Origin of the sequence: Klebsiella sp. GW_Kp181, from assembly GCF_040062315.1 — a bacterium.
Taxonomy (GTDB): domain Bacteria; phylum Pseudomonadota; class Gammaproteobacteria; order Enterobacterales; family Enterobacteriaceae; genus Klebsiella; species Klebsiella oxytoca.
The window spans coordinates 1-57,671 of sequence record NZ_JBEAFR010000004.1 but is presented as its reverse complement, the minus strand read 5'-3'; the positions used below and the strand labels follow the sequence as shown (position 1 = coordinate 57,671).

Genomic DNA, 57,671 nt, shown 5'->3' with positions numbered 1-57,671 from the left:
ACGCGATCCGGCGGTATTCCTGTTTGATGAGCCGCTATCCAACCTTGATGCCAAACTTCGCGTGCAGATGCGCCTTGAGCTGCAGCTGCTGCACCGTCGGCTGAAAACCACCTCGCTGTACGTGACTCACGATCAGGTGGAGGCGATGACCCTCGCCCAGCGGGTGATGGTAATGAATAAAGGCATCGCCGAGCAGATTGGTACGCCGGTCGAAGTCTATGAAAAACCGGCCAGCCGCTTTGTGGCGAGCTTTATCGGCAGCCCGGCAATGAACCTGCTGGAAGGGCGGGTCAGCGATGACGGCAGCCGCTTTGAGCTGGAGGGTGGAATGCTTTTACCTGTCAACAGCGAGCATCGCCGCTATGCCGGGCGTAAGATGACGCTGGGTATCCGCCCGGAACATTTTGCATTAAGCTCCGAAGCGGAAGGTGGCGTACCGTTGGTGATGGATACGCTGGAAATTTTAGGTGCCGATAACCTTGCCCACGGGCGCTGGGGCGCGCAAAAGCTGGTGGTCCGGCTGCCGCACCAGCAGCGTCCGCAGGCGGGCAGCACTCTGTGGCTGCATCTGCCGCAGGAAAGTCTGCACCTTTTTGATAGTGAAACAGGACAACGCGCATGAGTCACTGGCCTTATCCCCATATCGTCGCCCACCGCGGCGGCGGTAAACTGGCCCCGGAAAACACCCTGGCGGCCATCGATACCGGCGCTCGTTATGGCCATACGATGATTGAATTTGACGCTAAGTTATCGAAAGACGGGCACATTTTTTTACTGCACGATGACAATCTTGAACGCACCAGCAACGGCTGGGGCGTGGCGGGCGAGCTGGCGTGGAACGATCTGCTAAAAGTGGATGCCGGCAGCTGGTACAGCGGCAAATTCAAAGGCGAGCCGCTGCCGCTGCTGAGCGAAGTGGCCGATCGCTGCCGTCAGCACGGCATGATGGCCAATATCGAAATTAAACCGACCACCGGCACCGGCCTGGTGACCGGTAAAGCGGTGGCGCTGGCGGCGCGTGAGCTGTGGCAGGGAATGACGCCGCCGCTGCTCTCATCGTTTGAAATCGATGCGCTGGAAGCGGCGCAGGAAGCAGCGCCTGAACTACCGCGTGGGCTACTGCTGGATGAGTGGCGCAACGACTGGCGCGAACTCACCGCGCGTCTTGGCTGCGTCTCTATTCATCTCAACCACAAGCTGCTGGATGAAGCGCGAGTGGCAAACCTGAAGGCTGCGGGCCTGCATATTCTCGTCTATACCGTTAATAAACCGCAGCGTGCCGCCGAACTGCTGCGTTGGGGCGTTGACTGTATCTGCACCGATGCGATTGATATCATCGGCCCACGCTTTTCGGCATAACAGGCGGCAGGCGGCCTTACGGGGTCGTCTGGCGCTGCAGCATCCCACCGTTGTTGTTGGGTAGAGGCTGCTGCCGGTTCAGGTTGTTATTCTGCTGTACCCGCTGCCGATCGTTATTCAACTGCGTCTGAAGATGCTGCTGCTGCGTGCGCGACTGGCTCTGAATACCCTGCTTCAGATTGTTTTGCTGCTGCATTTGCTGGGTCTGCATCTGATTTTGCATCCGCTGCTGGCTGGGCACCACGTACCCCGGCTGATTGGGGTTATTGTCTATATTGATCGGCTGCGCCATGACGCTCAGCGGGACCAGTGCCGCCAGATATAACATTGCTTTCATTGTTCTCTCCTCACTTCGTGGGATCGCTTAAGTCTACTCCGTTTCCGGCGTAACAATGATCTTTTAGGACTTATCAGCCAGGCTTATACCCTAAATAATTCGAGTCGGAAGAAGGTGGCTCCCGATGAGCTTACTCAGGTAAGCGATGCGGGTGACGAGCGCGGACAGCGTAAGTGCGGCCTGAAGTATAACGGGTATCGACGGGGATAAAACACAATTCAGGAGTATGACAATGAGAAGAACAACGCTCTGGCGTCAGGTGGTCATCGCTGCGCTGCTGGCGGGCGGCAGTTTTACCGTCGCGGCAGATCCCGCCCCGCCTCCGGTCTCGTATGGTGTAGAGGAAGATGTTTTTCATCCGGTTCGCGCTCAGCAGGGGATGGTTGCCTCGGTGGATGCGCTGGCAACGAAGGTTGGCGTGGATATTTTACGTCAGGGCGGCAATGCGGTGGATGCTGCCGTGGCGGTGGGCTACGCGCTGGCGGTCACCCATCCTCAGGCCGGTAATATCGGCGGCGGCGGGTTTATGATGCTGCGAACCAAAGACGGTAATACCACGGCAATCGACTTCCGCGAGATGGCCCCTGAACAGGCCACCCGCGATATGTTTCTCGACGATCAGGGCAATCCGGACAGTAAGAAATCGCTGACCTCCCATCTGGCTTCCGGCATCCCGGGAACCGTGGCCGGCTTCTCCCTCGCGCTGGAGAAATACGGCACGATGCCGCTCAACAAAGTGATCCGTCCGGCAATTAAGCTGGCGGAAGAGGGCTTCACGGTCAACGATGCGCTGGCCGACGATCTGAAAACCTACGGCAGCGAAGTGATCCCCGACCATGCCAACAGCCGGGCTATTTTCTGGAAAAACGGCGAGCCGCTGAAAAAGGGCGATAAGCTGGTGCAAAAACAGCTGGGGAAAAGCCTGGAGCTGATTGCCGAGCTGGGGCCGGATGCCTTCTATAAAGGGGCGATCGCCGACCAGATTGCCGCGGAGATGAAGAATAACGGCGGACTAATCACCAAAGCGGATCTGGCGAATTACAACGCGGTTGAACGTACGCCGGTGAGCGGCGAGTATCGCGGCTATCAGGTGTTCTCCATGCCGCCCCCGTCGTCCGGGGGCATTCATATCGTGCAGATCCTGAATATCCTCGAAAACTTCGATATGCATAAGTACGGCTTCGGCAGCGCCGACGCCATGCAGGTGATGGCCGAAGCTGAAAAGCACGCCTATGCCGACCGTTCGGAATACCTTGGCGATCCGGACTTCGTCAAGGTGCCGTGGCAGGCGCTGACCAGCAAAGCCTACGCTAAATCGATTGCCGGGCAGATTGATGTCAATAAGGCGAAGCCGTCGAGCCAGATTCGCCCCGGTAAGCTGGCCCCCTATGAAAGCAACCAGACTACCCATTTCTCGGTGGTGGATAAGGACGGTAACGCCGTTGCGGTGACCTATACGCTGAACACCACCTTTGGCACCGGCATCGTGGCGGGGAACTCAGGCATTCTGCTGAACAATCAGATGGATGATTTCTCAGCTAAACCCGGCGTGCCGAACGTCTACGGGCTGGTGGGCGGCGACGCTAACGCCGTCGAGGCGAAAAAACGTCCGCTGTCATCGATGTCGCCAACGATTGTGGTGAAAGATGGCAAAACCTGGCTGGTGACCGGTAGCCCGGGCGGCAGCCGCATCATCACCACGGTACTGCAGATGGTGGTGAACACCATCGACTTTGGGATGAACGTCGCGGAAGCCACCAACGCCCCGCGCTTCCACCATCAATGGCTGCCGGACGAACTGCGGGTAGAGAAGGGGTTTAGCCCGGATACGCTGAAGCTGCTGGAGAGCAAAGGGCAGAAAGTGGCGGTGAAAGAGGCGATGGGCAGTACCCAGAGTATTATGGTTGGCCCGGATGGCACGCTGTACGGCGCATCCGATCCGCGTTCGCCGGATGATTTAACCGCAGGGTATTAGGTTTACCCTCACCCCGACCCTCTCCCTGCCGGGAGAGGGTTAGTTGAGCGTCACCCCTTCAGCCGCGCCATAAAGTAGGCATCGACATATTCGCCGTTGCGCAGGGCATACTTTCTCCCCGTCCCTTCAATTTCAAAGCCTAATTTCTGATATACCGCAACCGCGGGAGCGTTATCCACAAACACCGTCAACTCAATACGGTCAACGCGGAGCCAGTTGTCGCACATGTCGATCATGGTGCGAATCAGCTCACTGGCAACGCCGCGATTGTGCCATCGTGAATCCACGCAAATGCCGAAATCGGCGACGTGGCTCCGGCGCGGGCGCTGGATAACCTCAATGGCGAGGTGTCCCACGACCTGGTCATCTATGCTGGCGACCAACTGTTTGACGCCCGGTCGGTCGGTTAGTCGCTCGTGCCACATATGGCTGGAAGGATGAGGAACCTGTAGCGTATTGCGATATACCTCCGGCTGAGCATGGATCTGACGGATTGTGTCGTAATCTTTGGCTTCGGCATGGCGTATCACTATGTCGCTCATTCTTCATTTTCCTTGATGGGTTAATCGTCCTTCTAAACATCACTGACTTTAAAAGAGGGATCAACGACTATTTTTTGCAAAAAGAGGTGGACAAGTGCGAATGAGAATGATTATTATTGCTCTGCGTTCAGGGAGACCCTTGCGGAAAGCCTGAAAGCACGACATTGCTCACATTGCTTCCAGTATTACTTTAGCCAGCCGGGTGCTGGCTTTTTTTTTGCTTTTTTTCAGCCTGCGCCCGGATGTGGGTTACTGCGCCGCTTCGGCAGTATGCGCTTCCGCTCTCTCTTTCGTTTCTACCGCGGTATCTGTGATGAATCCCACCACGTTGTTCTTTTCCGCGACCGGCGGCAGCACTTCTGCCTGGCCGGAAAACACGCCGCCCTTTTTAATGGCCAGCGTACGGTAGGCCAGCGTTCCGGTGACGTTACCGTTTTTATCGATTTCAATGGTATCGCTACTGCACTGGCCGATGACGCAGCCGTCAATAACCAGTTCGCGGCAGGTAATGTTTCCCTCCAGCAGGCCGCCGGTCATGATCTTAATTTGGTTCTCTTTCGCGTCGATATCGCCGCTCACCGTGCCGTAGATATCGACATTACCCGCCGCAATAATGTTTCCTTCAAAGCGCATGCCGCTGGCGATGACCGTGGTATCCGGCTTCCTGGCCGCAGAGGTGACTTTGTCGTTGACCGGCGCGGGTACGCTGGCTGGCTGTGGCGTAACGTCGATAGTTTTATTCTTTTTAAACATATGGTTAACCCGATGGTATTGAAAATGAAAAACGAAGGATGACAGGGAGAAAGAACCAGATAACAAGGCCATGTACGTGGATTCGAAGCACCATGCCAGCAGGCCAAGCAGCCAGAAGAGAAGAGCGCTATTTATGGCTAAGTACTTGCTTTCCATGCGAATGAGATGGCTACTCCTTAGTCATCGTGGGTTGGAAAAGAGAAGGACGATGTGGCTTACTAACCGCCAGCGCGCTGGATAAAAAATGTTCTCTTCCTGAGGGTTTCTCTTATCCAGAAATTAGTCTGCGGGGTCAATCATTTTGAACGGTAAATTTAACATTTCAGAATATACCCCTCTGAATGTAGGGTTTAAGTTCGCTGCTGGCTTGCGCTATGGTTAATAGCAGCGATATTAACTAAGGACAGCGTTATGACTTTACACTGCGCATTTATTGGATTCGGCAAAAGTACCACCCGCTACCATCTTCCCTATGTTTTGCACCGAAAAGACCGCTGGCATGTGGCGCATATCTTCCGCCGCAGCGCCAGGCCGGAGGAGCAGGCGCCGCAGTATTCGCACATCCACTTCACCAGCGATCTCGATGAAGTGCTTAACGACCCGCAGGTCAAGCTGGTGATCGTGTGTACCCACGCGGACAGCCATTTTGACTATGCCAAACGGGCGCTGGAGGCGGGTAAAAATGTGCTGGTCGAAAAGCCTTTTACGCCGACTCTGGACGAGGCGAAGACGCTATTCGCGCTGGCGAAAAGCAAAGGGCTGACGGTCACTCCGTACCAGAACCGCCGCTTTGACTCCTGCTTTCTGACCACGAAGAAAGTCATTGAGAGCGGCAAACTGGGGGAGCTCGTCGAGATTGAAAACCATTTCGATAACTATCGCCCGATAGATGGTGGAAAGCCTGGCCTACCGCAGGATGGGACGTTCTATGGTCTGGGGGTCCATACCATGGACCAAATTATTGCTCTGTTTGGCCGCCCGGATCATGTGTCTTACGACATTCGTAGCCTGCGCAACCAGGCCAACCCGGACGATACTTTTGAGGCCCAGCTGTTCTACGGCAATCTGAAAGCGATTGTTAAATCCAGCCATCTGGTGAAGCTGCCCTACCCAAAATTCATCGTCCATGGTCATAAAGGGTCATTTATTAAATACGGTATCGACCAGCAGGAGACCAGCCTGAAGGCGAATATCATGCCCGGTGAGCCAGGATTCGGCGCGGACGATACGTTGGGCCTGCTGGAGTACGTCAATGAGGCAGGGGAAACCGTACGGGAAGAGGTTCCGCTTGAAACCGGCGACTATGGCCGCGTCTATGATTCGCTGTATGAAACCCTCGTTAACGGCCAGCCTAATTTCGTCAAGGAATCTGAGGTTCTCACGAATATCGAGATCCTTGAACGCGGCTTTGAGCAGCCGTCTCCCGCCACTATAACCCTTGCAGGATAAGCAACTCCGGCTCCTCTGTGCTTGTTCATATTTTTTGAACAGAGGAGTCAATTTTCACCCTCTATGATCGCCAGGGGATTGGGTCCACACTTATCCCATCGAAAACATACGGGGGTGCAACATGATCTACTTACGCAAAGCTAACGAACGCGGCCACGCTAACCACGGCTGGCTGGATTCCTGGCATACTTTCTCTTTTGCGAACTATTACGATCCTGACTTTATGGGCTTTTCGGCGCTGCGGGTTATCAACGATGACGTGATCGACGCAGGCCAGGGCTTCGGTACCCATCCGCATAAAGATATGGAAATTCTGACCTACGTGCTGGAAGGGGCCGTGGAGCATCAGGACAGCATGGGTAACAAAGAGCAGGTTCCGGCGGGTGAGTTTCAGATCATGAGCGCGGGTACCGGTATTCGTCACTCTGAGTACAACCCAAGCGCCACGGAAAAACTGCATCTGTACCAGATCTGGATTATGCCGGAAAAAAATGGCATCACTCCGCGCTACGAACAGCGCCGCTTTGATGCCGTTCAGGGCAAACAGCTGGTGCTGTCGCCGGATGCTCGCGAAGGCTCGCTGAAGGTGTACCAGGATATGGAACTGTACCGCTGGGCACTGCTGAAAGATGAGCAGTCGGTGCATCAGATTGCCGCCGAACGCCGGGTGTGGATCCAGGTGGTAAAAGGTGATGTGACGATTAACGGGACAAAAGCCACCACCAGCGATGGCCTGGCCATTTGGGACGAGCAGGCGATTTCCGTGCATGCTGACGGCGATAGCGAGATACTGCTGTTCGATCTGCCGCCAGTCTGATACGCATCATCCTTCAAGCCGCATTTTTGTTGGCTCTCCTCACTCACCCCGGTCGCGTACCCCTTGTACGCTTCCGGGGGTTCGTTGCGTTGCCGCCTCAATGCAACTTGAATGATTTTGCGTATCAACTCTAAATTAATCTGTTAGCCCTCTTTTCTCCGGGAAGGTTGGGCTTTGTCCGTGATAAACTGAGAAAATGTCTCCCGTTTATCACAGTCAGGACGATGAAAAAGAAAAGACCCGTACTTCAGGATGTAGCCGATCTTGTCGGCGTGACCAAAATGACGGTCAGTCGCTATTTACGTAACCCGGAACAGGTTTCCGAAGCGCTGCGTGGCAAGATTGCCGTTGCTCTCGATGAACTGGGTTATATTCCTAATCGCGCCCCTGATATCCTCTCTAATGCTACCAGCCGCGCCATTGGCGTGCTGCTGCCCTCGTTAACTAACCAGGTCTTCTCGGAAGTGCTGCGCGGTATTGAAAGCGTAACCGACTCTTTCGGCTATCAGACTATGCTGGCGCACTACGGCTATAAGCCGGAAATGGAAGAAAAACGCCTGGAATCGATGCTCTCCTGGAATATTGACGGCCTGATCCTTACCGAACGGACCCATACGCCGCGAACCCTGAAGATGATTGAAGTCGCGGGTATCCCGGTTGTGGAGCTGATGGACAGTCAGTCGCCGTGCCTCGATATCGCCGTCGGCTTTGATAACTTTGAAGCGGCCCGACAGATGACCGCGGCGATTATCAATCATGGTCACCGTCACGTTGCCTATCTTGGCGCACGTCTTGATGAACGTACTATCATCAAACAGAAGGGGTATGAGCAAGCGATGCTTGATGCCGGTATGACGCCCTACAGCGTGATGGTTGAGCAGTCTTCTTCTTATTCATCGGGAATTGAGCTAATGCGCCAGGCGCGTCGCGAATATCCGCAGCTTGACGGCATTTTCTGTACCAACGATGACCTTGCGGTCGGCGCAGCGTTTGAGTGCCAGCGGCTGGGGCTTAAAATCCCTGACGATATGGCGATTGCCGGTTTCCACGGCCACGATATTGGTCAGGTGATGGAGCCGCGTCTGGCCAGCGTGCTGACGCCGCGTGAGCGTATGGGACGGATTGGCGCTGAACGTCTGCTGGCGCGGATACGCGGTGAAGCGGTGACGCCTAAGATGTTAGATTTAGGTTTCACATTGTCACCGGGAGGATCTATTTAAACTGACAAATTTGAAGTAGATCACACATATTCACATCTGGCACGAATGGTTATTGCTTCTCCACTACTCCGGCATGACAATGTTACCGATAACAGTTACCCGTAACAATTAATCTGTACGCCAGTATTCCACGCCGTTAAACGCTGCCAGGCTGCGCGTATGTGTCCAGTGGGAGGAAGCTTTGAGCACGACTAACCATGATCACCACATCTATGTCCTGATGGGCGTTTCCGGCAGCGGGAAATCCGCTGTCGCCAGCGAAGTGGCGCATCAACTGCACGCCGCGTTTCTCGACGGCGACTTTCTTCATCCGCGCAGCAATATCAACAAGATGGCTTCCGGCGAACCGTTAAATGATGACGACCGCACCCCGTGGCTGCAGGCGCTGAACGATGCCGCCTTTGCTATGCAGCGCACCAATAAAGTATCGCTGATTGTCTGCTCCGCGTTGAAAAAGAGCTATCGCGACATCCTGCGTAAAGGTAACCCGAACCTCTCCTTTATCTATCTGAAAGGCGATTTTGCGGTTATCGAACAACGTCTGAAGGCGCGTAAAGGCCACTTCTTTAAGACTCAGATGCTGGTTACGCAGTTTGAGACGCTGCAGGAACCGGGCGCGGATGAAAGCGATGTGTTAATCGTCGATATCGACCAGTCATTGGAAGGCGTGGTCGCCAGCACCATTGAGGTGATCAACAAAGGCAGTAACTAGTGAGTACATTAACGCTTGTTTTGACAGCAGTCGGCTCCGTTTTGCTGCTGCTGTTTTTAGTCATGAAGGCGCGTATGCATGCCTTCGTGGCTTTGATGGTGGTTTCTATTGGAGCAGGGCTTTTTTCCGGAATGCCGTTAGATAAGATCGCGGCGACGATGGAAAAAGGCATGGGCGGCACGCTGGGTTTTCTGGCTATCGTCGTCGCGTTAGGGGCTATGTTTGGTAAGATCCTGCATGAAACCGGCGCGGTCGACCAGATTGCCGTTAAGATGCTGAGATCTTTCGGCCACAATCGCGCCCACTATGCCATAGGTCTGGCCGGGCTTATCTGCGCGCTGCCGCTGTTTTTTGAAGTGGCGATCGTGCTGCTGATCAGCGTGGCTTTCTCAATGGCGCGCCATACCGGCACCAACCTTGTGAAGCTGGTGATCCCGCTCTTTGCTGGCGTAGCCGCCGCGGCCGCGTTCCTGCTACCGGGGCCTGCGCCGATGCTGCTCGCCTCGCAGATGCATGCCGACTTTGGCTGGATGATCCTGATTGGCCTGTGCGCCGCTATCCCGGGGATGATTATTGCCGGGCCGCTGTGGGGTAACTTCATCAGCCGCTATGTTGAACTGCACATTCCGGACGATATTAGCGAGCCACACCTTGGCGAAGGCAAAATGCCGTCGTTCGGCTTCAGCCTGTCGCTGATTCTGCTGCCGCTGGTGCTGGTTGGCCTGAAAACCATCGCCGCGCGCTTTGTGCCGGAAGGTTCTACCGCTTACGAATGGTTTGAGTTTATCGGCCATCCGTTTACCGCGATTCTGGTGGCGTGCCTGGTGGCTATCTATGGTCTGGCGGTACGTCAGGGAATGGCTAAAGATCGGGTGATGGAGATTTGCGGTCATGCGCTCCAGCCTGCGGGCATCATCCTGCTGGTCATCGGTGCGGGCGGGGTGTTTAAACAGGTGCTGGTCGACTCCGGCGTAGGCCCTGCCCTCGGTGAAGCGTTAACCGGTATGGGCCTGCCGATTGCCATCACCTGCTTCGTGCTGGCGGCGGCGGTGCGTATTATTCAGGGTTCCGCGACCGTTGCCTGCCTGACGGCAGTCGGGCTGGTGATGCCGGTTATTGAACAGCTGCACTACAGCGGCGCGCAGATGGCGGCGCTCTCTATCTGTATCGCCGGCGGTTCTATCGTGGTCAGCCACGTTAACGACGCGGGCTTCTGGTTGTTCGGCAAGTTTACCGGCGCGACCGAAGCGCAAACGCTGAAAACCTGGACGATGATGGAAACCATCCTCGGCACCGTCGGGGCGATTGTTGGTATGATTGCGTTTACGCTGTTGAGCTAAATGCCAAAGTGATAACCCGGCGGAGCGAAGCGATGCCGGGTTAATTTCATGCTCGACTTATATCGAAAACCTTTAGCTTTAACCCTCTCCCGATCTGCCACTATCAGAAATACGATAAACGTCATATGGCTCACAAACCCACGCCACGCCTGGTTTTATCGGTCTTCTCTGCAAGAATAAAACAACCCAATTTCTGCTGTAATCCATAATCTTGATCAATAAAATAGCGGCGGAAAATATTCCCTTCTCAATCTAAATTCCCTGATAATTATTCGGGTATTCCGGGGTGCCAGTGACGGCGGCCGCCAGGCAAAATTAGCTGCGTTACTGATTGCCTGGCAATCATTGATTAATTTCACTTGCGACTTTAGCTGCATTTTGTAATGTGAAGGACTAACCAGTAGGAAACTGGCCTGGAACAAACAGCACACACCTCGCAGGAATACGTTATGAAAAATGTTGGTTTTATCGGCTGGCGCGGAATGGTCGGCTCTGTCCTCATGCAACGCATGGTAGAAGAGCGCGATTTTGACGCCATTCGCCCTGTTTTTTTCTCCACCTCCCAGTTGGGGCAGCCTGCTCCATCCTTTGGTGGCAGTACCGGTGGCACGCTTCAGGATGCATTCGATCTGGAAGCACTGAAGGCGCTGGACATTATTGTCACGTGTCAGGGCGGCGATTACACCAACGATATTTACCCGAAGCTGCGTGAAAGCGGCTGGCAGGGCTACTGGATTGACGCCGCCTCTTCGCTGCGCATGAAAGACGACGCCATCATTATTCTTGACCCGGTGAACCAGGATGTCATTACCGCAGGTCTGAACAACGGCGTTAAAACCTTTGTCGGCGGCAACTGTACCGTTAGCCTGATGCTGATGTCCCTCGGCGGCCTGTTTGCTCAGGATCTGGTTGAGTGGGTGAGCGTGGCGACTTACCAGGCGGCTTCCGGCGGCGGTGCGCGTCATATGCGCGAACTGCTGACCCAGATGGGCCAGCTGCACAGCCATGTTGCGGCTGAGCTGGCGGATCCGGCTTCCGCAATCCTGGAGATTGAACGCAAAGTCACCTCTTTGACCCGCAGCGGCGAACTGGCGGTGGATAACTTTGGCGTTCCTCTGGCGGGCAGCCTGATCCCATGGATCGACAAACAGCTGGATAACGGCCAGAGCCGTGAAGAGTGGAAAGGCCAGGCGGAGACTAACAAAATCCTCGCGACCGCCTCACCGATTCCGGTAGACGGCCTGTGCGTTCGCGTTGGCGCGCTGCGCTGCCATAGCCAGGCGTTTACCATCAAGCTGAAAAAAGATGTTTCTATTCCGACCGTTGAAGAACTGCTGGCCGCGCACAACCCGTGGGCCAAAGTGGTGCCGAACGATCGTGATATTACTATGCGTGAGCTGACCCCGGCTGCCGTCACCGGCACCCTGACCACCCCGGTGGGGCGCCTGCGTAAACTGAATATGGGGCCGGAGTATCTGTCGGCGTTCACCGTTGGTGACCAGCTACTGTGGGGGGCCGCCGAGCCGCTCCGCCGTATGCTAAGACAGCTGGCGTAGTCGTCACAAGATGAGAAAAGGGGTGTTGAAACACCCCTTTTTTTTGCGTAATACAAGGAGTAAACGCGAATGTTAGATTTTTCCCAACGGAGGTAACTCAGCCTTGGCTATGCTTTAAGTAAGGAGTCATGACGTCTCCTTACCTGAAGGTGGGACGGAGCAGGGGGACGCGTAACGTGCTGCGCCGTTCAGGTCAAAAAAAAGTCGCCAGATACAGGAAAGGGCGACACCTACAACAGGATGAAACCATGTCTAATCGTATCGATAAGGACGTGATTAATGCGCTTATCGCCGGCCATTTTGCGGATCCTTTTTCCGTGCTTGGCATGCATTACACCGACGCCGGGCTGGAAGTTCGTGCATTATTACCCGATGCCACCGAAGTGTGGGTCATTGAACCAAAAACCGGACGCAAAGTCGGCAAGCTGGAATGCCTCGACTCGCGCGGTTTCTTTAGCGGCGTTCTGCCGCGTCGTAAAAATCCTTTTCGTTATCAGTTGGCTGTCACCTGGCACGGGCAGCAGAATCTGATCGATGACCCGTACCGTTTTGGCCCGCTGCTGCAGGATCTGGATGTCTGGCTGCTGTCGGAAGGCACGCACCTGCGTCCGTATGAAACGTTGGGCGCGCATGCCGATACTATGGACGGCGTGGTCGGCACGCGTTTCTCGGTCTGGGCGCCTAACGCCCGTCGGGTGTCGGTCGTCGGCCAGTTTAACTACTGGGATGGTCGCCGCCACCCGATGCGCCTGCGTAAAGAGTCCGGCATCTGGGAGCTGTTCGTTCCCGGCGCGCTGAACGGCCAGCTGTATAAATTCGAGCTGATTGATGCCCACGGCAACCTGCGGGTGAAGTCCGACCCTTACGCCTTTGAAGCGCAGATGCGCCCGGATAGCGCCTCGCTCATCTGCGGGCTGCCGGAAAAGGTCCAGCAGCCGCCGGAGCGCAAGCTGGCTAACCAGTTTGATGCGCCAATCTCGATTTATGAGGTGCACCTCGGCTCCTGGCGTCGCCATACCGATAATAACTTCTGGCTGAGCTACCGCGAGCTTGCCGACCAACTGGTGCCTTATGCCAAATGGATGGGCTTCACCCATCTTGAACTACTACCGGTTAATGAGCATCCGTTTGACGGCAGCTGGGGCTATCAGCCAACCGGGCTATATGCGCCAACTCGTCGCTTCGGCACCCGGGAGGATTTCCTCTACTTTATCAACGCCGCGCACGCTGCGGGCCTGAACGTGATTCTGGACTGGGTACCCGGCCATTTTCCGGCGGATGATTTCGCGCTCGCCTCGTTTGACGGCACCTCGTTGTATGAACATAGCGACCCGCGCGAAGGCTACCACCAGGACTGGAACACCCTGATTTACAACTACGGTCGTCGCGAGGTCAGTAATTATCTGGTCGGCAATGCGCTGTACTGGATCGAACGCTTCGGCATTGACGCGCTGCGGGTTGATGCGGTGGCATCAATGATTTATCGCGACTATAGCCGCAAACAGGGCGAGTGGGTGCCGAACGAATTCGGCGGTCGGGAAAACCTTGAAGCCATTGAGTTTCTGCGCAATACCAACCGCGTGCTGGGCGAGCAGACGCCGGGCGCGGTGACGATGGCGGAAGAGTCGACCGATTTCCCCGGCGTGTCTCGTCCTTCCTCCACCGGCGGGCTCGGCTTCTGGTTCAAGTGGAACCTTGGCTGGATGCACGACACCCTCGACTATATGAAGCTGGACCCGGTGCATCGCCGACATCATCACGACAAGATGACCTTCGGTATGCTCTACAACTACACCGAAAACTTTGTCCTGCCGCTCTCTCATGATGAGGTCGTGCACGGCAAAAAATCGATACTCGACCGTATGCCGGGCGATGCCTGGCAGAAGTTCGCTAACCTGCGCGCGTACTACGGCTGGCTGTTTGCCTTCCCGGGTAAAAAGCTCCTGTTTATGGGCAATGAGTTTGCTCAAGGGCGAGAGTGGAACCACGATACAAGCCTCGACTGGCATCTGCTGGAAGGCGGCGATAACTGGCACCACGGCGTTCAGCGGCTGGTGCGCGACCTCAACCATACTTATCGCCACCATAAAGCGCTGCATGAACTGGATTTTGACCCCTACGGATTTGAATGGCTGGTGGTGGACGACCACGAGCGCTCGGTCTTTATCTTTGTTCGTCGCGACAGGGCGGGTAACGAAATTATCGTCGCCAGCAACTTCACGCCAGTGCCGCGCCATGAGTATCGCTTTGGCATCAACCAGCCTGGCCGCTGGCGTGAAGAGCTGAACACCGACTCTATGCACTACCACGGTAGCAATACCGGCAACGGCGGCGTCGTCGAGAGCGACCCGATCGCCAGCCACGGTCGTGAACACTCGCTCTCCATTACGCTGCCGCCGCTGGCGACGGTATGGCTGGTGCGGGAGGCGCAATGATCGCACTCACGGCAGGAAAGCCCGCGCCTTTAGGGGCCAGCTACGACGGTAAGGGCGTGAATTTCGCGCTCTTTTCCGCCCATGCGGAGCGGGTGGAACTCTGCGTGTTTGACGAGCAGGGCAATGAGCGGCGAGTCGACCTGCCCGCACGCAGCGGCGATATCTGGCACGGCTGGCTCGCCGATGTCGGGCCAGGTCTGCGCTACGGCTACCGCGTCCACGGCCCCTGGGACCCGGCGCAGGGGCACCGTTTCAATCCGGCAAAGCTGCTGCTCGATCCCTGCTGCCACCAGGTGGATGGCGGACTGCCTGACGACGAGCGACTTCACGGCGGCGATAGCGTTCCCGATAACCGCGATAGCGCGGCAATAGCGCCGAAGTCGCGGGTAATCGACCTCCATTATGACTGGCGCGGCGATAAGCCGCCGCGCACGCCGTGGGGCCAGACGGTGATTTATGAAGCCCACGTCAAGGGGCTGACCTGGCTGCATCCTGAGCTGCCGGAAGAGATCCGCGGCACCTACAAAGCGCTGGGTCATCCGGTGATGATCGAATACTTCCGCACGCTCGGCATTACTGCACTAGAGTTAATGCCGGTGGCGCAGTTCGCCAGCGAACCGCGTCTGCAGAGGATGGGGTTAAGCAACTATTGGGGCTACAACCCGCTGGCGATTTTTGCCCTCGATACGCGCTACGCCAGCGCGCCGGAGCAGGCGTTAAACGAATTTCGCGATGCGGTAAAAGCGCTGCACGCGGCAGGTATTGAAGTAATCCTTGACGTGGTGTTGAACCATAGCGCGGAGATAGACCTGGAAGGGCCGACCTTCTCCCTGCGCGGAATCGACAACCGTAGCTATTATTGGATCAGGGAAGACGGTGATTACCACAACTGGACCGGCTGCGGGAACACCCTCAACCTCAGCCATCCCGGGGTGGTGGAGTATGCGCGCCAGTGTCTGCGCTTTTGGGTCGATGAGTGCCACGTCGACGGTTTTCGTTTCGACCTCGCCTCGGTAATGGGGCGGACGCCGGAGTTTCGTCAGGATGCGCCGCTGTTTGAGGCCATTCGTAACGATCCGCGGCTGGCGGAAGTGAAGCTGATTGCCGAGCCCTGGGATATCGGTCCCGGGGGCTACCAGGTCGGTAACTTTCCGCCGTTGTTTGCTGAATGGAACGACCATTTCCGCGATACCGCACGTCGATTCTGGCTACAGCAGAACGTCTCGCTGGGCGACTTCGCGCTGCGTTTTGCCGCATCGAGCGACGTTTTCCAGCGTAACGGCAGAGCGCCGTCGGCGGCGATTAATCTGGTCACCGCGCACGATGGTTTCACCCTGCGCGACTGCGTTTGTTTCAATCAGAAACACAATGAGGCAAACGGGGAGGAGAATCGCGATGGGACTAACAATAACTACAGCAACAATCATGGTATAGAAGGATTAGAAGGGAGTCTTGCCGTCATTGAGCGGCGCCGTGCCAGCGTTCACGCTCTTCTGGCGACGCTACTGCTGGCGCAGGGAACGCCGATGCTGCTGGCGGGTGACGAACACGGTCACAGCCAGCATGGCAACAACAATGCTTACTGTCAGGACAATGCGTTGACCTGGCTGGACTGGAACCATACTAACCGCGGGCTGACCGCGTTCACCGCCGCGTTGATTCATCTGCGCCAGCGTATTTCGGCTTTAACCGATAATCGCTGGTGGCAGGAGGGAGACGGCAGCGTTCGCTGGTTAAACCAACATGCTCAGCCGCTGTCCGCTGATGAATGGCAGCACGGTGCGCCGCGCATGCAGATCCTATTGTCCGATCGCTGGCTGATGGCGCTGAACGCCACCGCCGAGGTGGCAGAGATGGTTTTACCCGCGGGGGAATGGCGCGCCATTCCACCTTTCGCCGGAGAGGATAATCCGGTCACTATGGCTGTCTGGCATGGGCCCGCGCACGGAGTGTGCGTATTTCAAAGGTCGTAACCTCGGGGCTTCCGGTTGGTCTCGAAGCGGCGGCGCGACGAGAAGGGCAGGCAAGCTGGGGAGTAAAAAAGGAGTTAATTATGGTTGGGGTAGAAAAGAACGATCCATTGATGCTGGCGCGTCAGTTGCCGATCAAATCCGTTGCGCTGATCCTTGCCGGGGGACGTGGTACCCGTCTGAAGGATCTGACCAATAAACGCGCGAAACCTGCTGTCCATTTCGGCGGCAAGTTCCGTATTATCGATTTTGCGTTATCTAACTGTATTAACTCAGGTATTCGTCGTATCGGCGTCATCACCCAGTATCAATCGCATACTCTGGTGCAGCATATTCAGCGCGGCTGGTCTTTTTTCAATGAAGAGATGAACGAATTTGTTGACCTGCTGCCCGCCCAGCAAAGGATGCAGGGAGAAAACTGGTATCGCGGCACCGCGGACGCGGTGACGCAGAACCTCGACATCATTCGTCGCTACAAGGCGGAGTATGTCGTCATCCTCGCCGGCGACCATATCTACAAACAAGACTACTCGCGGATGCTTATCGACCATGTCGAAAAAGGCGCGCGTTGCACCGTTGCCTGTATGCCGGTGCCTATTGAAGAAGCACGGGCGTTTGGCGTAATGGCGGTGGACGAGAGCGATAAGATTATCGATTTCGTCGAAAAACCGGCTAACCCTCCGGCGATGCCGGGCGATGCGAGCAAATCGCTGGCGAGTATGGGTATCTATGTCTTTGACGCGGATTACCTTTATGAGCTTCTGGAAGAAGACGACAGCGATGAAAGCTCCAGCCACGATTTTGGTAAAGACATCATTCCGAAAATCACCAAAGCTGGCATGGCTTATGCACATCCTTTCCCGCTTTCCTGCGTGCAGTCCGATCCGCAGTCTGAGCCCTACTGGCGGGATGTCGGGACCCTGGAAGCGTACTGGAAAGCCAACCTCGATCTGGCTTCGGTGACCCCGGAACTGGATATGTACGATCAGAACTGGCCGATTCGCACCCATATGGAGCCTCTGCCTCCGGCGAAATTCGTTCAGGACCGCTCGGGTAGCCACGGGATGACCCTCAACTCGCTGGTCTCCGGCGGCTGTATCATCTCCGGTTCGGTGGTTGTGCAGTCGGTGCTGTTCCCGCGCGTGCGGGTGAATTCATTCTGTAATATTGATTCGGCAGTCTTGCTGCCAGAGGTTTGGGTTGGCCGTTCGTGCCGCCTGCGTCGCTGCATTATTGACCGTGCCTGCGTGATACCGGAAGGTATGGTTGTTGGTGAGAACGCGGAAGAGGATGCACGCCGTTTCTACCGCTCGGAGGAAGGTATCGTGCTGGTCACCCGCGACATGCTGCGGAAATTGGGGTACCCACAGGAGCGCTAATGCAGGTATTACATGTATGTTCAGAGATGTTCCCGCTGTTAAAAACCGGTGGACTGGCGGATGTGATCGGCGCGCTGCCTGCAGCGCAAATTGCCGGGGGCGTTGATACGCGCGTACTGTTGCCCGCGTTTCCTGATATCCGCCGCGGCGTGACGGATGCGCAGGTGGTAACGCGCCGGGAGACGTTTGCCGGGCGTATCACTTTACTGTTCGGCCACTTTAACGGCGTGGGCATCTATCTGATTGATGCCCCGCATCTCTACGATCGTCCGGGGAGCCCTTACCACGATACCAATCAGCATGCCTATACCGACAACGTGCTGCGCTTCGCGCTGCTGGGCTGGGTAGGCAGCGAGATGGCCTGCGGCCTGGATCCTTTCTGGCGTCCCGATGTTGTTCACGCCCACGACTGGCACGCGGGGCTGACCCCTGCCTACCTGGCGGCGCGCGGCCACCCGGCGAAGTCAGTCTTTACGGTGCATAACCTGGCCTATCAGGGGATGTTCTACTCGTGGCATATGAACGACATTGAGCTGCCCTGGTCGTTCTATAACGTTCATGGCCTCGAATTTAACGGTCAGATCTCCTTCCTGAAGGCGGGTCTTTACTACGCCGACCATATTACGGCGGTTAGTCCAACCTATGCCCGCGAAATCACCGAGCCGCAGTTCGCTTACGGGATGGAAGGGCTGCTGCGCCAGCGACAGCATGAGGGCCGCCTTTCGGGGATCCTCAACGGAGTGGATGATCATATCTGGAATCCGGAAAGCGACCTGCTGCTGGCCGCGCGCTATGACCGCGATCGGCTGGAAGAGAAGGCTGAGAACAAACGTCAGCTGCAAATCGCCATGGGGCTGAAGGTGGATGATAAAGCGCCGCTGTTTGCCGTGGTTAGCCGTTTGACCAGCCAGAAAGGGTTGGACCTGGTGCTGGAGGCGCTGCCGGGCCTGCTGGAGCAGGGCGGTCAGCTGGCGCTGCTGGGGGCTGGCGATCCGGTACTGCAGGAGGGCTTCCTGGCCGCTGCGGCCGAGCATCCGGGCAAAGTCGGCGTTCAGATTGGCTACCATGAGGCATTCTCTCACCGCATTATGGGCGGCGCCGATGTGATTCTGGTGCCCAGCCGTTTTGAACCGTGCGGCTTGACCCAGCTGTACGGCCTGAAGTACGGCACGCTACCGCTGGTGCGGCGCACCGGCGGTCTGGCAGACACCGTTTCCGACTGCTCGCTGGAGAATCTCGCCGACGGTCTGGCTACCGGCTTTGTTTTTGAAGATAGCAACGCTGTGTCGCTGCTGCGGGCCATTCGACGCACGTTCGTCCTGTGGTCGCGCCCATCGCTCTGGCGTTACGTCCAGCGCCAGGCGATGAATATGGATTTTAGCTGGCAGGTTGCCGCAAACTCTTACCGCGAACTTTATCAACGCTTGCTGTAACCAGGAGCAAAGCTATGAATGTACCTTTTAGCTACTCATCACCCACCCTGAGCGTTGAGGCGTTAAAGCACTCTATTGCTTATAAACTGATGTTTATTATCGGTAAAGATCCGGCTATCGCGAACAAGCATGAATGGCTTAATGCTACGCTGTTCGCCGTTCGCGATCGCATGGTTGAGCGCTGGCTACGTTCAAACCGGGCGCAGCTCTCTCAGGAGGTGCGCCAGGTATACTATCTGTCGATGGAATTTTTGATTGGCCGTACTTTATCCAACGCGCTGTTATCGCTCGGTATTTATGAAGATGTGAATAGCGCGCTGGAAGAAATGGGGCTGAATCTTGAAGAGCTGATTGATGAAGAGAATGACCCGGGCCTGGGCAACGGCGGCCTGGGGCGTCTGGCCGCCTGCTTCCTTGACTCGCTGGCGGCGCTGGGTTTACCGGGCCGTGGCTACGGTATTCGCTACGACTACGGCATGTTTAAGCAAAACATCGTCGATGGGCGGCAGAAAGAGTCCCCGGATTACTGGCTGGAGTATGGTAACCCGTGGGAATTTGAGCGCCACAATACGCGCTATAAAGTGCGTTTCGGCGGCCGCATTCAGCAGGAAGGTAAACATTCACGCTGGGTGGAAACCGAAGAGATTATTGCTGAAGCCTACGATCAGATTATCCCGGGTTTTGATACCGACGCCACCAATACGCTGCGTCTGTGGAGCGCGCAGGCCAGCAGCGAGATTAACCTCGGTAAATTTAATCAGGGCGACTACTTCGCGGCGGTGGAAGATAAAAACCACTCCGAGAACGTGTCGCGGGTACTTTATCCGGATGACTCCACCTATTCCGGGCGCGAGCTGCGCCTGCGGCAGGAGTATTTCCTCGTGTCGGCGACGGTACAAGATATCCTCAGCCGCCACTACCAGCTGCATAAAACCAACGCCAATCTGGCGGATAAAATCGCGATTCATCTCAATGACACGCACCCGGTGCTGTCGATTCCGGAGCTGATGCGCCTGCTGATTGACGAGCATAAGTTCAGCTGGGATGAGGCGTTCGAGGTAACCTGCCAGGTCTTCTCTTATACCAACCATACCCTGATGAGCGAAGCGCTGGAGACCTGGCCCGTCGACATGCTGGGTAAAATTCTGCCGCGTCATTTGCAGATTATTTTCGAGATTAATGACTACTTCCTGAAGACCCTGCAGGAGCAGTATCCCAACGATACGGCGATGCTGGGTCGTACGTCGATTATCGACGAGTCTAACGGGCGTCGCGTCCGTATGGCGTGGCTGGCGGTGGTGGTAAGCCACAAGGTCAACGGCGTGTCGGAGCTGCACTCCCGGCTGATGGTTGAGTCGCTGTTTGCCGAATTTGCCAAAATTTTTCCGATGCGCTTCACCAATGTCACGAATGGCGTGACTCCGCGCCGCTGGCTGGCGCTGGCGAATCCGCCGTTGTCAAAAGTGCTGGATGAAAATATCGGTCATACCTGGCGCACGGATTTAAGTCAGCTGAAGGAGCTGGAGCAGCATATCGACTATCCGAAGGTCAATCAGGCGGTACGCCAGGCCAAGCTGGAAAACAAGCAGCGGCTGGCGAACTACATCGGCCAGCAGCTTAACGTGGTCGTCAACCCGAAGGCTCTGTTTGATGTGCAGATCAAGCGTATTCACGAGTACAAACGTCAGTTGATGAACGTGCTGCATGTGATCACTCGCTACAATCGCATCAAAGCCGATCCTGACGCTGAGTGGGTACCGCGAGTGAATATTTTCGCCGGAAAGGCGGCTTCGGCTTACTATATGGCGAAGCATATTATTCATTTAATTAATGATGTCGCGGCGGTAGTGAATAACGATCCGGAAGTTGGCGATAAGCTGAAAGTGGTGTTTATTCCTAACTACAGCGTTAGCCTCGCGCAGCTGATCATTCCGGCGGCGGATCTCTCCGAGCAGATCTCTCTGGCAGGGACGGAGGCGTCCGGTACCAGCAACATGAAGTTCGCGCTTAACGGTGCGTTAACCATTGGTACTCTGGATGGCGCTAACGTTGAGATGCAGGAGCACGTTGGGGCGGATAATTTCTTTATCTTCGGTAATACAGCGGAACAAGTTGAAGCCCTGCGGGCCAATGGCTATAAACCGCGTGATTACTACGAGCAGGATGAAGAGCTGCACCAGGCGCTGACGCAGATTGGCACCGGCCTGTTTAGTCCATCTGAACCGGGACGTTACCGCGACCTGCTGGATTCGCTGATTAACTTCGGCGACCACTATCAGGTTCTGGCGGATTACCGTAGCTACGTGGATTGTCAGGATAAGGTGGATGAGCTGTACCGTCATCCGGAGGAGTGGGCCAATAAAGCGATGCTGAATATCGCTAATATGGGTTACTTCTCGTCCGATCGCACGATTAAAGAGTATGCCGACCATATCTGGCATATCGATCCGGTAAGGCTGTAACGGGGTTGCCATAAAAAAACGGGGCCTACGGGCCCCGTTACTATTTACGCTGTTATGACGCCAGCGACAGCTCAGACTTTCCCGCGTGCTGCGCCAGCCATTCGCTAATGCGCGCCTGCTGTTCCTCCGTGAGCCACATGCCCTGCTTGGTCCGCCGCCAGATAGCGTCATCCAGTGAACGAACCCATTCATGTTCAACCAGATAGCGCAGTTCGGCTTCAAAAAACTCATGACCGAAATGTTCGCCCAGATCGTCCAGCGAGGTCGCCTTATCAAGGATCAACTCGCTGTTGCTGCCGTAGGTGCGGGCGTAATGGCGGGCCATCGATTCACTGATAAACGGGAAGCGGCGGCGCAGCTTAGCCGCATAGTCATCACGGTCGCCGCCGATATCGCCGCCGGGCAGCACCGCGGTTTTGGTCCATGCCGGGCCAATGCCTTTGTAGTAAGGCGTCAGTTTCTCCAGCGCGTGTTCGGCCAGCTTACGGTAGGTGGTGAGCTTACCGCCGAAGACCGATAGCAGCGGCGCCTGGCCGTTCTCATCATGAATATCGAGGGTGTAGTCGCGGGTGATCGCCTGCGGTGAATCAGATTCATCATCGCACAGCGGGCGCACGCCCGAGTAGGTCCAGACAATATCGTCCCGGGTGAGTTGTTTTTTAAAGTGAGCGTTATAGACGTTCAGCAGATAGTTAACCTCTTTGTCATCGATCGCCACCGCTTTTGGATCGCCTTTATATTCGACGTCGGTGGTGCCGATGATGGAGAACTCGTCCATCCACGGGATCACAAAGACAATGCGTTTATCTTCATTTTGCAGGATATAGGCCTGCTTCTGCGTATGTACACGCGGTACGACGATATGACTGCCTTTAATCAAGCGGATACCGTACGGAGAACGCAGGTGCATCCCCTCGTCGAAGAACTGTTTGACCCACGGGCCGGTCGCGTTAACCAGACCGCGCGCCTGCCAGGTGAACTTTTCACCGCTATCAATATCTTCCGCTTCGACAATCCACAAACCGTTTTCACGTTTTGCTGAAATGGCGCGGGTGCGCGTGCGCACTTCCCCGCCTTTACGCACAACCATCTGGGCATTGGCCAGCACCATGCGCGCATCGTCGACCCAGCAGTCGGAATATTCGAAACCGCGCACGATTTCAGGTTTAAGTACTGATTCTGTACCAAAACGCAAACCGGTTGATCCAGGCAGGCTGGTGCGCTTACCGAGATGGTCGTACATAAACAGGCCAATGCGGATCATCCACGCCGGACGCAGGTGCGGGCGATGCGGTAAGCGAAAACGCATCGGGAAGGCGATATGCGGGGCCATTTTTAATAACACTTCACGCTCGGCCAGCGCTTCGCTCACCAGGCGGAATTCATAGTGTTCGAGGTAGCGCAGCCCGCCGTGAATCAGCTTTGAGCTGGCGCTGGATGTCGCGCAGGCCAGATCGCGCGCCTCCAGCATCAGCACGGATAAACCACGCCCTGCGGCGTCTGCCGCGATACCGGCACCGTTGATGCCTCCCCCTATCACAATCAGATCTTTGGTTTCCACGCTGCTACCTCTTACACTTTCGTTTAAGCTCACAAATGTTCGATATCGCTCAATATAGCAAACAATCGCGCCATTGGTAACATCAAAAAAACATTTCAGAGTGATGCGTGTAACATATTGGCGTTTATTTCGCGCCAGGCTGTACACTAGGCGCTAAAATCCGGGGCGTTTCGTCGCCTGCCTGTAGAAAAAAAGAGAGCTTATGGATCACTTTGAATGTATTAACGTAGAAGAAGCCCACCAGAAAATGCATCAGCAGACGGCGGTGCTGGTGGATATCCGCGACCCGCAAAGCTTCGCGATGGGCCATACGCCGGGCGCGTTTCATCTGACCAACGATACGCTGGGCGCGTTTATGCGCGACAACGACTTTGATACGGCGGTCATGGTGATGTGCTATCACGGTAATAGCAGCAAGGGCGCTGCGCAATATCTGCTGCAGCAGGGTTACGACAAGGTGTACAGCGTGGACGGCGGGTTTGATGCCTGGCACCGGCATTTTCCGGCGGAAGTCGCGCATGGCGCAGTTTAGGCGTTAGCGCAGGTTGTGGCTATAATATCCCCCTTTGTGTGGAATAAGCGAACCGCTGCATGTTAATGATTACCTCTTTTGCCAACCCGCGCGTGGCCCAGGCGTTTGTCGACTATATGGCGACGCAGGGAATTATTTTGACTATTCAGCAGCATACACAGAGCGATATCTGGCTGGCTGACGAGAGCCAGGCCGCGCGCGTGCAGGCCGAACTGGCCCGATTTCTTGAAAATCCAGCCGATCCGCGCTATCTGGCCGCCAGCTGGCAGTCGGGGCACACCAATAGCGGGCTGCACTACCAGCGATTCCCTTTTTTAGCGACGCTTCGCCACAACGCCGGGCCGGTTACCTGGAGCGTTCTCTTCGCCTGCATCGCCGTCTTTGTCCTGCAATCGGTCATTGGCGATCAACCGGTCATGATGCTGCTGGCCTGGCCCTACGATCCTTCGCTGAAATTTGAAGTCTGGCGCTACTTTAGCCATGCCCTTATGCACTTCTCGCTGATGCATATTCTGTTCAACCTGCTATGGTGGTGGTACCTCGGCGGGGCGGTAGAAAAGCGAATCGGCAGCGGCAAGCTGGTTGTGATTACGGTGATCGCCGCTTTGCTGAGCGGCTTTGTGCAGCATCAGTTCAGCGGCCCGTGGTTTGGCGGACTCTCCGGCGTAGTCTATGCGCTAATGGGCTATGTCTGGCTACGGGGCGAGCGCGATCCGCAGAGCGGCGTTTATTTACAGCGCGGCTTGATACTCTTCTCCTTAGTATGGTTAGTTGCTGGATGGTTTGATGTTTTCGGCATGTCGATTGCGAACGGTGCGCACGTGGCTGGTCTGGTGACCGGGCTGGCGATGGCGTTTGTTGATACGCAGAATGTGCGAAAACGAACGTAGAGATTCCCAGGGATATTTCATGAAACAAACACAACGTCATGACGCGATTATCGAGCTGGTAAAAAAACAGGGATACGTCAGTACCGAAGAACTGGTCGAACAGTTTGCCGTCAGCCCCCAGACCATTCGCCGCGACCTGAATGATTTAGCCGATCAGAAAATGATTCTGCGCCACCACGGCGGCGCTGCGCTGCCTTCCAGTTCGGTGAATACTTCCTGGCACGACAGGAAGTCGACCCAGACCCAGGAAAAAGAGCGCATCGCCCGTAAGGTCGCGAGTGAAATTCCCGATGGCGCGACGCTGTTTATCGATATCGGCACCACGCCGGAAGCGGTGGCCCATGCGTTGCTTAACCATAACGATTTGCGCATCGTCACCAATAATCTCAACGTCGCCAATACGCTTATGGTGAAAGAGGATTTCCGCATCATTCTGGCCGGCGGCGAGCTGCGCAGCCGGGATGGCGGTATTATCGGTGAGGCCACGCTCGACTTTATCTCTCAGTTCCGACTCGATTTTGGCATTCTTGGCATCAGCGGCATCGACAGCGATGGCTCGCTGCTGGAGTTTGACTACCACGAAGTGCGCACCAAACGGGCGATTATTGAAAACTCCCGCCACGTAATGCTGGTGGTTGATCATTCCAAATTCGGCCGCAATGCGATGGTGAATATGGGCAGCATCAGCATGGTTGATGCGGTCTATACCGATGTGATGCCGCCCGCAGGGGTACTGAAGGTGATTACCGATAACAACCTTCAGCTGGAGCTGTGCTGATCCTTTAGCATTTCCCAGCCCAGGCCGAAGCGCGCCAGATACTTGCGCAGCCGGTCCGCGTCGTTGACCATTGCTTTGCCGAGGCGTGAAACGTTAAAGAGCTGGCGTCCGGCATCGGAAATCGTTGTTGCCTGCTGGCATACGGCAATGACGTTTTGTAGATGCAGGCGGTCAAAGAGGTCAAGATTTTCCACCTCCGCCCCCAGTAGCGCGTCGAGCGCTGAGGGGCGGCGATCGTTCCAGCTGTAGCGCAGCCGTTCAATCTCATCCTCCACCGTGCTTACCGTGATGCGACCGTTTTCCGCCAGGGTCGCCATGCGGGTCACGCTGGCGGACAGTTCGCGGAAATTGCTGCTCCACGCCGCCTGGGGCGAGGTGGCGAACGTCAGCCACGCGCGGCGCGCTTCGGTATTAAAGCGCACGCTGTCGCCGGTTAGCGCGGCGTGACGCTCCATTTCATACTCGAGATTGGGTTCGATATCTTCCTGGCGCTGACGCAGACCGGGCAGTTCAAAGGTCCACAAATTAATACGTGCGTAGAGATCTTCGCGGAACTGGCCCTGCGCAACCCGCTGGCGCAAATCGCGCACGGTGCCGGCGATGAGCTGAAAATCGCTGCTGACCTGCTGGTCGCTGCCGAAGGGATAGAAGCGTTTTTCCTCAATGGCCTTCAACAGCATCGCTTGTTCATCTGCTCCCAGTTCGCCAATCTCATCCAGGAAAAGCATTCCGCCGTTAGCGCTGCGCAGCAGGCCAGCCCGTTCTTCCCTTGCGCCGGTAAAAGCGCCTTTGACATGGCCAAACAGCGTCGACATTGCGGTATCACCGCGCAGGGTGGCGCAGTTCACCTCGACGAGCGGACCGTTAAACTGATGGCGCGCCAGCTTTAACTCATAAATGCGGCGGGCAAGAAATGATTTACCTGCGCCGGTGGGGCCGTTCAGCAGAATCGGCGAACGGGAGCGGATAGCGACGCGCTCAATATTCTCGATCGTGCGGTTGAAGCGCGGATTACGGGTCTCGATACCGGATTTCAAAAAGTTAAGCGTCTCTTCCCGTTCCTGGGCGAAGCGGCTGGCGATAGCGTTATAGCGGCTGAGGTCGAGGTCAATGATCGTCACGCCGCCCGGGGTATGGGGCTTGTCTTTCTTCCGCGGCGGGGAGGTTTGCGCCAGTCGCGCCGGGAGATAGCGCGCTTCGGCCAGCAGGAACCAGCAGATCTGCGCCACGTGAGTGCCGGTGGTGATGTGTATCAGATAGTCTTCATCTTCAGGATGGAACCGGTGGCTGCGGGCAAAATCGTGCAGGCAGGCGTAAACCTCCTCGAAATCCCATGGATTGCGGATGGCCATCTCAATGCCGACGACCTCCGTTTCCGGCGATACGCTGGCGATATCCTGCTTTAAGGTCTCAAACAAGCCGCGCGAACGGGCGTCGTAAAGCAGCTCAAGGCGATGAACAACCAGTGTTTCCTGCTGACACAGGCATAAGGTTGGCCGCCATTTCTCCCAGCGCTGGCTGCCGCGGCCAACATAATCCAGTACCGTACCGACAAAACCAAAGGCTACCGTTTTACGCATCTTAGATTTCCTTATAAAAGACGATATTTAATTATCGTACTTTCGCTTCCCGCACGCAGTGTCTTTTTGAATGAAGTGCGGGTGAAAATAAATAACCCATAAAAATCAAACAAATAATTTTATTTTTATAATCTGGCACGCAGGTTGCAAAGACACTGTCATGGAGAATAACGGAACCAGGAAATCAGATGGCTAATCTACTTCAGTTCCGTTCCGCCGTTATAACGCGCCGGCAAGTTCTCATGATGCGGCTCCGGTTAAGCCGGCGTTAAGATGCTTCACAACTTGTCGCCGCCCTATTAATAAAATGAGAAAAGACAATGAATTATGAATTGATGGCCACCCAGAACGCCCCGGTGAAAATGTGGACTAAGGGCGTACCCGTGGAAGACGAAGCGCGCCAGCAGTTGATTAACACGGCAAAGATGCCGTTTATTTTCAACCATGTTGCCGTTATGCCCGATGTGCACCTTGGTAAAGGATCGACAATCGGAAGCGTGATCCCCACTCTCGGTGCGATTATTCCGGCTGCGGTTGGCGTGGATATCGGCTGCGGAATGAATGCGCTGCGCACCAGCTTAACGGCGGCGGATCTTCCAGATAACCTTGCTGAATTGCGTAGTGCGATTGAAGCCGCCGTGCCGCACGGACGGACGACCGGGCGGGGCCGTCGTGACGCGGGGGCATGGGAAAATCCACCGGCTAACGTTGACGCGCACTGGTCAACGCTGCATGCGGAGTTTCAATGGCTAACCAGTAAATATCCGCGCTTCCTTAACACCAATAACTACAAGCACCTGGGAACGCTGGGAACCGGTAACCACTTTATTGAAATTTGCCTCGATGAGGCGCAGCAGGTTTGGGTGATGTTGCACTCCGGTTCACGCGGAATTGGTAACGCCATAGGCACCTATTTTATTGAAATGGCGCAAAAAGATATGGAGCAGCATATTGCGAACTTGCCCTCGCGCGATCTGGCTTATTTCTCTGAAGGCAGCGAGCATTTCGTGGATTACGTTCGGGCGGTGAGCTGGGCCCAGGATTATGCGCGCGCCAACCGTGAAGCGATGCTGGAAAACGTGCTGCTGGCGCTGCGTAAAACCATCGACAAGCCCTTTACGCTGGTGAGCGAGGCGATTAACTGCCACCATAACTATGTGCAAAAAGAGCAGCATTTTGGGGAGGAGATTTACGTTACCCGTAAGGGGGCGGTATCCGCCCGGCGCGGTCAGTACGGGATTATTCCGGGATCGATGGGCGCGAAAAGCTTTATTGTTCGCGGACTCGGTAACCCGGAGTCGTTCTGTTCATGCAGCCACGGCGCCGGACGCGTGATGAGCCGTACCAAAGCGAAAAAGCTGTTTAGCGTAGAGGATCAGATTCGCGCCACCGCGCATGTAGAATGCCGTAAAGATGCAAACGTCATCGACGAGATCCCGATGGCCTATAAGGACATTGACGCGGTGATGGCCGCGCAGTCCGATCTGGTGGAAATTGTGCATACCCTGCGTCAGGTGGTATGCGTGAAAGGATAATGTAATGAAAAGGATGATTACGCTGGACGGCGCGCAGGGAGAAGGCGGCGGGCAGATTTTGCGCTCGGCGCTGAGCCTGTCGATGATAACCGGCCAGCCGTTTGAGATTATCGGCATCCGCGCCGGTCGCGCTAAACCGGGCCTGCTGCGCCAGCATCTCACGGCGGTACGGGCGGCGGCCGAGATCTGTAGCGCTCAGCTGAGCGGCGATGAGCTGGGCTCGCAGCGGCTGCGTTTTGTCCCTGGGCCGATTCGCGGCGGAGCGTATAAATTTGCCATCGGCAGCGCGGGTAGCTGCATGCTGGTGCTGCAAACGGTGTTACCGGCGCTCTGGTTTGCCGATAGCCCGGCCCGCATCGAAGTCAGCGGCGGCACGCATAATCAGGCGGCCCCGAGCGCGGATTTCATTTGCCGCGTCTGGGAGCCGCTGCTGGCGAAGATGGGTATAAACCAGCGTACGGCTTTGATCAAGCATGGCTTCTATCCGGCCGGGGGCGGCGCCGCGCTAACGGAAGTGGCGCCGAGTGCGTCACTCAGCGGGCTACAGCTGCTTTCGCGTGGTGAAACGAATTGCCTCACCGCAGAAGCGCTGCTGGCGGCGGTTCCTTACCACGTTGGCGAGCGCGAAGTGATAGCGCTGGAGGCCTGGCTGCCGCTGGCAGATAAAAAAATTCGCGTGCTGGAGGGCGGCGCCGGGCCGGGAAATACGCTGTCGCTGACCGTGGAGTGCGAACATCTTACGGAGCTGTTTATGGCTTTTGGCTCCAAAGGCGTGAGTGCTGAAAAGGTTGCGCACCAGCTTGCTTCGCAGGCCAAACGCTATCTGGCAAGCAAAGCGGCTGTGGGGGAATATCTGGCCGACCAGCTGATATTACCGCTGGCGCTGGCGGGCGAAGGTGCGTTTACCGTCGCGGAAGTATCGGCGCATTTGCTGACCAATATCGCGGTGGTTGAGCGGTTTCTGCCGATCCGATTTACCTGTGAACCGAGTGATATTGGCTATCTTATTCAGGTTCGCGATTAAACTTTGCGGTATCGCCGGAAACGTAAAGTGGTGATTCTCTTCTGTCTCGGGAAAAGGCCGGAATGAGGGCTGTTTTGCGCATGTTCTTCCCCTGACCCTCTCCCCGAAGGGGCGAGGGGATCGTTTCGCTGGCTTTTTTAATGACATAACAATGCGTTAGCGTTTTAGGTAAAACAGAATAGTTTTCCACAGATCGCGCAGGAATTAGACTCCATATCCCATCATTTTAAGCAACTGCTGGGCATGCTGAACGGCATCCTGGCGGTGCGCGACGCCCAGCTTTTGATACAAATTGCGAATATGCGTTTTAATCGTGGTGGCGGCAACGTCCAGCTCGCCGGCAATCTGCTCATTGCTGTAGCCGGAATAGATAAGTCCCAGTACCTGCCATTCGCGCTGGGTTAGCGGGCTGGTGCGGATGAGCTCTGGCACTTCCGGGTGGTTCAGCAGCCGCTCGACGAAGCTCTCGTCAAAGTGGGCGAATTTGTGGCGATGATGCTGGTTAATATCGCGCAGAATACGCTGGGCGCGGTGCTGCTCGAGCTCCGGCAGGGTATTGAGCTGAATCAGCTGGCGCAGCTGCTGCGCCATCGCTTCACCTTCAATGACAAAATGATTGATAAACCCGGTGCGGTTGGCGAGGGTGAGCGCTTCCAGTAGCGCTTTCTGCGCTTCGCTTTTACGCCCGGCCTGCCAGTAGAGCTGGTTGAGCAGCAGCAGGTTGCGGTTGAGATCGCTCATCAGACGCAGCGAGCGGGCGTTATCGTTTAGCTCTTCCAGCACCATTTCAGCGGAATCAAAATCACCGAGCAGGATCTGCGCGCGGGCGATATTGCGCCACTGGCTCTGCAGGAAGTGGTTGTTAGCGAATTCCGGTTTGGGCGTCTGACGCAGCCAGTTTGCCGCGGCGGCTTTATCGCCGACCATCTGCCAGTAGATCACCCGGACTTTATCGGCATTGGATACCCAGTCGCTATGGTAATGACCGTTGCCAAGCAGATTCTCCAGGCGATTCAGATGGCTGCGGGCGTTATCCAGATCGCCGCGCGCCAGCGAGCACTGCACCATCAGCGTCAGGCACTGCAGCTGTTGCTGCGGTTGGTAGGACGAAAGCACGTTCATACCGTTGCGCGCGGAGGTTTCCGCTTCATCCAGCCGCGCCCATGCCCACAGCAGCTGGGAGCGAATACGCAGCAAAAACTCATGCATCGGCAACTGCTCCAGATGCTGTTCGCGAATGAGCTGGAACGCTTTTTCCTGAATTTCCCAGGCGGCCTGCAGGAAACCCTGCGCAAACAGGATTTCGCTTTGCTGAATCATGCTCCATAGCGCGTAGTGCCAGACGTCATGGCGGCGGGCCATCTGTTCCGTCTGCTGCATGACCGCCAGCGATTTACTCAGCTGGCCTTTGCAGTGCAGCACTTCGCCGTGTACCGAGGTCGCCACGATTCGGCTGTAGTAGCTGGCCAGCGGCAGCTCATCAAGTGCCACCATCGCCAGGCGCTCGGCTTCGTCCTGATCGCCGGCGTTGATCGCCACCTGGGCACGCAGGGCGTTGAAATCGCCGTGCATGGCGGTGTCCATTTCCGTATCCATCTCCTGCTCGGCGCGGGCCAGCAGGGTATTCACTTCGCTATAGCGGTGCTGGCTCTGCATCAGCCAGGCCTGCAGGAGAATTAACCGCGGATTTTCCAGCAGGTTTGACCACGGTAGCGCGGCGAGAGACTGTTCCAGCAAGCTCAGCTCGCTATGGTTAAACATGCCCCATGCGTGATTGAGCAGAATATCGCGCAGCATTTTAGCGTCGCCCGCCGCCAGGGCGTGATGGATAGCCTCGGTCGGGAAGCCCTGCGCCATCCAGCTCTCGGCCGCCGCGCGGTGAATTTCCGGCAGCTCGACCGCCAGCTCCCACTGACAGCGCTGGCGCAGAAAATTACCAAACAGCGGATGATAACGGAACCATTCGCCGGAATCGTCCATCCGTTGCAGGAATAGCCCCTGGCGTTCAATCTCCTCCAGCTGCATCTGGCCATTCTCTTCGCCGGTGACGCGGACGATGAGCGCATCGTTCATTGAGCGCAGCAGCGAGCTTTTCAGCAGGAAATTACGCGTTCGCGGATCGACGTTATCCAGCACCTCATCGACCAGATAGTCAGAAAGATGGCTGGCATTAATACCGGCAAGACGACGGGCGGAGTGTTGCGCGGAAGTGTTGTTCTGGCGCGCCGAGAGGGCAATCAGCTGCAGCGCGGTGGCCCAGCCGGCAACATCGTCGCACAGCCTTTTGCTGTCGTCGGCCTCAATAGGCGAACTGAGACGACAATCGAAAAACTGCTTGGCCTCCTGATGGGTAAAAGCGAGCTGCTGGCTGCCGATTTCCAGCAGCTGATCGCGTACGCGCAGGTTGGCGATACCCAACTGCGGCAGATTACGCGACAGCACCACCAGAGTCATATTTTCCGGCTGGTGGCGGAGGAAGAAGCGCATTGCATCATGAATAACCGGGTTGGTGATTAGATGGTAATCATCAATCACCAGGAATAGCGGGCGCTGCCAGTCGGCCAGTTCGATAAACAGTTGAGCGAAGAGGGAAGGCAGGCTGGCGTACTGGCGCTTTTGCACCATGGCCTCGCTGGCTGCACAGTGGCCGCCGGTCGCCTGCTGAACGGCGGCGATGAGATAGCTGGCAAAACGCTCCTGTTGGTTATCACCTTCATCCAGCGAGAACCAGCCAAGGTCATTTTTCCCCGCCGCCCATTGAGAAACGAGCGTGGTTTTACCGTATCCAGCCGGGCTGGTCACCAACGCGAGACGATAATTGTTCGCGCCGGAAAGTTTCGCCAGTAATCGCTCACGAACCACAGTGTGTTCAAGGCGGACCGGACGACTTAATTTAGACGGAATCAACATAGTTCTTCATTTCGCTGTGCAAGGGAGGGATTGCGAATTTTTTTGCGCTTCGTAATTAATACCCAATAAGGTCGGCCATAATGAATTTTATTGCAAGTTATGTCCGAGTTTTATGCTCTTGAATTTGCTCTATGTCACAAATTTTGACATCGAGTGAAATTGATATAAAGGAGGGCAGCGTACGCGGTTTCTGGGCTTGCGGGAAATTCAGGCACGACAGGCTAATCTTTTTTTACAATCTAAGTAGTTGTTTGTTTTTATTAAAATATTATCAGCTTATTCTTATAAGTCATCTTTTTGAGTTATTTCTGCATTAAAGTCCGTTTATTCTTCGAATATTTACTTTTATTTCGCCATATTTACAAAACGGCATTTTATGGCCTTTTTATCATCCAGGCTTGTAACAAAGTTTTGTTCGCCAGGAGGGGCAGATTGCGGGTTCCGCAGCGGCGAATTTTGCAGCATAATTTTGCCGGTAAGCTAACGTAATAGTGGCCACGATCACACTTTTCGCTCATCCCTGCTACTCCTCCCCGGCTAATCCCTGGCGGGATGAGGACGTGACTCCGGGAGGTCGGCACACTAACGCTAACGTTTTAGTAAAGGACCCGGATTTCTTATGTCACAGACTTCTTTTAACAAAGCTCAGTTTCAGGCTGCACTGACGCGTCAGTGGCAGCATTTTGGTTTACAGTCCGCTTCCGAGATGACCCAGCGTCAATGGTGGCGCGCCGTAAGCGGTGCGCTGTCCGAGCTGTTGTCGGCTCAGCCGGTAGCGAAAGCGGCCGCAGGGCAGCGTCACGTAAACTACATCTCAATGGAGTTTTTAATTGGTCGCCTGACCGGCAACAATTTGCTCAACCTTGGCTGGTATCAGCAGGTCAGCGATGAGCTACAGGCGCATGACGTTAATCTGACCGACCTGCTGGAAGAGGAAATCGACCCGGGCCTGGGCAACGGTGGCCTCGGCCGTCTGGCGGCATGTTTCCTGGATTCAATGGCAACCGTGGGTCAGTCGGCCACCGGCTACGGCCTGAACTATCAGTACGGTCTGTTCCGCCAGTCTTTCGCTGACGGGCAGCAGATGGAAGCGCCGGATGACTGGGGACGTAGCAACTACCCGTGGTTCCGCCACAATGAAGCGCTGGACGTACAGGTGGGCCTCGGCGGTAAAGTGACTAAAAATGGTGAGTGGGTTCCGGCATTTGTGATTACCGGCGAAGCCTGGGATCTGCCGGTGCTGGGCTACCGCAACAACGTGGCTCAGCCGCTGCGTCTGTGGCAGGCTAAGCACGCGCATCCGTTTAACCTGACTAAATTCAACGACGGCGATTTCCTGCGTGCCGAACAGCAGGGCATTGACGCCGAAAAACTGACGAAAGTCCTCTACCCGAACGATAACCATCAGGCGGGTAAAAAACTGCGTCTGATGCAGCAGTACTTCCAGTGCGCCTGCTCGGTTGCCGATATTCTGCGTCGCCATCATCTGGCAGGTCGCAAGCTGGCAGAGCTGGCGGATTATGAAGTTATTCAGCTGAACGATACTCACCCGACGATTGCGATTCCGGAGCTGCTGCGCGTGCTGATTGACGAGCACCAGCTGAGCTGGGACGACGCCTGGGCGATTACCAGCAAAACTTTTGCTTACACCAACCACACCCTGATGCCGGAAGCGCTGGAGTGCTGGGATGAGAAGCTGGTAAAAGCGCTGCTGCCGCGCCACATGCAGATCATCAAACAGATTAACGACCGCTTTAAAACGCTGGTGGATAAAACCTGGCCGGGCGACAAGCAGGTTTGGGCGAAGCTGGCGGTGGTGCACGACAAACAGGTTCGTATGGCGAACATGTGCGTGGTCAGCGGCTTTGCGGTTAACGGCGTTGCCGCGCTGCACTCCGATCTGGTGGTGAAAGATCTGTTCCCGGAATATCACCAGCTGTGGCCGAACAAATTCCATAACGTCACCAACGGCATTACCCCGCGTCGTTGGATCAAGCAGTGTAACCCGGCGCTGGCCGCGCTGCTGGATAAAACGCTGAAGAAAGAGTGGGCCAACGATCTCGACCAGCTGATCAACCTCCAAAAATATGCTGATGACGCGACGTTCCGTCAGACGTATCGTGAGATTAAGCTGGCCAACAAGGTTCGTCTGGCGGAGTTTGTGAAGCGGCGTACCGGTATCGAAATTAATCCGCAGGCGATTTTCGATATTCAGATTAAGCGTCTGCACGAATATAAACGCCAGCACCTCAACCTGCTGAATATCCTCGCGCAGTACAAAGAAATCCGCGAGAACCCGCAGGCCGACCGCGTACCGCGCGTGTTCCTGTTCGGTGCGAAAGCGGCTCCGGGCTACTACCTGGCGAAGAATATTATCTGGGCGATCAACAAAGTTGCCGCAGCGATCAATAACGATCCGCTGGTAGGCGATAAGCTGAAAGTCGTATTCCTGCCGGACTACTGCGTCTCGGCGGCGGAAATGCTGATCCCGGCGGCGGATGTCTCTGAGCAGATCTCTACGGCGGGCAAAGAGGCCTCCGGTACCGGCAATATGAAGCTGGCGCTGAACGGCGCGCTGACCGTGGGAACCCTCGACGGCGCCAACGTTGAAATTGCTGAGCAGGTGGGCGAAGAGAACATCTTCATCTTCGGTCATACTGTGGAAGAAGTGAAAGCGCTGAAGGCCAAAGGTTACGACCCGCTGAAGTGGCGGAAGAAAGATAAGCTGCTGGATGCAGTGCTGAAAGAGCTGGAGAGCGGTAAATATAGCGATGGTGATAAGCATGCCTTCGACCAGATGTTGCACAGTCTGCTGAAAGGCGGCGACCCGTACCTGGTGCTGGCGGATTTTGAAGCCTACGTGGCGGCGCAGAAGCAGGTTGATGAGCTGTATCGCGACCAGGAAGCCTGGACGCGCGCAACGATTCTGAACACCGCGCGCTGCGGCATGTTCAGCTCCGACCGTTCGATTCGCGATTATCAGCAACGTATCTGGCAGGCAAAACGCTAAGGACAGGCCTATGGAGAGTAAACGCCTTGATAACGCTGCCCTGGCGGCGGGGATAAGCCCAAGCTACATCAATGCTCACGGTAAGCCGCAGTCTATTGCTGCGGCGACCAAGCAGCGGCTGCTTGATGCGATGCATCGTACAGCGACTGCCGTGAAGGCGACGGTTGATCCGCTGCCTGCGGTGCAGGTGTTCACCTATGGCAAAAAGATGTCTCTGCCGGTGGCGGGCCAGGGGGAGTTTCACTGGATCCTCACCACCGAAGAAGGGAAACAGTATCAGGGCCAGGCGCGCGGCGGAGAAACCCTGCCGCTGCCGGCAAAATTGCCGGAAGGGTATCACACGCTGACGCTGACTCAGGACGGCGAGCGCAGCCACTGTCGGGTTATCGTCGCGCCCGCGCGCTGCTATGAACCGCAGGCGCTGAAGGATGGTAAGAAGCTGTGGGGAACCTGCGTGCAGCTGTATACGCTGCGCTCGGAGAAGAACTGGGGAATTGGCGACTTCGGCGATTTGCGCGCTATGCTGCCGGAAATCGCTCGCCGCGGCGGCGCGTTTATTGGGCTTAACCCGATTCACGCGCTCTACCCGGCTAACCCGGAGAGCGCCAGCCCGTACAGTCCCTCTTCACGCCGTTGGCTCAACGTTATCTATATCGACGTCAACGCGGTGGACGATTTCCGTCACAGCAAAGAGGCGCAAAAATGGTGGCAATCATCGGCCACGCAGCAAGCCTTACAGGCCGCGCGCCAGACCGATGACGTTGACTATACTGCCGTGACCGCTCTTAAGCTCACTGCGCTGCGCATGGCCTGGAAAGGTTTTTCCGCGCGCAATGATGAGACGACGGCGGAGTTCCGTCAGTTTGTGACCCGTGAGGGCGAAAGTCTGTACTGGCAGGCGGCGTATGACGCGCTGCACGCCTGGCAGGTTAAGCAGGATCCGATGCGCTGGGGCTGGCCCGCGTGGCCGAAGGCTTACCAGGATACCGATAGCCCGGAGGTTAAAGCATTCTGTACCGAGCATGCCGACGAGGTGAATTTTTACCTGTGGCTGCAATGGCTCGCTTACACCCAGTTCGCCGAGTGCTGGCATACCAGCCAGAACGATGCCATGCCGATCGGCCTGTATCGCGATCTGGCGGTCGGCGTTGCGGAAGGCGGAGCGGAAACCTGGTGCGATCGCGAGCTGTACTGTCTGAAAGCCTCCGTCGGGGCGCCGCCGGACATTCTGGGTCCGCTGGGACAGAACTGGGGCCTGCCGCCGATGGACCCGCATATCATGGTGGCGCGCGCCTATGAGCCATTTGTCGAGCTGTTGCGCGCTAATATGCAAAACTGCGGGGCGCTGCGCATCGATCACGTGATGTCGGTGCTGCGTCTGTGGTGGATCCCTTACGGTGAGACGGCCGATCACGGTGCTTACGTTCAGTATCCGGTAGACGATCTGTTGTCGATTCTGGCGCTGGAGAGTAAGCGTCACCGCTGTATGGTGATCGGCGAGGATCTGGGAACCGTACCGGTTGAGATCGTCGGTAAGCTGCGAAAAAGCGGCGTTTACTCTTACAAAGTGCTCTATTTCGAAAATGACCACGAGAAGACTTTCCGTGCGCCGAAGGCGTATCCGGAGCAATCAATGGCTGTGGCAACGACGCATGACCTGCCAACGCTGCGCGGCTACTGGGAAAGCGGCGACCTGACGCTGGGGAAATCGCTTGGCCTGTATCCGGATGAGGTGGTGCTGCGCGGACTTTATCAGGATCGCGAGCTGGCGAAGCAGGGGCTGCTGGATGCTCTGCACCGCTACGGCTGTCTGCCGAAGCGTACCGGGCATAAAGCGTCGCTGATGGCGATGACCTCAACCCTGAATCGCGGTATGCAGCGCTATATTGCCGACAGCAACAGCGCGCTGCTGGGCCTGCAGCCGGAAGATTGGCTGGAGATGGCCGAGCCGGTCAATATTCCGGGCACCAGCACGGAGTATCCAAACTGGCGTCGCAAGCTCTCCACCACGCTCGAGGCGATGTTTGCCGATGAGCAGGTGAATAAGCTGATTAAGGATCTGGATAAGCGGCGTAAGTCGGCAAGTAAGAAGAAACCCGCCTGACGGGGAGCGTTAAAAAAGCCGGGAAGTGATTCCCGGCTTTGTATTTTCTGCTGAACCGATTACAGTTTTGGCCCTGCGGCCACCAGCGCAGCGCCCGCTGGCGTATCGGTGTACTTCTCGAAGTTCTCGATAAACAGTTTCGCCAGCTGCTCCGCTTTTTCCTGCCACTGCTCCGGCGATCCGTAGGTGTTGCGCGGATCGAGGATATGAGTATCCACGCCCGGAAGCTCGGTCGGGATCTGCAGCTCAAACATCGGTAGCGTGAAGGTTTCGGCATTGTCCAGCGAACCGTCAAGGATCGCATCGATAATGGCGCGGGTATCTTTGATCGAGATACGTTTGCCGGTGCCGTTCCAGCCGGTGTTGACCAGATAGGCCTGCGCGCCGGAGGCCTGCATGCGTTTTACCAGCACTTCAGCGTATTGCGTCGGGTGCAGCGAAAGGAACGCGGCGCCGAAGCAGGCGGAGAAGGTTGGCGTCGGCTCCGTGACGCCGCGCTCGGTACCGGCCAGCTTGGCGGTAAAGCCAGACAGGAAGTGGTACTGGGTCTGGTCGGCGGTCAGGCGAGAAACCGGAGGTAGAACGCCAAACGCGTCGGCGGTCAGGAAGATAACCTTAGTGGCATGACCCGCTTTGGATATCGGCTTAACGATGTTTTCGATATGGTAGATCGGATAGGAGACGCGGGTATTTTCGGTCTTCGAACCGTCGTTAAAGTCGATGGTGCCGTCGGCCAGTACGACCACGTTCTCCAGCAAAGCATCGCGGCGAATCGCATGATAGATATCCGGTTCTGCGGCTTCTGAAAGCTTAATCGTCTTAGCGTAGCAGCCGCCTTCGAAGTTAAATACCCCGTCGTCGTCCCAACCGTGTTCATCATCGCCAATCAGGCGGCGTTTCGGGTCGGTGGAAAGGGTGGTTTTGCCAGTACCGGAAAGCCCGAAGAAGATAGCGACATCCTCTTTTTCCCCGACGTTGGCGGAGCAGTGCATGGAAGCGATGCCCTTCAGCGGCAGCAGGTAGTTCATGATCGAGAACATCCCTTTTTTCATTTCGCCGCCGTACCAGGTACCGCCGATCAGCTGGATGCGCTCGGTCAGGTTAAAGGCGACGAAGTTTTCGGAGTTCAGACCCTGCTCTTTCCACTGCGGGTTGGTGCATTTGGCGCCGTTCATCACGATGAAATCCGGCTCAAAGTTTGCCAGTTCTTCATCGCTCGGGCGAATAAACATGTTCTTCACGAAATGCGCCTGCCAGGCGACTTCGGTAATAAAGCGGACGCTCAGGCGCGTGTCGGCGTTAGCGCCGCAGAAGGCGTCAACGATGAAGAGACGTTTGCCGGAGAGCTGGCGGGTGACCAGTCCTTTCAGGTGCTGCCACGTTTCCTCTGACAGCGGTTTATTGTCGTTCTTACCTTTGCCTTTATCAGCCCACCACACCGTATCGCGGGTGGTGTCGTCACGAACGATATACTTATCTTTTGGAGAACGGCCGGTAAAAATACCGGTATCTACGGCGATTGCACCAAGATTTGTTAATACGCCACGTTCATAACCTTCCAGATTGGGGGCGAGCTCTTCTTGATACAAAGTATCGTAGCTGGGGTTATGGACGATATCCTGGACGTCATTGATACCATAAGCCTTGAGATCCTGCGGGGTTAAACCATTATTAACGCGCATGTCACTGCTCCTTAGCCAATATGTACTGCTTTAAATTGTAGGGGTTATTACGGGGTATAGACCGCGACCAGGCTCATAGATTTACGTATCTCGACAAACGACGGACTTACGAAAAACGTTGTGACTCCTGTCACGAGGCATAGGGGATTATCTCAGGAATTGATGCGTCGGTGGGGGTAGATGTTTCTTAATGGTTAAAAAGTAATTAAAAAAACTGTTGAAATGTGAATGTAATCGCTTACCTGAAAGAAAATTACGTAACTCTTTCATGGGGAATCGATTCATCACGCGGATGAAAAAGGTTGACGTCAGGAACGAGAGGGGAGCTCGCTCCTGACGAAATGAGGATTAGTGGAGCTGCGGGTCGGCCGGAGAGGCGTTGTTGCGGATCTCGGCAATATCCATTGCATTAAAGATGTAATGATTTCCGCAGTAGTCGCAGTGCATATCGATCTCACCCTCATCGGCGAGGATGCTATCAATCTCCTCATCGGGCAGCGTTTTCAGCGCGCCGGCGCAGCGTTCGCGAGAGCAGGTGCACTTAAACTCGACGTTCTGCGGTTCGTAAACGGTGACTTCCTCTTCGTGATACAAACGCCAGAGCACATCGTTCGCTGGCAGGGTAAACAGCTCTTCAGCTTTGATGGTTTCGGTCAGCGTGCTCAGATGTTCAAAATCAGCCGCCTGCGCATCTTGCGCCGGCAGAACCTGCAGCAGCATGCCGCCGGCCATCGGTTTGCCTTCGTGCTCGCCGCTGCGGATGATCAGCCGGGTCGGCAGCTGTTCGGAACGCTGGAAGTAATCTTCCAGGCAGGCTGCCAGGGTGTCTCCCTCAAGGCCGACCACGCCCTGATAGCGCTCGCCCTCTTCCGGAGAGATGGTGATGACCAGATATCCGTTACCGACCATAGTTTTCAGATCCGCTCCATCCGGGATCTCGCCCTGGACGCGGGCTACGCCGCGCATCTGCTGCTGGTTGTTGCCGTTGATCACCGCCAGCGACAGCGGGCCATCGCCCTGCAGCTGAACGGTGATATCGCCAGCGAATTTCAGCGTCGCGGTCAGCAGGCTGGTGGCGACCAGCAGTTCCGCGAGCACGGTTTTCACCGGCTGCGGATAGCTATGGTTAGCCAGGATCTGTTCTAACGTTTCAGAAACTGTCACCAGCTCACCACGTACGGCATAGTTTTCAAACAGATAGCGGTGTAATTGATCGTGTTGAGTCATAATCATCTCTCTTGCGGGCCACAGTTATTCACTATCGCCGTGTTTAAATCTCATCAGGTCGCGGCGCTCTTTCTTATCCGGACGCCTGTCGGGATGCGGCATGGTTAGCGCGTTCATTTTTCGCGCCAGCGCCATTTTCTCGCGTTTCTCGATGCTCTCTGCCGTCTCTTCATAGAGCGCGACGGCTTCGCTGGCAGGTCTGCGCTGTTCGGTAATGCCTTTTACCACGATAGTGCGTTCATCATTGCCCTGGCGGATCGTCAGGGTGGCGTTGAGTTCGACCACTTTTCCCGGCTTACTACGCTGTCCGTTGTAGTGTACCTTGCCGCCTTCAATCATCTCGCGCGCCAGCGCTCGGGTTTTATAAATGCGGGCTGCCCACAGCCATTTGTCCAGCCTGACGGCTACGACGGGTTTTTCTTTCATGGCCTCTCCTGTAGGGTCAGCGAGGGGATCAGATGCCGGTAGTCATTCAATCCGGGATGACGAACGTAGCTTTTTTCCGCCAGTCCGGAATCTGGGTTGGTGATGCCCAGGCAATAGCGGATGCCAAACTCCGCCGCCGCGTCCAGAATCGCCTCGTTATCGTCGACGAAGAGCGTATTACGCGCGTCGAAGCCGGTCTCTTCAGCCACAGCGTGCCACAGACGCTGATCTTCTTTCGGATAACCAAATGTGTGGGTGGAAAGCAATAAATCAAGGTGCGCATCCAGCCCGGTATGTTTTAGCTTCACCGCCAGATTGTGCGGATGCGCGTTAGTCAGCAAAATCCGGCGCTTACCGCTGGTTTTAAGCGCCTCAAGGAACGGCACGGTATCATCACGTAGCGTCGCCCTTGGCCCCTGCTCGCTGGTCATCGCACAAATATCCAAACCCAGGCGCTCGCTCCAGTAGTCCAGGCAGTACCAGTTTAGCGTATGTTGCACCGCATGATATTCCTGGCGCATCGCGTCTCTGGCTTCCTGCAGGTTGAGCCCGCGCGCGGCGCCCCAGGTTTCGGGAACCAGTTTTTGCCAGAAGTAGTTGTCGAAAGCGAGGTCGAGCAGCGTGCCGTCCATATCCAGCAGAACGGTATCAACCTCCTGCCAGGCGATATCAAAATGCATGGTAAGTCTCCAGCGAAGGGAAATTGCGCGACAGGGTATCACACCCCGCCGTACAGAGAATTATTCTTGCGGGTCCGGCGAGGAGAGCAGAACCGGATTCAGGCAGCTTTCGTAGTATTTCTGGATCTCTTCCTGGCGCTGGCGATGGCGCTGATAGCGACGAAAAGCCTGGATGCCGTGATACGCCGTGCAGCCCAGCATGGCCAGCAGCAGCAGCGTTGTCCCGAGGTAGCGCCACAGGCCAGTGCGGTCAGGGATACGGTGCAGGTTGATATGCTGCGTGCCGTTAGCATCGGTATAAAGGCTGGTGACGATACCTTCAGCCTGGAACGGCGTGTGCATCAACATGCTCGCCAGGCGCCGTAGTTCACTCCACTGCTGGTGCGCAGGGAGGTCGTATAATCCGGTGCTTGGCCAGGGCTGATTGACCAGGTCGCTGCCTTCATCGCTGGCAATCAGAAAACCGCCAGGCGCCGGGCTATTCAGCGCCTGAGCGGCACGTGAGGTTTCCCGACTGACGAACGGCGCGGTGGAGGTGGTAACCAGATTCTCCAGCGACTCCGCGCTTACCGGACGCAGCAGCACGTTAACCCCGTCCAGTTTGCCCGCGCTGGCGCGTTTGGTCAGCGTTTCCCAGTTACGGGTGTTACCGAGGTTAACCAGCGCATTCTTCAGGCGAACGCAATCGTCTTTCGCAGAGCACAGGTCGTTGGTTTTGGTGACGATATCGCCAAAGTCATCCAACAGCACCATGCCGGATTTCTGAATAGCGGAGCGTAGCGCCGGGCTGACCCGCGAATCGTCATCGGATTCGGGGTGGAGCTGGCGCTGAACGGTCTGCATCAGCGCGGCGGCCTTACTGACGATATCTGACTCCGGCAAGGGCAGGGGAGGCGCATCATTCCAGACGATTTGTGAACAATCGAACGGCATAAACGGCGAGTTCTCTTTTGCTGTCCACGCGCCCGGGGTGTGAATGTTACACATTCCCGAGCCTTTCAGGCGCAGCGTATCGCCAATGCGAATTTTCGATTTCTCCAGCTGGGCGACCGTAGTGGCTTCGATGGTCTGTGCGCCTTTTAGCCATGACAGCGTGAATTTAAACGGCATGTTTAGCGGAACGCTGGCCCACAGCATGACAACAACCAGTAGTGCTCCCAGGGCGATAATCGTGCTACGAAGCCAGTATTGAAGCGGGAAGTTTTTAACCTCATCGTGCAGCGACAGATAGCGTCCCTGGCGGACTACATGGCGGCTGAGATAGATGTCGATATCCGTTTGCTGGCCAAGGTCCTGCGCGATCCACGGTTGCCAGTGGCGCGGGTAGATGAGGTCAATAATGCCGAGAGAAATATTGTTGGTATGCTCCTGGGTGTTTTCACCAAACAACCCCCAGCGTTTAGGCATACCGCGCAAACAATGAATTTCCCGCAGCGACGTTTTGCGCGGCGGCGCGTAGATTCCCCATACGCTGGCAAGAAGTAGCAGTATACCGCCGCCGAGAAGCCAGGGCGAAAAGACGTCGGGGGCGATCAGGCTACAATAAAACAGCAGGAACGCGGAGACTGCCAGAATAGCTTCGCGAAGGCCGTCGGGGCGGCTCAGTGCGTGCTCTTCGGGCGTTTCCGGGCGGATGTTGAGCAGCTCAATTTGTTCGCTCTCTTCCCCGCGGATAGATGCCTGGGTCGCCGGGGCTTGTTCAAGGGCGAAACCACGGGACTCCTGCGGATAGTCGCTCAGCGTCTGCCCGTTAAGCGCAATCACCAGCGGTAGGCTCGTGGTGGAGATTAATTCGACGCTGTTCTCGTCATTAATATGTTGCTCCCAGAATGGGGGCAGATGAATTTCTACTGAATCAAGGAAGTAGCGCCATTTGTTGAGATCGTCCGTGGTGATGCCGTAGCGAGTGATCGCTCGGGTAACGCTATAAACGGTATCGCTCTGTTCGTTCAGCATCAGGTTTAGCGGCGCGGTACTGGCGCCTGAAGCTGGCAACTGCTGGTTGCGGCTGAGACTTTCGAGGTATTTTTCTACGGCGCTGCGCTCTTCATCGGAGAGGTTGCGCGTAGCGGCATCGCTAAAGGCGTGCAGCAGCGGCAGGCGGCGACGTCTGGCATGCGAGCGATACCACCACCCGATAAGCAATGCGCAGATTAGCAGAGCTAACAAAAATATCAGAAAGGTGCCCATGCCCATCCCATCATAGTTATTCTTTTCTTATTGGTATCGTCGGTTGCCATTCATCATGCAGGTAAAACAGCCGTTGCCATCGGCACTTATCCTGTCAAAGCGGGAACATCTATTGTGCAATGCAGCAGCATACAACCTTATCAAAAACGTTAAAATCCAGGAATCGGTATATTCTCAAATACTGGTCAACCTATTGACTTTTGAGTCTTTGTGATAATAGGTTTCAAAACGAAAAGGTTGCAACTATGTAAATTAGTGGCGAATTGGATTGCCGAAACCGTGCTGCGTATCGCACAATGCCCTCTGTAATCACAGCATAGACCGATGACAATGAGCAAATCATTACAAAAACCCACCATTCTCAACGTTGAAACAGTCGCGCGCTCGCGCCTTTTTAATGTTGAAAGCGTGGACCTTGAGTTCAGCAACGGGGTGCGCCGCGTATATGAACGGATGCGGCCTTCTACCCGTGAAGCCGTGATGATTGTGCCGATTGTCGATGACCACATAATCCTGATTCGCGAATACGCTGTTGGTACCGAGTCCTATGAGCTGGGCTTTTCGAAAGGCCTGATCGATCCTGGCGAAAGCGTTATGGAAGCCGCCAACCGCGAACTGAAAGAAGAGGTCGGATTTGGCGCGCAAAAGCTGACGTTTTTGAAAAAGCTCAGCATGGCTCCGTCCTATTTCTCCAGCAAGATGAATATCCTGGTGGCGGAAGAGCTGTATCCGGAATCGCTGCCTGGCGATGAGCCAGAGCCGCTGCCGCAGGTTCGCTGGCCGCTAGCGCAGCTGATGACGCTGCTTGATGAAGAAGACTTCAACGAAGCCCGTAACGTGAGCGCGCTGTTCCTGCTGCGGGAATGGCTTCATGCTCAGGGGCGACTTTAATGCACTCGCAGGTTAAAAACGCCCGTTGCCTGCGGAGTGAATGCCTGTACCGCACCGCCTGGGCGGGTAAGGCGCCAGCCGCCTGGCGACGCGGCGGGCAACGTCTCTAAAATGGTGACCATCAGCCAAAGAAAAAAGCGCCCGCAGGCGCTTTTTTTGTCAGAACAGTTCGTGAGTCTCGCCCCCGCCATCGGTGATGGTGGTGCCCACTTCGTGAACGGCCTGCTGGGTAGGTTGAGTTCCCTCAATAAAGTACTCTGCGCGGCTGTTCCCGCCGCTGGCTAACTGACCGGTGCTGCGGTCAATGTTGACCGTAATAATGCCCGGCGGCGGCGTGAGCGGTTCTTCCGGTACGCCTTCCAGCACCCTTTTCATAAAATCATCCCAGGCCGGCTGAGCGCTTTTGGCGCCACCTTCGTAGCCCGATATCTGATTTTTGATGGCGCCGGAGGCGGTGGTGCGGCCGAGATCGCGACGGTGGTCGTCAAAGCCAATCCATACCGATGTCACCACGCCAGGGCCATAGCCGGAGAACCACGCATCTTTTGAGCTGTTGGTGGTCCCGGTTTTGCCGCCGATATCGTGACGCTGCAGGTCGCGGCCTGCTCGCCAGCCGGTACCCATCCAGCCGGGTTCGCCGAAGATATTGGTGTTGAGGGCGCTTTTAATCAGGAACGCCAGCGGCGTGTTGATCACGTGCGGCGCATACTCCGGAGCGCCACTTTGCGCGACCAGAGACTGGTTTGCCTGCGCCAGCTGCGGCTGCGGAGGAACGCCGGGATTTTGCGGATCCTGCGAGGTCGCTACGTCCTCAACGTCTTTATTTTCCAGCACATCAGACTTCGGCGTATCGCCGTAAATCACCGGAATATTGCACTGTGGGCAGGCAATTTTTGGCCGCTCTTCAAAAATGACGCCGCCCTGATCGTTCTCGATTTTGCTGATGAAATAAGGGCTAACCAGGAAACCGCCGTTAGCCATAACCGAGTAGCCGCGCGCAACCTGCAGCGGCGTGAACGATGCGGAGCCCAGGGCCAGTGATTCGGTCCGCACGATGTTCTGCGCCGGGAAGCCGAAGCGCTGCAGATACTCAGCCGCGTAATCCACGCCCATAGCCCGCATCGCGCGGACCATCACCACGTTCTTTGATTGACCCAAACCCTGGCGCAGGCGGATAGGACCCGCATACTGCGGCGGGGAGTTTTTTGGCCGCCAGTCGGAGCCGGAACCGGCATCCCAGCGGGAAATCGGCACGTCGTTGAGCATGCTCGCCAGGGTCAGGCCTTTATCCATCGCCGCGGTGTAGAGGAACGGTTTAATGTTAGAGCCAACCTGACGCAGCGCTTGAGTGGCGCGGTTGAACTTGCTTTGGTTGAAATCGAAACCGCCGACCAGCGCAATGATCGCCCCGTTTTGCGGGTTGATCGATACCAGCGCCGAGTTGACGTCCGGCACCTGCGCCAGCCACCAGCTGTTGCCTACCTGGCGAACCCAGACCTGTTGTCCGGTCTGCACGACATCGTTCACCTTACGCGGCGTGGCGCCCTGTTGAGTATCGGAGATAAAGCGCCGCGCCCAGCGGACGCCTTCCATATTCAGCGACACCGAGGTTCCGTTGCTCAGTAGCGCGACGGCTTCCTGTGGGTTTGCCGAAGTGATAACCGCCGGAGAGAGCGGTCCGGAGCCTGGGGTTTTTTTCAGGGTATCGATGATTTTCTGGTTATCCCACGGCGTTTCACCCACTTTCCACAGCACCTTTTCCGGCCCGCGATAGCCGTGGCGCATATCGTAATCCAGCACGTTATTCCGCACCGCCTGCTGGGCTGCCTGCTGATTTTTACGGGTAATGGTGGTGTAGACACGATAGCCGTCTTCATAAGCCTGCTCGCCGTAGCGGCTGACCATCTCCTGACGCACCATTTCGCTGAGATACGGCGAGGAGAAGGCGATTTCCGGGGTATGGTAGCTTGCGTCAATAGGCTGGCTACGCGCCTGATCGTACTGCGCCTGCGTGATGTAGCCTTCGCTCAGCATACGCGAAAGAACAACGTTGCGGCGGGCGGTTGCACGATCCATGGAATAGAGCGGGTTAAAGGTTGACGGCGCTTTAGGCAGGCCTGCAATCACCGCCATCTCGCTCAGCGTAAGCTGATCGACGGATTTGCCAAAGTAGACCTGCGCGGCCGCGCCGACGCCGTAGGCGCGATAGCCAAGATAGATTTTGTTCAGGTACAGCTCAAGAATTTCATCTTTATTGAGTAACTGCTCGATGCGGATCGCGAGGAAGGCCTCTTTCACCTTACGCATCAACGTTTTTTCGGGGCTCAGGAAGAAGTTACGCGCCAGCTGTTGGGTAATCGTACTGGCGCCCTGCGAGGCGTGACCGGAGAACATCGCGACGCTGGCGGCGCGGAAAATCCCGACAGGGTCAACGCCATGATGCTCATAAAAACGGCTATCTTCGGTGGCGATAAACGCTTTAATCAGCTCAGGCGGCATTTGCTGCAGCGTGACGGGAATACGGCGTTTTTCGCCATATTGCGCGATCAGCTCGCCATCAGCGCTATAGACCTGCATCGGGATTTGCAGGCGCACATCCTTCAGCGTTGCGACGTCGGGGAGCTGCGGCTCTATATATTTATAGAGACCAAAAATCGAGCCTGCTCCCAGCAGTACGCAACAGACTGCAAGGATAAAAAGATACTTTACGAACTTCACCGGAGATTTCTCATTTAGTTTTCATTGGGCAGTTTATAAACAAACGCGCAGTAGTATAAAGGCAAGCCTGGAGCATTGATATAGCGAAGCATATCGGCTGATAAGGAGATCGTAGGCATGGCTTTTAGAAACTGGCGCATAGGAATGCATATTCAGCAGGACCATATTGCTATTGTCGCGTTGTTGCATGAGCGCTCACGCTGGGCGCTGCGCCGCTGGTGGAATATCCCATTAATGCCCGGCACCGTGCGTCAGGGGATGGTAGTGGACGTTGAGTCGCTGGCCCACCAGTTGCAAAGCTGGCGGCGGGAGCTGCCTTTGCAGCATCAAGTCTGCATTGCCTTCCCGGCGGCGCGAACGCTGCAGAAGCAGCTCCCGCGTCCGCAGATTTCATTAAGAGAAAGCGAGCAGGCGACATGGATAACCAGCGCCATGGCGCAGCAGCTGGAAATGCCCGCCTCTTCGCTGTGCGTCGATTATGCCCAATCTGCTGCGGTCGATGGCTGGCGGGTTACCGCTGCGCAGCGCTTAGACGTCAACGCGCTATGCCGGCTGGCAACCCGCCTCAGGTTAAGAGTGGTGGGGATTGTCCCGGATGCCAGCGCGCTTAGCGCTTTTATCCCCTGGCTGCCGGTTGAAACGCAGGGGCTGGCGTGGCGCGACGAAGCGAGCTGGCTTTGGGCAACCGCCGAGAACTGGGGATATTGTTTGTGCAGCGAAGCTCCCTCTTTTCCCCACATGGTTTCCCGGGTAAACGCTGGAGCATTTCGTCTCTGCACTTCAGCGCCGTGCGACGGGCAGAGCTTTGACGCCTGGAGCGTCATCGATCGCCTGCAGCCGCCTCTGCCGAGCTGTGGCGACAGCTATACCGTTGCTCTGGGGTTGGCGCTGGGAGCGCGCCAGCTATGAGCCACATCGTCAACTTTCTTCCCTGGCGCGAAACGCGGCGAAAACAGCGCCTGCGCATAGGCGGCCTGGTGAGCGTCGGTTTACTGCTTATCCTGCTTGCGGCGCTGCTTGCCCCACGGCTCAACAAACGGGCCGCTCACTGGCTGGCAACCGTTAAGCTAAACGCTGATAACCAGCTTTACAGCGCATTACAGCAGCGTGAGCGCACCATGCGTCAGCAGCTACAGCACAGGGATCAACAGCGCCTGCGCCGCCTGCGGCGCGAAAAAACCGCCGCGTGGCAGCCAAGGCTGCAGGAGATAGCGGCGCGTATGCCGGAAGATGCCTGGTTAACCCATCTGGAATACCGCCAGAACGCTCTGTCGCTAAGCGGGCTAACGTTGAATCTTAAAGGGTTAGCCGCGCTGGAAAAGGCGCTGGCAAACATTAGCGGTTTTCTTCCGGCAAAGGCAGGGGAAACGCACCGCGATAGCGAAGGGCGCTGGCTATTTCACTTTTCCATGGTTGGAGAGGACGAACATGCGGGGGAGCATTGAACGCTTGCTGGCGGAGCGTAAAAGTCTGTTAGCGATACTTCTCCTGCTGGTTCTGATTGCCGCAATCGGGCGCTGGCTCATGCTGCCTTCCCAGACAGAAACGCCAGTGGAGCTCTCGCCGCGCATACAGATGCAGTGGCGAAAATTGCTGCCGCTGGTGAGCGCGCTACGTGCCGCCGGAATAGATGACGCAGCGACCCAGCCATTTTCTCCCATTGAGCTCCCGGTGGCTGGGGCGGCGCTTATCGCCTGGCGGCCGATGGGCGGCGGGGGCGAGATGCAGCTGGAGGCTGACTGGCAAGCGGTGCCTGCGCTCTTTTCCTGGCTTGCCCGCTGCGGGATGCGGGCTACGGCTTTCTCTGTGCAGCCGGAAAAACAGGCTCTACGGTTGACTCTGCATCTGGGGGCGGAAGATGCGCCTTAAATGGTGGTACTGGCTGCTGTTCCCACTTCCGCTGCTGGCGGTGGAACGCGATCCGTTCCGCCCCCCGGTGGATCGCTGCCGGACGGCGCAGCTTAGCCAGTGGCGCTATGGCGGAGCTGTCGGCGACCCGCTGGCGCTTATTGGCATCTTGCAGGATAGCGCCGGGAAGTGGCGTCGGGTGAGGGCGGAGACGATTTTGCCCGCGGGCTGGCGGGTGACGCTGCTGACGGCAGAGAAAATAACCATATTAACCGGCCCCGGGTGTGAACCTGCACAGTGGGTCTGGCTGCGAAAGGGAATAAAGAATGATGCGATGGATAAGCCTGCTGTTTCTGCTCCTGCCGCTGATGGGCGACGCGGCAAAAAAGGATCTTCCCGTGTCGCTGGTCATCGATGATGCCCCGGTGGCTCAGGTACTCCAGTCGTTGGCGGAGCTAAAGCAAAAAAATCTCGTGATCGCTCCTGACGTCAGCGGCTCGGTATCTCTTCATCTGAATGAGGTTCCCTGGCTGCAGGCGTTGCGATCGGTGATCGACAGCGCCGGTTTGACCCTTACCCAGCAAGGTTCGGTTCTCTACGTACACACCCAGGCGTGGCAAAAGGCGCAGCAGATGAACCTTGAGGCGGAAAGAGCAAAGCGTCTGCAGAATCTCCCTTTGCAGGGGCATAGCGTGACCCTTCGCTATGCTGATGCGGAGGATCTGGCTAAAGCCGGCGAAAAATTGCTGAGCGCTCGCGGACATCTGACGGTCGATAAGCGAACCAACCGTCTGTTGATTCGAGATGATGTCCGGCACCTTCCGGCATTAAAAGCATGGGCCCAGGAGATGGATGTACCCGTAGGTCAGGTCGAGCTGGCGGCGCATATCGTTTCAATGAGCGAAACCAGCCTGCGGGAACTGGGCGTTAAATGGAGCCTGGCAGAAGCGAGTAGCCCGCCAGGCTCGGGTAAATTAACCACCTTGAGCAGCAACCTGGCGGTAGGGGATGCCAGTACAAGGGCCGGGTTTAACATCGGCCGCCTCAGCGGGCGGCTTCTGGAGCTGGAGCTCTCCGCGCTTGAGCGGAAGCAGCAGGTAGACATCATCGCCAGCCCTCGACTGCTGGCTTCGCATATGCAGCCCGCCAGCATTAAGCAAGGAAGCGAGATACCTTATCAGGTCTCCAGCGGCGAAAGCGGCGCAACCTCTGTGGAGTTTAAAGAGGCGGTGCTGGGGATGGAGGTAACGCCGACGGTGTTACATCAAAACCGCGTACGTTTAAAACTCAGAATTAGCGAAAATACGCCGGGCCAGGTGCTCAAACAGGATAATGGCGAAGTATTGGCTATTGATAAACAAGAAATAGAAACTCAGGTAGAGGTTAAAAGCGGCGAGACCCTGGCTTTAGGCGGTATCTTTGCGCAAAAAAATAAAACTTCTCGCGAGGGTATTCCTCTCCTTAGCGACATCCCCTGGTTTGGCCAACTGTTTCGCCGCGACGGCAAGGATAACGAACGACGTGAACTGGTTGTCTTCATCACTCCACGTATTCTGGCAGTGCATTAAGCGGGTTTTTCATGCTAAACACGTTTCAGGTGTTTGACGTGAGGACGGATTTAGCATACAAGGGGTACCGATTTGAGAGTCGGGTACGACATCAATCCTCCCTTTCTTGTCCGGTGATTTATTCTGTTGCCAAACCAGCCGGAGTATTGAGATAATTTTTAGTCTGACTCTCGCTCTATTGCATATGAGGTTTCAGTTCATGTCCTGCTGCGCTGGGTGTCTGCGAAGCGGGTTTACCATTAACGAATAGTCTTAGTAGTACCGAAAAAATGGCAGAGAAACGCAATATCTTTCTGGTTGGGCCTATGGGTGCCGGCAAAAGCACTATTGGGCGCCAGTTAGCCCAACAGCTCAACATGGAATTTTACGATTCCGATCAAGAAATTGAGAAACGCACTGGCGCAGATGTGGGTTGGGTCTTTGATGTAGAAGGCGAAGACGGCTTCCGCGACCGTGAAGAAAAAATCATCAATGAGTTGACGGAAAAACAGGGAATCGTGCTGGCAACCGGCGGTGGCTCTGTAAAATCCCGTGAAACGCGTAACCGTCTCTCCGCCCGCGGCGTGGTGGTGTACCTGGAAACAACTATCGAAAAGCAGCTTGCCCGTACGCAGCGCGATAAAAAGCGTCCTTTGTTACAAGTTGATGCGCCGCCTCGCGAAGTTCTGGAAGCGTTGGCAGATGAGCGCAATCCACTGTACGAAGAGATTGCTGATGTCACTATCCGCACTGACGATCAAAGCGCGAAAGTGGTAGCAAACCAGATTATTCATATGCTGGAAAGCAATTGATTCTGGCTTAATAAAGTGCGTCAGAGTAAAAGCAACTGAGGTGGACGTCGCGTTATGGAGAGGCTTACTGTAACCCTCGGGGAACGTAGTTACCCGATTACCATCGCGGCTGGTTTGTTTAACGATCCAGCTTCCTTCCTGCCACTGAAATCAGGCGATCAGGTTATGCTGGTCACCAATGAAACGCTGGCGCCGCTTTATCTGGATACCGTACGCTCCGTACTTGAGCAAGCGGGAGTAAAAGTCGATAGCGTGATTCTTCCCGACGGCGAGCAGTTTAAAAGCCTGGCGGTGATGGATACTGTTTTTACCGCGCTATTGCAAAAACCACACGGCCGCGACACGACGCTAGTGGCGCTCGGCGGTGGGGTGATCGGTGATTTAACCGGATTTGCCGCCGCCAGCTACCAGCGTGGCGTGCGCTTTATTCAGGTTCCTACCACTCTGCTGTCGCAGGTGGACTCTTCGGTGGGCGGCAAAACGGCCGTCAACCACCCTCTCGGTAAAAACATGATTGGCGCCTTCTGGCAGCCAGTTTCCGTTGTTGTCGATCTCAACTGTCTTAAAACGCTGCCGAAGCGTGAGCTCTCTTCCGGTCTGGCTGAAGTGATCAAGTACGGCGTGATTCTTGACGGCGAATTTTTCGACTGGCTGGAAAATAATATTGATGCACTGATGGCGCTGGATGAAAAAGCGATGGCGTACTGTATCCGTCGCTGTTGTGAGCTGAAAGCTGAAGTTGTCGCTGCCGACGAGCGCGAAACCGGGTTACGTGCTTTACTCAATCTTGGCCATACTTTTGGTCATGCTATCGAAGCTGAAATGGGCTACGGTAATTGGTTACATGGTGAAGCGGTTGCTGCCGGTATGGTGATGGCGGCGCATGCGTCCGAGCGTTTGGGGCGGTTTAATCCGCAGGATACGCAGCGAATTATCCATCTGCTGCAACGTGCAGGCCTGCCGGTGTGCGGGCCGCAGGAGATGACAGCTGACGCGTATTTGCCCCACATGATGCGTGATAAAAAAGTACTGGCAGGCGAGATGCGGCTGGTGCTACCCCTCGCGATAGGGAAGAGCGAGATACGCGGCGGAGTACCGCATGATGTTGTTCTTGGCGCGATTGCTGATACTCAGCAGGCGCAACAATAAGAAGGTCTGGCCGCGTTCGCGCGGCGTTATCATTTCGGGTGACATGCAATAGTCGTGAGCATAAGCCTTTTAGTGGGGTGTTAAATGGATGAATTAAAACCAGAAGACGATATGAAAGCCGATCGCAGCGATCGTCGTACTGGTCGTTCTCGTCAGTCTTCAGAGCGTGATGCCGATCCGCAAATCAATTTTGATGATGTCGATCTTGATGATGCTGACGATGGTCGCCCGACGCGCGGCAGCAAAGCACGCCGTGAGCGCGATGAAGAGCAGTATGAAGAGTACGAAGAAGAAGTAGAGTCTGACGAAGGCGATGACGAAGAGCGTCAGGTTGAGCGTCGTCCGCGTAAGCGTAAGAAAGCGCCGGCAAAACCGGCCTCCCGTCAGTACATCATGATGGGCGTGGGCATCCTCGTTCTGCTGCTGCTGATCGTTGGCGTTGGTTCCGCGCTGAAATCACCATCCTCATCCAACGAGCAAACCGCTTCCGGCGAGAAGAGCATCAACTTGTCCGGAGATCAGGACAATAATACCCAGCCAGCGGCCCAGGACTCCTCTGCGGCAAACAACGCGCAATCGCAGGATGTCTCTCTGCCGCCCATCGCGTCTAACCCGACTCAAGGGCAGGCGACGGCTGAACCACAAGGGCAGCAGCGCGTTGAGGTTCAGGGTGACCTGAATAACGCGCTGACCCAGCAGCAGGGGCAAATTGATAGCGCGGTAGCCAACTCTACTCTGCCTACAGAACCTGCTACCGTTGCGCCGCTGCGCAATGGCGCCGCCCCGCGTCAGGCCACTACCGAGCGTCAGACGGCGGCAGCGCCGCGTCCGGCTGAGCGTAAGCATACGGTTATCGAACCAAAACCGCAGGCCACGGCGAAAGCGCCGACGCAGCCGAAGCAGGTTCCGGTTCAGCCTAAGCGTACAGAAAGCGTCGCAGCTACGGCCCCGGCAAAAACTCAGCCGACCACTAAGCCTACCGCTACTGCACAGGCTAAACCGGCTGCGACTACCGCTCCTGCGGCGACCACCGCGACAGCATCTACTGCTCCGGCTGCGACTGCAGCTGCCGCTCCGGCAGCAACAGCGGCGACTACGGGTAAAAGCGCTGGCGATGTTGGTTCGATGAAGTCTGCGCCGTCCGGCCACTATACGCTGCAGCTCAGCAGCTCTTCTAACTACAACAACCTTAACAGTTGGGCGAAGAAAGAGAAGCTGGAGAAATATGTTGTCTACGAGACTACGCGTAACGGTCAGCCCTGGTATGTGCTGGTGAGCGGTATTTACGCTTCAAAAGATGAAGCGAAACGTGCCGTTGCTACGCTGCCAGCAGATGTACAGGCGAAAAATCCGTGGGCAAAACCGCTGCATCAGGTTCAGTCTGACCTGAAATAATGCCGCAGTGTAGTCTGAAGCGCTGGATGCTGTCGGAGCTTTCTCCACAGCCGGAGAATGTGTAATTAGTTAGGCAGCATGAAAAAGAATCGCGCTTTTCTGAAATGGGCAGGGGGCAAATACCCCCTGCTTGATGATATTAAAAAGCACTTGCCGCAGGGCGACTGCTTGATTGAGCCTTTCGTGGGCGCCGGGTCGGTATTTCTTAATACCGACTTTTCTCGTTATATCCTCGCTGATATCAATAGTGATTTGATCGATCTGTATAACATCGTCAAACTGCAAACCGATGAGTACGTTGCGGCGGCGCGAGAGATGTTTACGCCTGAGAACAACGTTGCTGAACAGTATTATCTGTTTCGCGACGAGTTTAACCAGAGCCAAGAGCCGCTGCGCCGCGCGGTGCTGTTCCTGTATCTGAACCGTCATGGCTACAATGGTCTGTGTCGCTACAACCTGCGCGGGGAGTTCAACGTACCCTTTGGCCGTTATAAAAAGCCCTATTTTCCCGAAGCTGAACTGTATCATTTCGCGGAGAAGGCGCAGCATGCCGAGTTTCATTGTGAATCTTATGAAGAGTGCATGAAGCGGGCAGATCACCGTTCCGTTGTTTACTGCGATCCGCCCTATGCGCCGCTGTCGTCAACGGCTAACTTCACGGCCTATCATACGAATAGCTTTAGCCAGGAGCAGCAGGAGCTGCTGGCTAAAAAAGCGGAATCGCTGATGAAAAAGCGTATTCCAGTGCTGATTTCCAACCATCGCACGCCGCTCACTCAGGAGTGGTATAAAAACGCCGCTGAGACGCATATTGTGAAGGTTCGACGCAGCATCAGCAGTAACGGTGGTACACGTAAGAAGGTGGACGAGCTTCTGGCTCTGTACCGTCCGCCCAAGACCAAATAAATTTCAAGGAGATGCGGATGAAGCAGTATTTGATTGCCCCTTCGATTCTGTCGGCTGATTTTGCCCGTCTGGGCGAGGATACCGCCAATGCGTTGGCTGCGGGTGCGGATGTTGTGCACTTTGACGTGATGGACAACCACTACGTGCCGAATCTGACTATTGGTCCGATGGTGCTGAAATCACTGCGAAATTACGGTATCACCGCGCCGATTGATGTGCATTTGATGGTCAAGCCGGTTGACCGCATCATCCCTGATTTTGCCGCCGCGGGCGCCAGCATCATTACTTTCCATCCGGAAGCTTCCGAACACGTTGACCGTACGCTGCAGCTTATCAAAGAGCACGGCTGTAAAGCCGGCCTGGTATTTAACCCGGCGACCTCCCTGAGCTACCTCGATTACGTGATGGATAAGCTGGATGTCATTCTGTTGATGTCCGTCAACCCTGGCTTTGGTGGTCAGTCCTTTATTCCGCATACCCTGGATAAACTGCGTGAAGTTCGTCGTCGCATTGATGAATCCGGCTACGACATCCGTCTGGAAGTGGATGGCGGTGTAAAAGTGAGCAACATCGCTGAGATTGCTGCTGCCGGTGCGGATATGTTTGTTGCCGGCTCGGCTATTTTCGATCAGCCGGACTACAAAAAAGTCGTTGAACAAATGCGTAGTGAATTAGCAAAGGTTAGCCATGGATAAGTTACACAACATTCGCGGTGTGGCGTTTGATCTCGACGGAACGCTGGTGGACAGCGCGCCGGGATTGACCGCTGCCGTTGATAACGCCCTGTATGCGCTGGAACTCCCGATGGCGGGCGAAGAGCGAGTCGTGACCTGGATTGGTAACGGCGCTGACGTACTCATCCAGCGGGCCCTGACCTGGGCTCGTCAGGAGCGCGCGACGCTCAGAGCGGCGCAGGGCAAACCTTCCGTCGATCATGATGATATCCCGCAGGCTGAGCAACAGGCCATTTTGCGCAAGTTGTTCGATCGCTACTATGGCGAAGTGGCGGAAGAGGGGAGCTTTTTGTTTCCTGCCGTTGCCGATACGCTGGGCGCGCTGCACGCAAAAGGCCTGCCGCTGGCGCTGGTGACCAATAAGCCAACGCCGTTTGTCGCGCCAATTCTGTCGTCGCTGGATATCGCCAAATATTTTACCGTTGTTATCGGCGGCGATGACGTAAAAAACAAAAAACCGCACCCGGAACCGCTGCTGATGGTCGCGGAGAAACTGGGGCTGGCGCCCGCAGAGCTGCTGTTCGTTGGCGACTCGCGCAATGATATTCAGGCCGCGAAGGCCGCCGGCTGCTGCTCTATCGGATTGACCTACGGCTACAACTACGGCGAGCCGATTTCGTTGAGTGAGCCGGATTATATCTTTGACCAATTTAATGAACTCTTGCCCGCTTTCGGGCTACCGTACAGTGAAAATCAGGAATAAAAAATGACCAAGCCCATCGTTTTTAGTGGCGCACAGCCCTCAGGTGAATTGACCATTGGCAACTATATGGGTGCGCTGCGTCAGTGGGTAAACATGCAGGACGATTACCACTGCATTTACTGCATCGTTGACCAGCACGCGATTACCGTCCGTCAGGATCCGCAGCAGCTGCGTAAGGCGACGCTGGATACGCTTGCGCTGTATCTGGCGTGCGGTATCGACCCGAAAAAAAGCACCATTTTTGTTCAGTCCCACGTGCCTGAGCATGCGCAGCTGGGCTGGGCGCTGAACTGCTACACCTATTTCGGCGAACTGAGCCGTATGACCCAGTTTAAAGACAAGTCATCGCGCTATGCGGAAAACATTAACGCCGGTCTGTTTGACTATCCGGTATTGATGGCTGCCGACATTCTGCTGTATCAGACTAACCAGGTCCCGGTTGGCGAAGACCAGAAGCAGCACCTGGAACTGAGCCGCGATGTCGCCCAGCGTTTCAACGCTATCTATGGCGACGTGTTTAAAGTTCCGGAACCGTTTATTCCCAAATCCGGCGCGCGCGTGATGTCGCTGCTGGAGCCGACCAAAAAGATGTCCAAGTCAGATGATAACCGCAACAACGTTATCGGTCTGCTGGAAGACCCGAAATCGGTAGTGAAGAAGATCAAACGCGCGGTCACCGACTCCGACGAGCCGCCGGTTGTTCGCTACGACATCCAGAACAAAGCGGGCGTTTCCAACCTGCTGGATATTCTCTCTGCGGTTACCGGTCAGAGCATTCCAGAGCTGGAGCAGCATTTTGAAGGCAAAATGTATGGTCATCTGAAGGGTGAGGTGGCAGAAGCCGTTTCCGGTATGCTGACCGAACTGCAGGAGCGCTATCACCGATTCCGCAGTGATGAAGCCTTCCTTAATCAGGTCATGAAAGAGGGCGCAGAGAAAGCCAGCGCTCGCGCTTCCGTGACCCTGAAAGCGGTTTACGAAGCGATTGGTTTCGTCGCCAAACCCTGATGGGTTAGGTGGTTGAGCAATAAAAGCCGGGTGCAAATGGACTGCACCCCAAAAGTTGGACACCCAACTGAGTAAGGTGCAGTTTTTTATGG

At 55.9% G+C, this 57,671-nt stretch carries 46 protein-coding genes (1 of these 46 running past the window's edge); 34 read left to right on the top strand and 12 right to left on the bottom strand.

Going from position 1 to position 57,671, the window contains the following annotated elements:
* Together ABLV11_RS04460 and ugpQ are read left to right on the top strand one after the other, a co-directional pair.
* Positions 1 to 622, top strand: the 3' portion of a protein-coding gene (locus ABLV11_RS04460) for a sn-glycerol-3-phosphate import ATP-binding protein UgpC (RefSeq protein WP_016810028.1). It extends 449 nt beyond the left edge of the window; the window shows 622 of its 1,071 coding nt (coding positions 450-1,071); the start codon falls outside the window, past its left edge; its stop codon occupies positions 620 to 622.
* Positions 619 to 1,359: a glycerophosphodiester phosphodiesterase gene (gene ugpQ / locus ABLV11_RS04455; RefSeq protein ID WP_064370991.1), complete on the top strand. Its 741-nt coding sequence runs from the start codon at positions 619 to 621 to the stop codon at positions 1,357 to 1,359. Before ABLV11_RS04460 ends, ugpQ begins: the two co-directional genes overlap by 4 nt.
* A gap of 16 nt (positions 1,360 to 1,375) precedes the next feature.
* Here ugpQ and ABLV11_RS04450 read toward each other — a convergent pair whose 3' ends face one another.
* Entirely contained in the window at positions 1,376 to 1,696 is a 321-nt protein-coding gene (locus tag ABLV11_RS04450) for a DUF2756 family protein (protein WP_004106506.1), read from the bottom strand.
* A 232-nt stretch (positions 1,697 to 1,928) separates the two neighbouring features.
* On the opposite strand from ABLV11_RS04450, the gene ggt reads away from it, so the two are divergent.
* Complete coding sequence (ggt, locus tag ABLV11_RS04445; protein ID WP_004106505.1) at positions 1,929 to 3,671, top strand: gamma-glutamyltransferase; 1,743 nt, start codon at positions 1,929 to 1,931, stop codon at positions 3,669 to 3,671.
* Positions 3,672 to 3,721: 50 nt separating this feature from the next.
* Here the strand turns inward: ggt and yhhY are convergent, their stop codons facing one another.
* Both yhhY and ABLV11_RS04435 read right to left on the bottom strand, forming a co-directional pair.
* Positions 3,722 to 4,213, bottom strand: coding sequence for an N-acetyltransferase (gene yhhY, locus ABLV11_RS04440; protein ID WP_064373621.1), 492 nt, complete (start codon positions 4,211 to 4,213; stop codon positions 3,722 to 3,724).
* Between the two features lie 249 nt (positions 4,214 to 4,462).
* Positions 4,463 to 5,122, bottom strand: a complete 660-nt coding sequence (locus ABLV11_RS04435) for a polymer-forming cytoskeletal protein (RefSeq protein WP_004106503.1) — start codon at positions 5,120 to 5,122, stop codon at positions 4,463 to 4,465.
* A gap of 255 nt (positions 5,123 to 5,377) precedes the next feature.
* Between ABLV11_RS04435 and ABLV11_RS04430 the strand changes: the two genes are divergently transcribed.
* The 11 genes from ABLV11_RS04430 to glgP all read left to right on the top strand — a co-directional run bounded on the left by ABLV11_RS04430 (position 5,378) and on the right by glgP (position 21,739).
* Positions 5,378 to 6,415 (top strand): oxidoreductase, encoded by a 1,038-nt coding sequence (locus ABLV11_RS04430; protein WP_004106502.1) that lies wholly within the window; start codon positions 5,378 to 5,380, stop codon positions 6,413 to 6,415.
* A gap of 121 nt (positions 6,416 to 6,536) precedes the next feature.
* Positions 6,537 to 7,232, top strand: a complete 696-nt coding sequence (locus ABLV11_RS04425) for a pirin family protein (protein WP_004116022.1) — start codon at positions 6,537 to 6,539, stop codon at positions 7,230 to 7,232.
* A gap of 224 nt (positions 7,233 to 7,456) precedes the next feature.
* Entirely contained in the window at positions 7,457 to 8,452 is a 996-nt protein-coding gene (gene gntR, locus ABLV11_RS04420) for a gluconate operon transcriptional repressor GntR (protein ID WP_004106498.1), read from the top strand.
* A gap of 181 nt (positions 8,453 to 8,633) precedes the next feature.
* Positions 8,634 to 9,164: a gluconokinase gene (gene gntK / locus ABLV11_RS04415; RefSeq protein ID WP_004106496.1), complete on the top strand. Its 531-nt coding sequence runs from the start codon at positions 8,634 to 8,636 to the stop codon at positions 9,162 to 9,164.
* Positions 9,164 to 10,504, top strand: a complete 1,341-nt coding sequence (gntU, locus tag ABLV11_RS04410; protein ID WP_004106495.1) for a gluconate transporter — start codon at positions 9,164 to 9,166, stop codon at positions 10,502 to 10,504. Before gntK ends, gntU begins: the two co-directional genes overlap by 1 nt.
* Before the next feature lie 449 nt (positions 10,505 to 10,953).
* On the top strand, positions 10,954 to 12,060 hold the full coding sequence (gene asd / locus ABLV11_RS04405; protein ID WP_004106493.1) for an aspartate-semialdehyde dehydrogenase: 1,107 nt from the start codon (positions 10,954 to 10,956) through the stop codon (positions 12,058 to 12,060).
* A 248-nt stretch (positions 12,061 to 12,308) separates the two neighbouring features.
* Complete coding sequence (gene glgB / locus ABLV11_RS04400; protein ID WP_004106491.1) at positions 12,309 to 14,495, top strand: 1,4-alpha-glucan branching enzyme; 2,187 nt, start codon at positions 12,309 to 12,311, stop codon at positions 14,493 to 14,495.
* Positions 14,492 to 16,468: a glycogen debranching protein GlgX gene (gene glgX, locus ABLV11_RS04395; protein WP_004116020.1), complete on the top strand. Its 1,977-nt coding sequence runs from the start codon at positions 14,492 to 14,494 to the stop codon at positions 16,466 to 16,468. Before glgB ends, glgX begins: the two co-directional genes overlap by 4 nt.
* A gap of 80 nt (positions 16,469 to 16,548) precedes the next feature.
* A complete protein-coding gene (glgC, locus tag ABLV11_RS04390; RefSeq protein ID WP_004106488.1) occupies positions 16,549 to 17,844 on the top strand; it encodes a glucose-1-phosphate adenylyltransferase in 1,296 nt (431 codons plus the stop codon).
* The gene (gene glgA, locus ABLV11_RS04385) at positions 17,844 to 19,277 is read left to right on the top strand and encodes a glycogen synthase GlgA (protein ID WP_004106486.1); all 1,434 of its coding nucleotides are present in this window, start codon (positions 17,844 to 17,846) and stop codon (positions 19,275 to 19,277) included. Before glgC ends, glgA begins: the two co-directional genes overlap by 1 nt.
* A 14-nt stretch (positions 19,278 to 19,291) precedes the next feature.
* The gene (gene glgP / locus ABLV11_RS04380; RefSeq protein ID WP_126488105.1) at positions 19,292 to 21,739 is read left to right on the top strand and encodes a glycogen phosphorylase; all 2,448 of its coding nucleotides are present in this window, start codon (positions 19,292 to 19,294) and stop codon (positions 21,737 to 21,739) included.
* A gap of 52 nt (positions 21,740 to 21,791) precedes the next feature.
* Here glgP and glpD read toward each other — a convergent pair whose 3' ends face one another.
* Positions 21,792 to 23,300 (bottom strand): glycerol-3-phosphate dehydrogenase, encoded by a 1,509-nt coding sequence (glpD, locus tag ABLV11_RS04375; RefSeq protein ID WP_023321714.1) that lies wholly within the window; start codon positions 23,298 to 23,300, stop codon positions 21,792 to 21,794.
* 202 nt (positions 23,301 to 23,502) lie between these two features.
* Here glpD and glpE point away from each other — a divergent pair, with 202 nt between their 5' ends.
* From glpE to ABLV11_RS04360, 3 genes are read left to right on the top strand one after another with little or no spacing between them, the layout of a single operon-like run.
* The gene (glpE, locus tag ABLV11_RS04370; RefSeq protein WP_004106481.1) at positions 23,503 to 23,832 is read left to right on the top strand and encodes a thiosulfate sulfurtransferase GlpE; all 330 of its coding nucleotides are present in this window, start codon (positions 23,503 to 23,505) and stop codon (positions 23,830 to 23,832) included.
* A 59-nt stretch (positions 23,833 to 23,891) separates the two neighbouring features.
* Positions 23,892 to 24,722, top strand: coding sequence for a rhomboid family intramembrane serine protease GlpG (gene glpG, locus ABLV11_RS04365; RefSeq protein ID WP_016810020.1), 831 nt, complete (start codon positions 23,892 to 23,894; stop codon positions 24,720 to 24,722).
* Positions 24,723 to 24,741: 19 nt separating this feature from the next.
* Entirely contained in the window at positions 24,742 to 25,500 is a 759-nt protein-coding gene (locus ABLV11_RS04360; RefSeq protein ID WP_004106478.1) for a DeoR/GlpR family transcriptional regulator, read from the top strand.
* On the opposite strand, the gene rtcR is transcribed toward ABLV11_RS04360, so the two are convergent.
* The gene (rtcR, locus tag ABLV11_RS04355) at positions 25,482 to 27,080 is read right to left on the bottom strand and encodes an RNA repair transcriptional activator RtcR (RefSeq protein ID WP_348855194.1); all 1,599 of its coding nucleotides are present in this window, start codon (positions 27,078 to 27,080) and stop codon (positions 25,482 to 25,484) included. The two genes, ABLV11_RS04360 and rtcR, sit on opposite strands and share 19 nt — an antisense overlap.
* 320 nt (positions 27,081 to 27,400) lie before the next feature.
* Between rtcR and ABLV11_RS04350 the strand changes: the two genes are divergently transcribed.
* A complete protein-coding gene (locus ABLV11_RS04350) occupies positions 27,401 to 28,615 on the top strand; it encodes an RtcB family protein (RefSeq protein ID WP_004106475.1) in 1,215 nt (404 codons plus the stop codon).
* A gap of 4 nt (positions 28,616 to 28,619) precedes the next feature.
* Positions 28,620 to 29,639 (top strand): RNA 3'-terminal phosphate cyclase, encoded by a 1,020-nt coding sequence (rtcA, locus tag ABLV11_RS04345; protein ID WP_126488109.1) that lies wholly within the window; start codon positions 28,620 to 28,622, stop codon positions 29,637 to 29,639.
* Positions 29,640 to 29,843: 204 nt separating this feature from the next.
* On the opposite strand, the gene malT is transcribed toward rtcA, so the two are convergent.
* Positions 29,844 to 32,549 (bottom strand): HTH-type transcriptional regulator MalT, encoded by a 2,706-nt coding sequence (malT, locus tag ABLV11_RS04340; RefSeq protein WP_016810016.1) that lies wholly within the window; start codon positions 32,547 to 32,549, stop codon positions 29,844 to 29,846.
* Positions 32,550 to 33,168: 619 nt separating this feature from the next.
* On the opposite strand from malT, the gene malP reads away from it, so the two are divergent.
* Together malP and malQ are read left to right on the top strand one after the other, a co-directional pair.
* The gene (gene malP / locus ABLV11_RS04335) at positions 33,169 to 35,559 is read left to right on the top strand and encodes a maltodextrin phosphorylase (RefSeq protein ID WP_126488114.1); all 2,391 of its coding nucleotides are present in this window, start codon (positions 33,169 to 33,171) and stop codon (positions 35,557 to 35,559) included.
* 10 nt (positions 35,560 to 35,569) lie between these two features.
* Positions 35,570 to 37,663 (top strand): 4-alpha-glucanotransferase, encoded by a 2,094-nt coding sequence (malQ, locus tag ABLV11_RS04330; RefSeq protein ID WP_032729092.1) that lies wholly within the window; start codon positions 35,570 to 35,572, stop codon positions 37,661 to 37,663.
* Between the two features lie 59 nt (positions 37,664 to 37,722).
* Here malQ and pckA read toward each other — a convergent pair whose 3' ends face one another.
* The 5 genes from pckA to ABLV11_RS04305 form a co-directional block, all read right to left on the bottom strand.
* A complete protein-coding gene (gene pckA, locus ABLV11_RS04325; RefSeq protein WP_004106463.1) occupies positions 37,723 to 39,345 on the bottom strand; it encodes a phosphoenolpyruvate carboxykinase (ATP) in 1,623 nt (540 codons plus the stop codon).
* Between the two features lie 348 nt (positions 39,346 to 39,693).
* Positions 39,694 to 40,578, bottom strand: a complete 885-nt coding sequence (gene hslO / locus ABLV11_RS04320; protein WP_172598496.1) for an Hsp33 family molecular chaperone HslO — start codon at positions 40,576 to 40,578, stop codon at positions 39,694 to 39,696.
* An 18-nt stretch (positions 40,579 to 40,596) separates the two neighbouring features.
* Positions 40,597 to 40,998 carry a ribosome-associated heat shock protein Hsp15 gene (gene hslR / locus ABLV11_RS04315; RefSeq protein WP_004115998.1) on the bottom strand — a complete coding sequence of 134 codons (402 nt, stop codon included), beginning with the start codon at positions 40,996 to 40,998 and terminating at the stop codon, positions 40,597 to 40,599.
* Positions 40,995 to 41,678, bottom strand: coding sequence for a GMP/IMP nucleotidase (yrfG, locus tag ABLV11_RS04310; protein WP_004106458.1), 684 nt, complete (start codon positions 41,676 to 41,678; stop codon positions 40,995 to 40,997). Before yrfG ends, hslR begins: the two co-directional genes overlap by 4 nt.
* 60 nt (positions 41,679 to 41,738) lie before the next feature.
* Complete coding sequence (locus tag ABLV11_RS04305) at positions 41,739 to 43,868, bottom strand: intracellular growth attenuator family protein (RefSeq protein WP_126488118.1); 2,130 nt, start codon at positions 43,866 to 43,868, stop codon at positions 41,739 to 41,741.
* Positions 43,869 to 44,198: 330 nt separating this feature from the next.
* Between ABLV11_RS04305 and nudE the strand changes: the two genes are divergently transcribed.
* Positions 44,199 to 44,759 carry an ADP compounds hydrolase NudE gene (gene nudE / locus ABLV11_RS04300; RefSeq protein WP_126488120.1) on the top strand — a complete coding sequence of 187 codons (561 nt, stop codon included), beginning with the start codon at positions 44,199 to 44,201 and terminating at the stop codon, positions 44,757 to 44,759.
* A gap of 159 nt (positions 44,760 to 44,918) precedes the next feature.
* Here the strand turns inward: nudE and mrcA are convergent, their stop codons facing one another.
* Complete coding sequence (gene mrcA / locus ABLV11_RS04295) at positions 44,919 to 47,477, bottom strand: peptidoglycan glycosyltransferase/peptidoglycan DD-transpeptidase MrcA (RefSeq protein WP_064370996.1); 2,559 nt, start codon at positions 47,475 to 47,477, stop codon at positions 44,919 to 44,921.
* 117 nt (positions 47,478 to 47,594) lie between these two features.
* Between mrcA and ABLV11_RS04290 the strand changes: the two genes are divergently transcribed.
* From ABLV11_RS04290 to trpS, 12 genes are all read left to right on the top strand, one after another.
* Positions 47,595 to 48,386, top strand: a complete 792-nt coding sequence (locus ABLV11_RS04290) for a pilus assembly protein (RefSeq protein WP_126488122.1) — start codon at positions 47,595 to 47,597, stop codon at positions 48,384 to 48,386.
* Positions 48,383 to 48,922 (top strand): PilN domain-containing protein, encoded by a 540-nt coding sequence (locus ABLV11_RS04285; protein ID WP_004106445.1) that lies wholly within the window; start codon positions 48,383 to 48,385, stop codon positions 48,920 to 48,922. Before ABLV11_RS04290 ends, ABLV11_RS04285 begins: the two co-directional genes overlap by 4 nt.
* Positions 48,906 to 49,346 carry a hypothetical protein gene (locus ABLV11_RS04280; RefSeq protein ID WP_126488124.1) on the top strand — a complete coding sequence of 147 codons (441 nt, stop codon included), beginning with the start codon at positions 48,906 to 48,908 and terminating at the stop codon, positions 49,344 to 49,346. Before ABLV11_RS04285 ends, ABLV11_RS04280 begins: the two co-directional genes overlap by 17 nt.
* Positions 49,336 to 49,743, top strand: coding sequence for a HofP DNA utilization family protein (locus ABLV11_RS04275; RefSeq protein WP_064361336.1), 408 nt, complete (start codon positions 49,336 to 49,338; stop codon positions 49,741 to 49,743). The genes ABLV11_RS04280 and ABLV11_RS04275 overlap by 11 nt, the downstream gene beginning before the upstream one ends.
* Positions 49,652 to 50,893, top strand: coding sequence for a DNA uptake porin HofQ (gene hofQ, locus ABLV11_RS04270; protein ID WP_126488126.1), 1,242 nt, complete (start codon positions 49,652 to 49,654; stop codon positions 50,891 to 50,893). Before ABLV11_RS04275 ends, hofQ begins: the two co-directional genes overlap by 92 nt.
* Positions 50,894 to 51,162: 269 nt before the next feature.
* Complete coding sequence (aroK, locus tag ABLV11_RS04265; RefSeq protein WP_004106441.1) at positions 51,163 to 51,684, top strand: shikimate kinase AroK; 522 nt, start codon at positions 51,163 to 51,165, stop codon at positions 51,682 to 51,684.
* A 54-nt stretch (positions 51,685 to 51,738) separates the two neighbouring features.
* Complete coding sequence (gene aroB, locus ABLV11_RS04260) at positions 51,739 to 52,833, top strand: 3-dehydroquinate synthase (protein ID WP_004106440.1); 1,095 nt, start codon at positions 51,739 to 51,741, stop codon at positions 52,831 to 52,833.
* An 84-nt stretch (positions 52,834 to 52,917) separates the two neighbouring features.
* Complete coding sequence (damX, locus tag ABLV11_RS04255; protein ID WP_017145322.1) at positions 52,918 to 54,228, top strand: cell division protein DamX; 1,311 nt, start codon at positions 52,918 to 52,920, stop codon at positions 54,226 to 54,228.
* A 78-nt stretch (positions 54,229 to 54,306) separates the two neighbouring features.
* A complete protein-coding gene (gene dam, locus ABLV11_RS04250; protein ID WP_004106438.1) occupies positions 54,307 to 55,134 on the top strand; it encodes an adenine-specific DNA-methyltransferase in 828 nt (275 codons plus the stop codon).
* A 17-nt stretch (positions 55,135 to 55,151) separates the two neighbouring features.
* A complete protein-coding gene (gene rpe, locus ABLV11_RS04245) occupies positions 55,152 to 55,829 on the top strand; it encodes a ribulose-phosphate 3-epimerase (protein ID WP_004106437.1) in 678 nt (225 codons plus the stop codon).
* Positions 55,822 to 56,571 (top strand): phosphoglycolate phosphatase, encoded by a 750-nt coding sequence (gph, locus tag ABLV11_RS04240; protein ID WP_004106435.1) that lies wholly within the window; start codon positions 55,822 to 55,824, stop codon positions 56,569 to 56,571. The genes rpe and gph overlap by 8 nt, the downstream gene beginning before the upstream one ends.
* A gap of 3 nt (positions 56,572 to 56,574) precedes the next feature.
* A complete protein-coding gene (trpS, locus tag ABLV11_RS04235) occupies positions 56,575 to 57,579 on the top strand; it encodes a tryptophan--tRNA ligase (RefSeq protein WP_004115985.1) in 1,005 nt (334 codons plus the stop codon).
* Positions 57,580 to 57,671 lie beyond the last annotated feature (92 nt).

Coding starts and splice junctions, on each gene's coding strand:
- ugpQ (WP_064370991.1), top strand. CDS start 619: ATGAGTCACTGGCCTTATCCCCATATCGTCGCCCACCGCGGCGGCGGT.
- ABLV11_RS04450 (WP_004106506.1), bottom strand. CDS start 1,696: ATGAAAGCAATGTTATATCTGGCGGCACTGGTCCCGCTGAGCGTCATG.
- ggt (WP_004106505.1), top strand. CDS start 1,929: ATGAGAAGAACAACGCTCTGGCGTCAGGTGGTCATCGCTGCGCTGCTG.
- yhhY (WP_064373621.1), bottom strand. CDS start 4,213: ATGAGCGACATAGTGATACGCCATGCCGAAGCCAAAGATTACGACACA.
- ABLV11_RS04435 (WP_004106503.1), bottom strand. CDS start 5,122: ATGGAAAGCAAGTACTTAGCCATAAATAGCGCTCTTCTCTTCTGGCTG.
- ABLV11_RS04430 (WP_004106502.1), top strand. CDS start 5,378: ATGACTTTACACTGCGCATTTATTGGATTCGGCAAAAGTACCACCCGC.
- ABLV11_RS04425 (WP_004116022.1), top strand. CDS start 6,537: ATGATCTACTTACGCAAAGCTAACGAACGCGGCCACGCTAACCACGGC.
- gntR (WP_004106498.1), top strand. CDS start 7,457: ATGAAAAAGAAAAGACCCGTACTTCAGGATGTAGCCGATCTTGTCGGC.
- asd (WP_004106493.1), top strand. CDS start 10,954: ATGAAAAATGTTGGTTTTATCGGCTGGCGCGGAATGGTCGGCTCTGTC.
- glgB (WP_004106491.1), top strand. CDS start 12,309: ATGTCTAATCGTATCGATAAGGACGTGATTAATGCGCTTATCGCCGGC.
- glgX (WP_004116020.1), top strand. CDS start 14,492: ATGATCGCACTCACGGCAGGAAAGCCCGCGCCTTTAGGGGCCAGCTAC.
- glgC (WP_004106488.1), top strand. CDS start 16,549: ATGGTTGGGGTAGAAAAGAACGATCCATTGATGCTGGCGCGTCAGTTG.
- glgA (WP_004106486.1), top strand. CDS start 17,844: ATGCAGGTATTACATGTATGTTCAGAGATGTTCCCGCTGTTAAAAACC.
- glgP (WP_126488105.1), top strand. CDS start 19,292: ATGAATGTACCTTTTAGCTACTCATCACCCACCCTGAGCGTTGAGGCG.
- glpE (WP_004106481.1), top strand. CDS start 23,503: ATGGATCACTTTGAATGTATTAACGTAGAAGAAGCCCACCAGAAAATG.
- glpG (WP_016810020.1), top strand. CDS start 23,892: ATGTTAATGATTACCTCTTTTGCCAACCCGCGCGTGGCCCAGGCGTTT.
- ABLV11_RS04360 (WP_004106478.1), top strand. CDS start 24,742: ATGAAACAAACACAACGTCATGACGCGATTATCGAGCTGGTAAAAAAA.
- rtcR (WP_348855194.1), bottom strand. CDS start 27,080: ATGCGTAAAACGGTAGCCTTTGGTTTTGTCGGTACGGTACTGGATTAT.
- ABLV11_RS04350 (WP_004106475.1), top strand. CDS start 27,401: ATGAATTATGAATTGATGGCCACCCAGAACGCCCCGGTGAAAATGTGG.
- rtcA (WP_126488109.1), top strand. CDS start 28,620: ATGAAAAGGATGATTACGCTGGACGGCGCGCAGGGAGAAGGCGGCGGG.
- malT (WP_016810016.1), bottom strand. CDS start 32,549: ATGTTGATTCCGTCTAAATTAAGTCGTCCGGTCCGCCTTGAACACACT.
- malP (WP_126488114.1), top strand. CDS start 33,169: ATGTCACAGACTTCTTTTAACAAAGCTCAGTTTCAGGCTGCACTGACG.
- malQ (WP_032729092.1), top strand. CDS start 35,570: ATGGAGAGTAAACGCCTTGATAACGCTGCCCTGGCGGCGGGGATAAGC.
- pckA (WP_004106463.1), bottom strand. CDS start 39,345: ATGCGCGTTAATAATGGTTTAACCCCGCAGGATCTCAAGGCTTATGGT.
- hslO (WP_172598496.1), bottom strand. CDS start 40,578: ATGATTATGACTCAACACGATCAATTACACCGCTATCTGTTTGAAAAC.
- hslR (WP_004115998.1), bottom strand. CDS start 40,998: ATGAAAGAAAAACCCGTCGTAGCCGTCAGGCTGGACAAATGGCTGTGG.
- yrfG (WP_004106458.1), bottom strand. CDS start 41,678: ATGCATTTTGATATCGCCTGGCAGGAGGTTGATACCGTTCTGCTGGAT.
- ABLV11_RS04305 (WP_126488118.1), bottom strand. CDS start 43,868: ATGGGCACCTTTCTGATATTTTTGTTAGCTCTGCTAATCTGCGCATTG.
- nudE (WP_126488120.1), top strand. CDS start 44,199: ATGAGCAAATCATTACAAAAACCCACCATTCTCAACGTTGAAACAGTC.
- ABLV11_RS04290 (WP_126488122.1), top strand. CDS start 47,595: ATGGCTTTTAGAAACTGGCGCATAGGAATGCATATTCAGCAGGACCAT.
- ABLV11_RS04285 (WP_004106445.1), top strand. CDS start 48,383: ATGAGCCACATCGTCAACTTTCTTCCCTGGCGCGAAACGCGGCGAAAA.
- ABLV11_RS04280 (WP_126488124.1), top strand. CDS start 48,906: ATGCGGGGGAGCATTGAACGCTTGCTGGCGGAGCGTAAAAGTCTGTTA.
- ABLV11_RS04275 (WP_064361336.1), top strand. CDS start 49,336: ATGCGCCTTAAATGGTGGTACTGGCTGCTGTTCCCACTTCCGCTGCTG.
- hofQ (WP_126488126.1), top strand. CDS start 49,652: ATGATGCGATGGATAAGCCTGCTGTTTCTGCTCCTGCCGCTGATGGGC.
- aroK (WP_004106441.1), top strand. CDS start 51,163: ATGGCAGAGAAACGCAATATCTTTCTGGTTGGGCCTATGGGTGCCGGC.
- aroB (WP_004106440.1), top strand. CDS start 51,739: ATGGAGAGGCTTACTGTAACCCTCGGGGAACGTAGTTACCCGATTACC.
- damX (WP_017145322.1), top strand. CDS start 52,918: ATGGATGAATTAAAACCAGAAGACGATATGAAAGCCGATCGCAGCGAT.
- dam (WP_004106438.1), top strand. CDS start 54,307: ATGAAAAAGAATCGCGCTTTTCTGAAATGGGCAGGGGGCAAATACCCC.
- rpe (WP_004106437.1), top strand. CDS start 55,152: ATGAAGCAGTATTTGATTGCCCCTTCGATTCTGTCGGCTGATTTTGCC.
- gph (WP_004106435.1), top strand. CDS start 55,822: ATGGATAAGTTACACAACATTCGCGGTGTGGCGTTTGATCTCGACGGA.
- trpS (WP_004115985.1), top strand. CDS start 56,575: ATGACCAAGCCCATCGTTTTTAGTGGCGCACAGCCCTCAGGTGAATTG.